Consider the following 55864-nt stretch of genomic DNA (forward strand, 5'->3'; position numbering starts at 1 on the left):
CAGCTTGCCCACCGAGCCAATGCGCCGGTACAGCAGCGCTACCAGCAGCACCACCACCGTGCCGCTCACCAATTTGGGCTGCCACCACGCGGGCAAGGGCACCAAGTAGGCAAAGTACTGCGCAAACCCAATGGCGCCCGAGGCCACCACCAAGGGCGCTTGCACCAAGGTTTGCCACACGTACAAAAACGACATCAAGCGGCCCCAAGTCTGCTCGCCGTAGGCCAGCTTCAGAAAGCGGTATGAGCCTCCCGCCTCGGGGTGCGCCGCGCCCAGTTCCGACCAAATCAGCCCATCAACCACCGAAAGCACCGCCCCCGCCACCCACGCCCACAGAAAGTAAGGCCCCAGCAATTGCATTACCAGCGGCAGCACCACAAACGGCCCAATGCCCACCATGTCGATCATGTTGAGGGCGGTGGCTTGCAGCAGGCCCAGTTCGCGGCGTAGCGTATCGGGCGGGTTGGTATCGGAGGTTGGGGGCATGGCGCAGTTGCTCTGTAAGGTAGCGAGCCTGCAGGCGAAATAACTGCTTTTGCGCACCAAGGGACTCAGCGGCACTCAAACAAACCCGGTATAGGCACGCAACCGCTAGTTTTCGGCTGAATTGGTGCTTGAAAATGTCACCGGGTCAGCCGGCCAAGCCAGGCGGCAGCCCTAGGTCGGGCAGCCCAACGCAACGGCGGCGGCCGCTACCCGGTATTACTGCCGGGTAGCGGCCGCCGCCGTTGCGTTGAGGGTCAGGTGCTGCTGCCGCTAGTTTGTAGCAATAGCGCCCTGCCCACTGGTTCGGATGGCCTGCCCACCCGAAGCCGTGGTGTAGCTAAACCCTGGCTGATTCGGAAATACGTTGCGCAGCTGCTGGCCGCCTACGCCTACCATAAAGCTGCCGTTGCTGGTTGCTGTGCGGTGGTTGCGGCTGCTGGCGCCCAGCGTGCCCAGTCCGCCGGCCGCCACGGCCGACCCTCCCGAGGCCAGCGTGCGTCCTTGTGCATCCACGCGCACAATGCCGAGCGGCGCGTTGTTATAAATGGCCTGCACTACGTACGAGCCGTCTTGCATTTTGGCGTAGTTGAGGCGCACGGCGCTGCTCCGGTACTGGCGTACGTAGCCGAGCAGCTCGGCAAAATTGCTCCAAGAGCCGTTGTTGTAGTTACGCGGGTCGCAGTCGCACACGCCTTGCTCGCCGTTGGGCCGGCTGCTGAGCTGCTGCCAAGCAATGTTGATCCACGGGTCGGTGCAGGGGTTGTTGCGCGCCGCTTCGGCTTGGGCACTTGAGGGGTTGCCCTGGGCCGCAGCATAGCCAATGGTACTTAAGGCCAACAGAGTGAGGAAAAGGTGTTTCATGAAAGCGAAATAGGTGGTGAATTGAGACGGGCGGTGCAGCATCAGCAACGCAGCTTTAATATATATGATTAATTTAATCATCTTGATCATTACCCAGTTCCACTACGCTTCCTTGGCTACAACGCACAGGCGTGTGCCAGCCTAGCTGCGCTTCGGGCCGCGGGCTTGGGGTGCAACCAGCAGTTATATTATGCTGCCGTGCTGCTGCTTGCGCCGCGGCGCGTACTAGCGCCGCCCCTAGGTGCGTTTAGCTGATGGCCTTGGCATGGGTGCCTCTTACCTTTACCCAGCAAGGCGAAAACCGTAGTCCATGAAATACCCTATTCTGATTGGGGCACTGGCAGTCCTGCTGCTGAGCTCAACTGCCCCGGCCGTGGCCCAAAAGGTCAAAACCAAAGTAAAAGGCGCCGCTGCGGCCGAGCTATCGGTGGTGGCGCGGCGGCAGTTGCCGCTGTTTGGCGGCCTCACGCCGCAAGCCGCCCAGCAGCTGGTAGGCGAGCCGTACCTCAAAGGCCTGGAGCAAAGCTTTCAGTCGCGCACCGAGGCCAGCCAGTTTTTTGCCAACAAAGGCTACGAGTACCTCACCGAAGGCAAGGCCGATACGGCCCGGTACCGCTTTAACCTGGCCTGGCTGCTCGATCCACAAAACCCCGACGCTTACCGCGGCCTGGGCTTGCTGGCCGCCAATACCTCGCCCGATCAAGCCATCGGCCTATTCAGCCAAGGCTTAGCGGTGGCGCCCAACAACGCCCAGCTGCTCACCGACCTAGGCAGCGGCTACCTGCTGCGCTACAACCAAACCAAAAAGGCTAAAGACCTGAAAACGGCCGAGGAACAGTTGCGCAAGGCCCTGGCCGCCGATGCCAACAGCGCTTACGCCTGGCAACAGCTGGCGTGGGTGCAATTCTACCAAAACGAGTATGCCCAGGCCTGGGAGTCGTTGCACAAAGCCAGCACGCTCAATTTCAGCGGCGTCGACTTTGAATTGGTAACCAGCCTGAAGGAAAAAATGCCTGACCCGAAGGGCCTGTTTAAGTAGGCCGCAACCCTTGGCTCACAACGCAGCCCGCGCCGCCGGCGTAAGCGGGCTGCTTACCAATCCTCTCCTACGTGCGCATCACCAACTTATTGCTCGGAGCAGCTTTGCTGGCGCCGCTGGCCGCCTCGGCCCAAGCCCCGCGCCGCCACTTCGACGCGCAAGGCCGCGCTTTTTTTCGCGGGCCGCTGCGATTGTCGGCCGGCGGCGGCATTGCCCTGTACAACGGCGACCTGACCGCTAGCCTAGGCGACAACTTTATTGGGCCCGCCGGGCAGCTGGGCCTGGTGTACACCTGGCGCCCGCACTGGAGCGTGGGCGGCGAAGCCACCGCGTTTCAGATTGGCGCCCGCGACCAACTGCCCGAGCGTAACCTCGCGTTCAGGGGGCGCAACCTGGCCGTTACGGCCTTTGTGCGCTACGAGCCCCTGCGCGACCCCTCGTGGTACGCGGGTACGCGCAACCGCTTTGCCCGCGTAAAACCGTTTCTGAAGGCCGGGGTGGGCTACTTGCTCTACAACCCCAAAGCCTACAACGGCACCGAGCGCCCCGCCAACAACACCGAGTTTCTGCCGGCCGAGCGGCCCGATTACACCGCCACGGCCATTACGGTGCCCGTGGGCGGCGGCCTGTCGTTTTTCCTGACGCGGCGGTTCTGGCTCACGGCCGAGGGCGCGTATGGCCTCACCACCACCGACCACCTCGACGACGTAAGCCAGCGCGGCAACCCCGACCGCAACGATGGCTACGGCACCGTTACCTTCAAGCTGGAATACCAATTAGGTGAGTAGGTTTGGTATTGGGTACTGGGTATTGAGACGTGAGTATGAAGTATTGAGTACGTGGTATTCAATACTGAGCAATCAGCATCCAGTGCCATTTCTTAACTGCTTCTTTCGACGCTCAACACGCAGTACTTCAGCTCACTACTCACGTCTCAGTACCAAATACCAAATACTAACTGCTAACTACTAACTACCAAAATGCCTTTTCCTGCTGATGCGGCCACGCGCTGGTCGTTGCAAGGCCGTGTTTTTCTGGTAACGGGTGCTTCGGCCGGCATTGGTGCGGCCGTGGCGGCCGAGCTCCTGGGTTTTGGAGCTACAGTGGTGGCGGCCGCGCGGCGGCCCGAGCCGTTGCAGCAGGCCGTAACCGAGTGGCAGCAGCAAGGCCTCGATGCCCACGCCCTGCCCACCGACGTAAGCACGCCCCTAGGTCGGAAAACCCTGATGGAGCAGGTACAGGCGCAGTTTGACCGGCTCGATGGGCTGGTGAACAACGTGGGCACCAACATCCGCAAGCCCACCACGGCGTACTCCGACGAAGAGTACCGCCACGTGATGCAAACCAACCTCGATTCGGCGTTTCACCTGTGCCAACTGGCTTACCCCTTGCTGAAGGCTAATCGGCAGGGCAGCGTGGTGAACATATCGTCGGTGGCGGGGCTTACCGCCGTGCGCACCGGCGCCGTGTACGCCATGACGAAGGCCGCCATGGTGCAGCTTACCCGCTACCTAGCCGCCGAGTGGGCCCCCGATGGCGTTCGGGTGAATTGTGTGGCGCCGTGGTATATAAGCACGCCCTTGGCCGCCGGGGTGCTCAGCAACGAGAGCTACCTGCAAAACGTGCTCGACCGCACCCCCATGCGCCGCGTGGGCGAGCCGCACGAAGTAGCCGCGGCCGTGGCTTTCCTGAGCTTGCCGGCCGCTAGCTACATCACCGGCCAAACGCTATCTGTAGATGGCGGCTTTGTGGGTTACGGCTTTTAGCCCGACTGCGTGTAGCGCGGCAGTAGCGCGGTGTAGCGCGGACTTTGTAGTCCGCGTCCCCAGATAGTAATTTCTGTTTCTAGACCTAGGAATACGGCGCGGTGTAGCTCGGACTTGGCTACGCCTTCCTGCGGTTCAGTCCGCGCTGGCGCGAACGAGCGGTGTTGCGCGGGTTTGCCCTAACGATTTCGTTCTAGCAAACGCGGGCTTAAGCCCGCGCTACACCGCCGCACGCCCTAGGTCCGGAAACAGAAATTACTATCTGTGGACGCGGACTACAAAGTCCGCGCTACACGCTGCTACAGTTTCACCGCCGTGGGTTGGGTTAGGCGCAGCAAGGCTTCGTAGTAGCGCTGGTAGGCAACCTCGCCGGCCGAATCCATGTACAGGAAGGGTTCTATCATTTCCAGCTCCATCAGCCAGAAGCCACCGGCGGGGGCCTCTACCCCATCCACGCGGGCATAAAGGCAACCCTGCGCAAAGCGACCCACGATATCCTGCGCCACGGCCACCGTAGCGGCAGGCGGCGTTTCGGCATGAATGGCGCCGCCGTGGAAGTGCTGCACCCGGAAGTCGCCCGACTTGGGGGTTTTGCGCACGCAGTGGCTGAGCTGCCCGCCAAAAAACACCAACGACCACTCGCCCGTGGTCTGGATTTGGGGCAGGAAGGGCTGGGCCATAAAGTCGGCTTCGTCAACCAAAGCCTGCAGCTGCTCCAGGGCCGCGTTGGCTTCGTCCAGACCTAGGGCAAAGGTGTCCTTGGCGCCGCCGCTTACGGTGGGCTTCAGCACCAGGCGCTCGGTACCCAGCTCGGCCAGCAGCGCGGCGGGCTCCACGCGGCTGCCGCGGGGCAGCCAGTGCGTGGGCACAATGGGCACGCCGGCCTGCTCCATGTCGCGCAGGTACAGCTTATCGGCGTTGTGGCGCACAATACTGGTGGGATTGAGCAGGCGCACGCCGCGGGCATCGAGCTCGTTGAGCCAGTTGTGGAACTCGGTGGGGCGGTCGAAATAATCCCACGGCGATTTGAGCACGGCCACATCAAAGGCTTCCCAACGCACGCGGGCGTCCGTCCAGGAAACATAGCTGACCTGCAGGCCGCGGGCCCGGAGGTAATCGGCAAGCTGCTGGTCTTCGGCAGCTACGTTGGTAGCGGCGTACTGCGCCAGGGCATCGCAAGAAACTAAGGCAATATGCATAGGTACGAAAGCAAGAAAACCGCCCTAGGTGCAGCGGCTCAAAATGGGCCGCAAAGGTACCACCATCGGGGCCCTGGCTCAAATAAAAAGCCCGCCGTACCTAGGTACGGCGGGCTTGTAACAGGTAAAGCAACGAGGTTTGCGGCAGCTACTTCATCTTGCCGCTGAGGTAATCGACGGCTAGGTTGGCGAGGGTGCGCACACCTAGGCCAAAGCCGCTTTCATCGAGGAAGAAGCCTGGGGTGTGGTGCGGCGCGGTGGTGGCGGGGTCCACGCCCTTGGGCATAGCGCCTAGGTACAGGTACACGCCGGGCACCTTCTCTTGGTAGCAACCAAAGTCTTCGGCGCCGGTTACGGCTTTCATCTCGCTCACGGCGCTGGTGCCCGCTACGTTGCGCAGCGTGGGCAGGGCTTGTTGCAGCAGGCGCGGGTCGTTGTAAGTAAGCGGGGCGGCGGGGCGCACCTCCACCTCGGCGGTGGCGCCGGTGGCCTCGGCAATGTTGGTGGCTACGCGGCGCACGCTTTGGGCCAGCTGCGCGCGGGTTTGGGCATTGAGGGCGCGCAGGGTGCCTTGCAGCTCCACTTGCTCTGGAATGATGTTGTTGCGCACGCCCCCATGAATCATGCCCACGGTAACCACCGCGGCGTCGTCGGTGAGCTGCACCTCGCGGCTCACGATGGTTTGCAGGGCTACCACAATCTGCGAGGCCGTAACCACCGGATCGACGGCCAGCCACGGGTAGGCCCCGTGCGCCGACTTGCCTTTCACCCGAATCTGAAACACGTCGGCGCTGGCCATCATGCCGCCGGCGCGGTACTTAATCTGGCCGGCTTCGGTTTGCGCGTTGACGTGCAAGCCAAACACGGCGTCTACTTTCGGGTTGTCGAGCACGCCTTCTTTCACCATCAGGGCGGCGCCGCCCTCCTCGCCCGCGGGCGGCCCTTCTTCGGCGGGCTGGAAGATGAACTTAACGGTGCCGTGCAGGTCTTTTTTCAGCTGACTGAGCACGTTGGCCGTGCCCAGCAACATGGCCACGTGGCTGTCGTGGCCGCAGGCGTGCATCACGCCTACCTCTTGGCCGTTGTATTGGGTGCGCTCCTTGGAGGCAAACGGCACCTTGCGTTCTTCGGTAACGGGCAGCGCGTCCATGTCGGCGCGCAACGCCACCACGGGGCCGGGCTTGCCGCCGCGCAGCAGGCCGACCACGCCGGTTTTGCCCACGCCGGTTTGCACTTCCATGCCTAGGCGCTTCAGCTCGGCGGCCACAATGCCGGCCGTGCGGGTTTCGCGGTTGCCCAGTTCGGGGTGCTCGTGGATGTCGCGGCGCCAGGCAATTACCTGCGGCTCTACGCGCGCCGCGAGCGCATCGATGCGCCCGGCTAAAGGGTTTTTCTTTTGGGCTGCGGCCGGGGCCGAGCTTAACGCCAGCAGCCCAGCAGCGGCGGCCAGCAAAACAGGAAGGCGGAACATTGGCGCCAGGTATGGTATCAGTATGCCGCCAAGGTACAACACGGCACGCAGCCAATTGCACGCGCCCTAGGTGCCGCTGCCTGTCTCAGCACGCGGCAACTGGCACCTAGGGCCTTACTTTACCAGGTGCAGGAAACGCAGGTACAAGGGCGTAGGTGCTGCGGCGTGCTTTGGCTGGTACTTGCCCGCTACAATGGGCACGTACATAACGCGGCGGCGCGAAGCGGCACCAACCAAAGGCGAGCGGGCTACGCGGTGCCACATGCGGCCGTCGTGCACGGTAAGGTCGCCGGCCTGGGTTGCAATGGCTAGCTCGTTGGGGTCGGCCTCGTGGCTGGCGAAGTACTTTTTGCGAAACAGCAACTCGCGCAAGCGTTGGCGGTGCGTACCCGGCAGCACCCGCAAGCCGCCATTGCTAGCCGGGCAGTCGTCGAGGTGAAGGCCCACGTTGAGCATAGGCCCCACGCGCTGGCCCTCGAACACGTCGCGCAGGGCATCGGTGTGCCAACCCATTTGCGCAAACGTGCTGTTGGGTTCGTTCACGTAGTGATTTACCACGAGGCCGTTCTTCTCGTTTTCGCCGATGCGGGCCCCGGGCGCATCAAGCAGCTCGAACAGGGCCGGCAGGCGTGCATCCTGCAGAAATGCGTGCAGCGCGGGGCTGTGCTGCGAGGCAAAGGCAAACCGCTGCACCATGCGCGTGCCATCCGCATCGCGGCCGTACTTGATGGGCACCCCGTTGATTTTGGTTACGCCGCTGGCCAGCCATTGCTGCTGCAACTGCTCCATGGCCTGTAGCAGCACCTGCACCGTTTCCGGGCTTACAAATTGCCGAAAATGAAGAAAGCCGTATTGCCCAAAAAAGTTTTTTTGCTCGCGGGTGAGCTGCAAATCGGATAAGCAAAAGCGGGGATAATCGGCAGATAGCTGCATAAACCAGTGCCGAATACCGCCTCTACTGCATCAGCAAGCCTCAGCCCTGCCAAATTACGCATCTTTAGCGGGCTGCAACATGGCTTTCCGCTAGCTTAAACATTGGTTTGACTAGCTCGACGCTTGCTTTATCAAAAGTTGTGTATTTTCGGGATGCTGGAACGCTACTTCTCCACCCACCTCCAGCCCTCCACCGCATGAAACGCATCCTTTGGCTGCCGTTGGCCTTTGCGCTCAGCTATGTCGCAGCGGCCCAGCCTGCTCCTGCCCGCCTGGTGCCCTGCCGCAAAGGCAACCAGTGGGGCTACGCCGACCGCCAGGGCCGCATGGTACTGCCCCTGCGTTACGACGAGGCCGGCCCGTTCGTCGACGAGGTGGCTTGGGTGCGCATGGGTGGGCGCTACGGCTACATCGATGGCGGCGGCAATGCCATCACGCCCGTGCATTTCGAGCGGGCCTCCAACTTTCAGCAGGGCCGCGCCACGGTGGTGCTCAAGGGCGACACCTTCGACATCGATATATCGGGCCACCGGCTTACCGAGCCCCGCGAGCAAGCCGAGGAAGATTACCTAGCGCAAGGCGACCCGCTCCGCCGCAACGGCAAAGTGGGCTTCCGCTTTTCGATTGGCGACGCCGTGGTGCCCCCCGTGTACGACGAGGTGCAGGACCTCTACCACGACGGCCTGCTGCTGGTGCGCCAAGGCCCCAAGTGGGGCGTGGTAGACAACCGCGGCCGCCAGCGCCTGCCTCTTAGCTTCGACAACATCCGGGCCAGCGAGCAAAACGGCTATGCCTACCCCATTGTGGAGCAACAAGGCCGCTTCGGTTACCTAGGGCCCAACGGCAAGCTCATCATCAAGCCCAAGTACGCCGCTGCCGAGCCCTTTGTGGCCGGCGTGGCCCGCGTAATCACCCCCGAGGGCAAAGTAGGCTACGTGGACGACGAAGGCCGCGAGTATTTCGATTAAGCTAAATCGGGCACAAGCTGCGCCAACTGGCCCTGGCGGTAACTTGCTGCACCGGCGCCGTATACCACGGCGGCCCCGGCGTTTACCACTCAGCTAAAATCACCTAGGCATGCTTCAGGCCTTGCCCATCACCAACGTTCGGCTGCAGCCCTGCGCCGTGGCGGCCGATAAGCTCACGCCCGTGCCAGGCGGGCATTTCTGCGCCGACTGCCAGCGCGTGGTGCACGATTTCACCAACGCCACGCAACTTGAGCTAGCCGAAGCCCGGGCTGCCTCGCCCGATGGCCGGCTGTGTGGCCGCTTTCGGCAGGCGCAATTGGCTGCGGCACCTAGGCTGCGGCCAAAGCTTCGGTGGTGTTTGGCGGCTTTGGTGCTGGTGGTTGTGGAAAGCTTATCGGCGCAGCAGGCGTGGGCGCAGGTGCGGCAAAAAGCTCGCACCATTACGCAAAAAAGCGCTGCTAAGCATTTGCATCACAAGCATACCAAAGAAGAGGAAACGCTCGGAATTGAGTTGTCCGGATTAGGGGATGAAGCTTCGGAGCTACACGGCAACGCACCGACTGCTGTGAAGGCGCAACAAGAAGAGCATGTTTACGGCGTGATGCTTGAGCAAATGCCCCAATTTAAAGGCGGCCATGAGGCTTTGTTTACTTATCTGCGTAGCAACCTTCGCTATCCTTCTACCACTGCATCGAGTCGAGTTTTTGTGAGCTTCCTTGTTACAAAAACCGGCGCCATTAAAGATGCGCGAGTGGTGAAAGGTACCGATCCGGCGCTTGATGCGGAGGCGCTTAGGGTTGTTGGACAGATGCCAAATTGGGTACCTGCTTACCGCAATGGCCAACCCATCGAAGCAGGCTTCACGATACCTATCACGTTTGATAACAAGAAGTAAACACCGAGGAGGCACGCGGAACATTACCAGGCCGACAACCTAGTGACTCGGCAGTAGTACTGAAGTCATAAAAGCTTATACTTATAGCCAGACCTCACCCTTCCTCCGGCCATGATCTTCACCCCGAGTCCCATGCTGCTGAAGCTGCTGTATACCCGCGGCAGCTTGCACAACTTACCCGATAACGGCGGCGTTGCTTTCTCGCTGAAAAACCGCCTCGATACGGTTCGCCTTACGCGCATCGACCAGGTTCGGGTAAACGGCCATGCCCTAGGTCCGGAGCAGATTACTATTGACCTAGGCAACGGCAACATTCGGCCGGCTACGGAACTTGGCGAAAACGGCGGCTTGGAGTTTCCCGTGGGGCACAGCATTACGCTGCGCCTGCACACCAACCCGCTGCCCGAGGGCATGCACCCCGTGCAATTGCAGTTCCAGACCGACCCTTTCGGCGAGCTGCAAGTGGAGGTGGAAGATGCCATTGTGCAGCAAGACCAGCGCGTGCGCATCCCGCGCTTCGAGCCCGACGATTACGCCGAAGCCGCCATCCAGGCCCGGCAGCGCTTTGCGCAAGACTTCACCGGCCAGGAGTTCGAGCACATCACCAAGTACTCCTTCGATCCGCACGCGCTTAAAGGCAACTGCGAGCATTTCGTGGGCGTGGCGCAGGTGCCCATCGGGCTGGCCGGGCCGTTGCGCGTAAACGGCGAGCACGCGCAGGGCGACTTTCTCATTCCGTTGGCCACCACCGAAGGCACCTTGGTAGCCAGCTACAACCGCGGCATGCAGCTGCTCAACCTGAGCGGCGGCGTAAAGTGCACCGTTATCGGCGACGCCATGCAGCGCGCCCCCGTGTTTGTGTTCGACGACGCCCGCGGCGCCCGCGATTTCAGCCGCTGGGTGGAGGAGTGCATCGACAAAATCCGGCACGAGGCCGAAGCCACTTCGCGCGTGGCCAAGCTGCAGTACATCGACACGTACCTGGCCAACAAATTTGCTTACCTGCGCTTCAACTTCAGCACCGGCGATGCAGCGGGCCAAAACATGGTGGGCCGGGCCACGTTTGCGGCTTGCTCCTGGATACTAGCCAACTACCAGGGCGCGCCCATCCGCAACTTCTACCTCGAGTCGAACTTCGCCACCGATAAAAAAGCCTCGCAGATTAACGTTATGCGCACCCGCGGCAAACGCGTGGTGGCCGAAGCCCTGATTAAGCGCGACGTGCTGCAGCAGCGCATGCGCGTTACGCCCGAGCAACTGGCCTACCACGGGCAGGTGGCCAACGTGGGCGCGTTTATGTCGGGCGCCAACAACAACGGCTTGCACTCGGCCAATGGCATCACGGCCATGTTCATCGCCACGGGCCAGGATGTGGCCAACGTAGCGGAATCGTCGGCGGGCATTATTTACTCGGAGCGCACGCCCGAAGGCGACTTGTACCTGAGCATCACCATTCCGTCGCTGATTGTGGCTACCCACGGCGGCGGCACCGGCCTGGCCACCCAAAACGAGTGCCTGCGCATGCTGGGCTGCACCGGCCGCGGCACCGTTAATAAGTTTGCCGAAATAGTGGCCGGCGTGGTGCTGGCCGGCGAGCTAAGCCTGGCCGCCGCCATCAGCAGCTCCGATTGGGTAAGCTCGCACGAGCAGTATGGCCGCAACCGGTAGCCGGCGCCATTTTGCTTACTCCTTTCGTTACCTCTGCGCCAATGCATTCGCTGAAATATAGCTGTGCCCTGTTGGGCCTAGGTGCTCTGCTGCTGACCAGCTCGGCGGCAGCGGCGCAACACAACGCCAACCCCATGCCCAATGCCATGGCGCCCGACCCAGGGCGCCATTCCGAGCTGGGCGGCCGCAAGCTCTACCGCTACGTCGAGCAAATGCCGGTGTATTTGGATGGCGGCAAAGCCGGGCTGCAGGCGTTTATCGGCAGCCGCGTGCGCGGCGCGGCCAGCGGCAGCGGAGCCTACCTAACCTTTGTGGTCGACCAAACGGGCAAGCCTCGTTTTCCCGCCCTAGGTCCCGCATCGGCCGATTCGGAAGCGGCCACCGACCCGGCGCTGGCCAGGGCTTTTCAGTTGATGGGCAGTTTCAGGCCGGGCTACCAAAACGGCAAACCCGTGGATGTTGAGCTGACCATTCCCCTCGCCAAACCCACCAGCAAGTAGCTACCGGGTGTTCTGGCTCCTCAAAATTTCTCGCGCCCGCACGACCTAGGCAAACTACGGCATGCTTCATCCAACGTCCGCGCAGTCGATGGGCCCTACCGCGTAAGGCCGTCACGTCGACCCCTCAGAAGGGTCATATCGAGCTTGTCGAGACATCTTGCGTGCTTCATTGCCATCAATTCAGGCCGTCATGTCGAGCGTAGCCGAGACATCTCGCCTGCTGATGTCCGATAGAATATTATTATCCGGCGAGATGTCTCGACGGGGCTTGACATGACGGGCTTATTGCAGCCGAAACAGTATTTCAGCTTCAACCCCAGATGAGTCTTTTCAACGCCTATTCGCTCAACGACGTCACGGCGGTTCGTCCCTAGGTGCGCAGATCTGGAATGACAAGGAAGAGCACGACTCTACCTTGTCAGCCGTTGTGCCATAATTTCAATCGGCACAGCCACTACATCGAGCGCGCGGACATCGACCAATTTTTGCGGGCGCTGTGCGCAATTATTCCGGCAGAGGTGAAAAGTTAAGCGACTTGTAGCCTAACTTGCGGCCTTAATGAGTGGCACCACGAGGTTCACGAGCAAAGCTCACCTTTTGATAAGCTGCACGCTGCCGTTTCCTACAACTGCGCAGCCCCTGGCCGGTTCTTTCCCCGAAAGCACGGCCGCCCAATCCCCGTTTCGGCCGTCGTATTCGCCCGGTTTGCCGTTGTTCGACAGCGGCCACCGACCGGGCCCGGGGCCGATGGAATTGCTTTCTTTCGCCTCCGTTCGGTACCAATCCGCATTCGGCTGGAATAGACCCCTGATATCAGGCTCTGTTCCAGCCGAATTTGTTTTCGGCGCGCCCCGAAAGCCCGCTGTAACGCGAAAATCCGTTTGGCTCCGCCGACCTGCGGTTCGCGACGAGCCGCAGGCGAGTTCCGGAGCGTTTGGGCGGTACCCAATTGGCGCCTGCGGCGCCACGCGGAACAGATTTTCCGCGCTACTGATGCGCCCGCCGCGACTACTCAACCAAACAAGCCAATCGACCCAACTTTCCGTCTGGCTTCCCCTCTCTTTTGGAGAGGGGGCCGGGGGGTGAGGTCCTTACCATAAACCCTTTTTTCGCACAACAGAGTGGAAAACGCTAAATCGGTGAAGCTGGTGCTAGAAGACGGCACCGAAATCCAAGGACAATCGTTCGGGGCGTTTACCTCGGCCGCGGGCGAAGTGGTGTTCAGCACGGCCATGACCGGCTACCCCGAAAACCTCACCGATCCGTCCTTTGCCGGGCAGATACTGGTGCTCACCTACCCCATCGTGGGCAACTACGGCGTGCCGGGCGAGGAGCTATACGAGTCGATTTCCCGCATTTTCGAATCGGACAAGATTCACGTGGCGGGCCTGGTGGTGAACTACTACTCCGAGGAGCACAGCCACTGGCACGCCGCCAAGAGCCTGGGCGAGTGGCTGGCCGAATACAACATTCCCGGCATCTGCGGCGTGGACACGCGCATGCTCACCAAAAAGCTGCGCGAGAAGGGCGCCATGCTCGGTAAAATCGTGGCCGCAGAGGACGTGCCCCTGCACGACCCCAACCAGGACAACCTAGTAGCCCAGGTGAGCCCCGAGGGCGTGCAGCACTACGGCACGGGCAGACACAAAATCGTGCTGGTGGACTGCGGCACCAAGACCAACATCATCCGCTGCTTCCTGGAGCGCGACGTGGAGCTGATCCGCGTGCCCTGGGACTACGACTTCACCCAGCTCGACTACGACGGCCTGTTCCTGAGCAACGGCCCCGGCGACCCGAAAATGTGCACCGCCACCATCGAGCACCTGCAAAAGGCGCTGACGCAGGACAAGCCCATCTTCGGCATCTGCCTAGGCTCCCAACTCATGGGCCTGGCGGCCGGCGGCGACACCTTCAAGCTCAAGTACGGCCACCGCAGCCACAACCAGCCCGTCAAGCTCACGGGCACCCAGCGCAGCTACATCACCAGCCAGAACCACGGCTTCGCAGTGGACACGGCCACGCTGCCCGCCGACTGGGACATGCTGTTCGAGAACCTTAACGACGGCACCTGCGAAGGCATTAAGCACAAGACCAAACCCTTCTTCTCCACCCAATTCCACCCCGAAGCCGCCGGCGGCCCCCAGGACACGGAGTTTCTGTTCGACCAGTTCCTGGACGAGGTAGAGAAGTACAAGGCTGGCAAGTAGGCGAACGACCAAGCTCAGCACGACGAAAAAGAACGTCATGCTGAGCTTGTCGAAGCATCTCTACTGATAGCAATTCTTACCGTGAGAACAAAGCAGCAGAGATGCTTAAACAAGCTCAATATGAAATTTTGGATGAAATACCAGTAATCTGCTACCTTATTTTTTGTACATGAAAATCAGACATCAAACTGTGTTAAAAAAGTTGCTTAGACCATTCGATTATGCGTTTTATAGATTAGCAGAATTATTTTTTAAAAAAGATGGAAGTGAGGCAATCAGAGCTATAGGGTTGCTATCATTAATGCAGGGTCTTTATATTGGATTCTTTGTGACTATGCTCAATAGAAAGATTGCTGAATTTGAATTAATAACAAGTTTAAAATGGGGAAAAATTCTACTTGCTGCCTTAACAATCACCCTGTTTGCTGTAAATTACAAAAGATATGCCAACAACTTTTATACAATGGCTGGTATGTGGCGAGGCACGGAAAAAATATATCAAAGAAGAGTAAGAAGTATTTATATAATACTTTCTTTTCTATCATCTTTATTAATATATCTATTCGCCCTACTATAAGATTAATTAACAACATCACGAAGCTTTTAACTACTGTACTCGCATGTACGTCTACATCCTGACCAACCCTACCCAGACCGTGCTCTACATTGGCGTTACGAATGACCTTAAACGTCGCCTGTACGAGCATTGCAGCGGTCGAGGCGACGCCGGGAAGTTTACCGGACGATATCAAGTGGACTTGCTAGTGTATTTCAAAATATGCCCAGATGCGACGCAAGCCATAGCGCGAGAAAAGCTGGACGCGAGCCAAGAAAGACGCGCTGATTGCCGCGTTTAACCCAACTTGGCAGGCCATTGATTTGGAAACGTGGGCAGGGTAAAATTCATCAAGCACAACCATGTCTGAGGTAAGAATCTACAGGTCGCGAAAAGCTTTCGATAGCGAGAAACCTTTTTTGCTGTTTGATACTGAAAAAGTAAGCGCAATAAAAGTAGCGGAGTATATGGACGAAGCAAGCTCAAACAGCTATTGCTTCAAGCTAACGGTCGATGACAAAGAGTTTGCTTTCTGCTATGGCAAATCGGACAATAGAGACGAGTATTTAAGCCGTTTACTTCTGGCAATCGAAATGATTCAGGAACATAATATGCCTTTGGTAGACGTCATTATGTACTAAAAAAAACCGTAACGCAACCGTTGCCAACGAAGCGGCAGAGATGCTTCGACAAGCTCAGCATGACGTTCTGATAACTCCTTCGCCTACGGTCTTTTTGAACACCACACCCCAGAATGAACAAGCCCAACAAAGTCCTCATCCTCGGTTCCGGCGCCCTCAAAATCGGGGAGGCCGGTGAGTTCGATTACTCCGGTTCGCAGGCCCTCAAGGCGCTGAAAGAGGAAGGCATCCGCACCATCCTCATCAACCCCAACATTGCCACCGTGCAAACGTCGGACGACATTGCCGACGACGTGTACTTCCTGCCCGTGACGCCCTACTTCGTGGAGGAAGTCATCAAGAAGGAGCAGCCCGACGGCATTCTGGTGGCCTTCGGCGGCCAGACGGCTCTCAACTGCGCCGTGGCCTTGTACCGCGCCGGCGTGTTCGAGAAGTACAACGTGCGCGTGCTCGGCACGCCCGTGCAGAGCATCATCGACACCGAGGACCGCGACATCTTCAAGGAAAAGCTCGACCAGATCGGCGTGCTCACGGCCCGCAGCGAAGCCGTGACCAGCATCGAGGACGCGCTGGCAGCCGGGGAGCGGATTGGCTTCCCCATCATCGTTCGCGCCGCCTTTGCCCTAGGTGGCCTGGGCAGCGGCTTCGCCAACAACATGGACGAGCTGCGCACCCTGGCCCAAAAGGCCTTCTCCACGTCGGACCAGATTCTGGTGGAAGAGTCCTTGAAAGGCTGGAAAGAGGTGGAGTACGAAGTGGTGCGCGACCAGTTCGACAACTGCATCACCGTCTGCAACATGGAGAACTTCGACCCCATCGGTATCCACACTGGCGAGAGCATCGTGGTGGCCCCGTCGCAGACCTTGAGCAACCGCGAGTACCACAAGCTGCGCAGCATCGGCATCAAGACCATCCGCCACCTGGGCATCGTGGGCGAGTGCAACATTCAATACGCCCTCGACCCGTACTCGGAGGAATACCGCGTGATTGAGGTGAATGCCCGTTTGTCGCGCTCCTCGGCCCTGGCTTCCAAGGCCACCGGCTACCCGCTGGCTTTCGTGGCCGCCAAGCTGAGCCTGGGCTACTCGCTGGCCGAGCTGAAAAACAGCGTCACGCAGACCACCTCGGCCTTCTTCGAACCGTCGTTGGACTACCTGGTGGTGAAGCTGCCGCGCTGGGACCTAGGGAAGTTTTCGGGCGTGCAGCGCCAGATCGGCTCGGCCATGAAGAGCGTGGGCGAGGTCATGGCCATCGGCAAAACCTTCGAGGAAGCCATTCAGAAGGGTTTGCGCATGCTGGATACGGGCCGGCGCGGCTTCGTGGCCAACAAGCCCGAGTCGTTGCTCGACAACGCCAGCCTCGATACGCTGCTGAACGAGCCGAACGAGGAGCGCATCTTCGCCATCAACCAAGCCTTCGAAGCCGGCTACGACGTGGACCGCGTGTACGAGCTGACGCGCATCGACCGGTGGTTTTTGCAGCGCCTCTACGGCATCTACCAGCTGGGCCAGCAACTCAGCGCGAAGCGCAACAACGGCGGCCTCGACGCCCTCGACACCGACCTGCTGCGCCAGGCCAAGAAGTCGGGCTTTTCAGACCAGCAGCTGGCCTTCCAGCTCCTTGGCCCGGCCGAGGTGAAAGCCAACGAAATGCTGGTGCGCGCCCGCCGCAAGGCCCTAGGTGTGCTGCCCGTCATCAAGCAAATCGACACGCTGGCGGCCGAATTCCCGGCCCAGACCAACTACCTCTACCTCACCTACCACGGCACCGAAAACGACCTGGCGCCCGAAGCCGACAAGTCGGTGGTGGTGCTGGGCTCGGGCGTGTACCGCATCGGCTCGTCGGTGGAGTTTGACTGGTGCGGCGTGAATGCGGCCCAAACGGTGAACGAGGAGGGCTACAAGTCCATCATCATCAACTACAACCCCGAAACCGTCTCGACCGACTACGACGTGTCGGACCGCCTGTACTTCGAGGAGCTGTCGTACGAACGGGTGATGGACATCCTGGACTTCGAGCAGCCGCAGGGCGTGATTCTGAGCACCGGCGGGCAGATACCGAACAACATTGCCACTCGCCTGGAGCAGGCCGGCGCGCCCATCCTGGGCACCGCCGCCGCCCGCATCGACGAGGCCGAAAACCGCCACAAGTTCAGCAGCATCCTGGACGAGCTGGGCATTGCCCAACCGCGTTGGAGTGAGCTGACCACCATGGAGGCCATCTACGATTTCGTGAAGCAGGTGGGCTTCCCGGTGCTGATTCGCCCGAGCTACGTGCTGTCGGGCGCGGCCATGAACGTGGTGTCCAACGTGCAAGAGCTGCAGGAATACCTGAAGCTGGCCGTGGACGTCAGCGCCGAGTACCCGGTGGTGGTGTCGGAATTCATCCAGGAAGCCAAGGAAATCGAGCTGGACGCGGTGGCCGACAAGGGCGAAATCGTGTCGTACGCCATATCGGAGCACGTGGAGTTTGCCGGCGTGCACTCCGGCGACGCCACCATGTACTACCCGCCGCAGCGCGTGTACGTAGGCACGGTGCGCAAGCTCAAGGTCATTGCCGAAAAGATTGCCAAGCGCTTCCAGATCAGCGGGCCGTTCAACATCCAGTTCCTGGAGAAAAACCGCGAAATCCGCGTCATCGAGTGCAACCTGCGTGCCTCGCGCAGCTTCCCGTTCGTGAGCAAAGTCTCGGGCCACAACCTGATCAAGAAGGCGACGAAGGTGCTGCTGGGCGTGCCCGTGGAGCGCGACGCGAGCGAGCTGGTGTACGACTTGCCCTTCGTGGGCGTGAAGGCCTCGCAGTTCTCCTTTACCCGCCTGCAAGGCGCCGACCCGGTGCTGCGCGTGGACATGACCTCCACCGGCGAAGTGGGCTGCTTGGGCGACACGGCCGAAGAAGCGCTGCTCAAGTCGCTGCTGTCGGTGGGCTACCGTATTCCGGAGCGCTCGGTGCTGATTTCCAGCGGTCCGCTTACCTCCAAAGTGGCCCTACTGGAATCGGCGCAGGTGCTGGTGCAGAAGGGCTACACCCTCTACGCCACGCACGGCACGCACAGCTTCTTCGCCGAAAACGGCGTGCCCAGTTCCCTGGTCTACTGGCCCGACGAGCTGCAGGAGCCCAACGCCCTGACCTACCTGCGCGAGCGGAAAATTGACTTGGTCATCAACATCCCCCGGAATATGACCAAAGGCGAGCTGGACAACGACTACAAAGTACGCCGCACGGCAGTCGACTTCAACATCCCGCTCATCACCAACGCCCGCCTGGCCAAAGCCTTCATCCACGCCTTCACCACGCTGAAGCTGGAGGATTTGAGCATCAAGAGCTGGAAGGAGTTTAAGGCGGAAGCGGTAAGTGTGGAGGCGTAGTTGGCTACTGACGTTTAGATTCAGAACGTCATGCTGAGCTTGTCGAAGCATCTCTACCGCTTCGCTGGAGTTATCAGTACTGAATGAAAACAGAGCGTCATGCTGAGCGAAGCCGAAGCATCTCTACTAATAGTAACTCCTCTCGCGAGGACGACCCCGGTAGAGATGCTTCGGCAGGCTCAGCATGACGTTCTAATTTTTCTGTTGTTCTGCGTAACGTAGCCGCATGTACGTCTACATCCTGACCAACCCGACCCAAACCGTGCTCTACATCGGCGTCACCAATGATCTGGCCCGCCGCCTCTACGAGCACAGTCAGGGCCGTGGCGACGCGGGCAGGTTCACCGGGCGGTATCAGGCGGATTTACTGGTGTACTTCGAGCAGTGCCCGGATGCTACGCAGGCCATTGCGCGAGAAAAGCAGCTGAAAGGCTGGACGCGGCAGAAGAAGGACGCGCTGATTGCGGCGTTTAATCCGACGTGGCAGGCTATTGATTTGCAGTCGTGGAGTATGTAATTAAATAGAATGTAATGCAGATTTATACTCTCAAAATTTCGAACTTATGAAGTTTGCATTTGGCTTATTTCTGATCTTATTATCGTCCTATGGCGTACAGGCACAACGATTTGACTTTGCTGCTAAGGATGCAGTAAAAGTGCCTATTACCTTCTTGGCGCAGGTTAAGCAGTATATCGAGAAGCATGATGGTGTACCTATAGTGTACCTATAGTGTACCTATAGTGTACCTATAGTGAACGACAAATTCACATATATACCCGTCTTTAACGTCATGAAACGATCTGAAAAACGATTTGTAAATGGGATATACTATTTCACTCATAGTTCACATGATTCAGGTCGCCTCTTTATCCACCATAAAGGACAAATTATATTTCTGAGAAATGATAACACGTCTAACATCTTAACAGACTATAGTAGCTATTTAAAGAAATATGCGCCTTCTGAAAATACCCGAATAGCTTATTTATCAGCTATTGCAGCATTTATGAAGTTCCGCTCAGAAGACCAGCGATTGTTGATCAAAAGTGGCGCATTGGAAACAGTGAATTAAGATTTCAATGAAGCGGTAGAGATACTTCGACAAGCTCAGCATGACGGCCTGACGGTCTTTTCCGTCTGCCCTTCTGAAACACTATAGAACACCACATGAACAAATTCACCTCGTTCGCCGACGTACCGGATTACAAAGCCCTGCTGTAACAGGCGCGGGAGATAAAGCAGAACCCCTTCGGCTACCAGCACCTAGGCCGGAACAAGACCGTTGATCCGGTTTTCTTCAACCCCATTCCACCAAGGCGGATTGCAGACCGTGCGTCCGACTTTACCCCACACAGTTACTTCTCGCACAGAGAAGAAAGCCAAGCATTAGCAAAGAGAATTACGTCTTCGGTTCGGGCCTTGGCCGCCGCGCCCTAGGTGAAATGAATACCCACGCGCGAAAACAAGCGGGGCCACCGAACTCACGTTCGGTGGCCCCGCAATTGTTACTGATGCCCTAGGTCGTCTGGCTTCCTTCTGTGCGCTGCCGCGCACGGAGCGAGGCAGCGCCTAGGTGCAAATGCTCTACAGCGGATCAGCCGTTACCTTGAATTTGGAGTCGGCGCGCATGGTGATGTCTTGGGTTACGGCGGCACGCACGCGGGCTTCGGTAGTGAGAGTATACGAAGCGGCTTTGATGTATTTGTCGAGCTTGGCGCCGCTGGGCTGCAAATCGAGGGTGCGTACGCCGCGCGGAATGGAGCTTAGCGAAGCCAGCGGCACGCGGTCGTTCTGGTCGGTGCTGATGTAAATGGTGATGCTTTCGAGGAAATCGAAGTTAGCCGTGTTGGGGTCGGTGATGGTGAGCGTAAGCTTGGTAAGGCTCACGTCCTTCACGAGGTCGGCGCGGGTGTCTTCGTTGCGAAAACGGTCTTCGGATTTGGTAGTAACCGAAACGGGCGCCACCGGAATAACTGACCCGAAGGGCAGGTTGCTACCCGCTACCCGGATGTTCTGCGAGTCTTCGATGGTGAAGGTGAGAATTTTGTCGAGTTTTTTGCAGGCAACGGCCGTGAGCATGGCCACAGCAGCCAGCAAGAAAAGTACTTTATTCATGTAGTTGGCTTTTGTCGGGTTTACGGAAATCGGCAGCACAAAGATTTGCTACCCGGCCCATTCGTGCGAAAGAAAGCGTTGCAACAGCAGTAACAACAGGGCGCTGTTGCCAGCTACGCTAAGCACCAGGGCCACTTGCCGCACCCGCCGGTGCGGACTAGCCGTGGCCAGCACACCTATTGCCGCGAGGCCCAGCAACAAGTAAGCCAACAGCGTGCGCACGTGGCCGTACGAGCGAAACAAAATCAGCCAGCAAACTTCGGCCGCCAGCCACACCCACAGCAGTTGTTTGTAGCTGAAACGCACCTGACCGAGCACCCAGCTGAGCAGCACCGCAAAAAACGGGGTGGCAAACACATAGCGGCTCAGGCTGGCAACGGTACCGCCTTTGGTAGACACCGTAATGGCAGCTACGCCTGCTAAGTAGGCCAGGCTAAACACCACAGCAAACGGCAACGACACCGCTTTGCCGGGCCGCAACAGCAAATAGCCGAGGTAGCTGGCGCAGGCAATGCCCACCAGCAAAGCCAGCGACTCGTAGCGCGTCATCATGTCGCCGCCCCAGCTGGCCAGGGGCCAGGCCGGCACCTGCAGCCGGATGTTCCAGCCTTGGCGCTGGGCTTGGGCAAACGCCAACCAAATGCCGGTGTCGCGGTAGTGCATCCACAGGCTGATGAGCATGCCTGCGCCCGAGGCCAGCGCGCCACCTAGGGCTTGCCGCCACACCAGCTGGTTTTCTTGCCGGCGCAGCAACCAAGCCGCCAGCAACAGCGCCGGCACAAACAAAAACGCTACCGAGCGCGTGCAGCTGCACAGCAGCAAGCCTGCCCAGGCCAACGGCGCCTGCTGCTGCCGCCAGCCAATGAGCGCAGCCGTACCGGCCACAAAAAACAGCGCCTCGCTGTAGGGCACGGCCATAAAAAACATGGAGGGCGCCGACAGCGCCAGCAACTGCTGCGCTAGCGTAAAGCGCCACGCCCGGGCCAAAGCCGCAAACGCCAGCACAAACAGCCCTAGGTTAAGCACGCCGATGCCCACGGCAGCCAGTCCCGTGGCGCGCCAAAGCAGCGGAAAGGCCGGAAAGAAAGCCGTCCGAATCAGGTCGTAGCCGTGGTTGCGGATGAACACGTAGTGCTCGGCATCCCACTCTTGCAGCCCGCGTTCAGTAATGGGCCTTGCCCCTAGATATGGGAGCACCACCACCGCCAGCAGCACCATGATAGCCGCGTACAAAGCAGGCACCAGCAGGTATTGCCCAAAGCTGTTCGGCTTGCCCCAGCCGGCAGCGGTCTGCACGGGGCTGATAATAGCACCGGACGCTGTGGCAACAGCGTCCGGCACGTGTGATTGCGACATACTATGTACTCCGGGTTAATCCATCATATCGGCCGGCTTGGGGCCGGCGTGCGGGTAATTGGGGTTCCAGCTCATGGGGTAGCCGGTGTCTTCGTACTGCAGGGCCGTTTCGGTGAGGTACAGCGGGCGGAACGTGTCGACCATTACGGCCAGCTCGTGGGTTTCCTTTTTGCCGATGCTGGCCTCCACGGTACCGGGGTGCGGGCCGTGCGGCAAGCCCGAAGGGTGCAAGGTAAACGAAGCCAGATCGACGCCGCGGCGCGACATGAAGTTGCCGGCTACGTAGTACAGCACTTCGTCGGAGTCGACGTTGCTGTGGTTGTAGGGCGCCGGAATGGCCTCGGGGTGGTAGTCGAACAAGCGCGGCACGAACGAGCAGATTACGAAGTTGTGCGCCTCGAAATGCTGGTGCACGGGTGGCGGCTGGTGAATGCGGCCCGTAATCGGCTCGAAATCGTGGATGCTCGTGGCATACGGGAAGAAGTAGCCGTCCCAGCCCACCACGTCGAAGGGCGTGTGGGCGTAAATGAGCTCGTGCAGGGCGCCGTCGCGCTTTACCAGCACGCGGTACTCGCCGCGGTCGTCGTCTTCCGTCACTAGCTCGTGCGGCGGCCGAATGTCCCGCTCGCAATAGGGCGAGTGCTCGAGCAGCTGCCCAAAGTGGTTGCGGTAGCGGCGGCAGGTTTCCACGGGGCTAAACGACTCGATGATGAGCAGGCGAACCGGGCCTTCTTCGAAGTGAAACTGGTGGATGATGGTGCGCGGAATCACCACATAGTCGCCGGGCTCGAACGCCACTTTGCCCAGCTGGCTCCACAGCTCGCCGCGGCCTTCGTGCACGAAGATGACCTCGTCGGCCAGCGCGTTTTTGTAGTAGTAGTCCATACGCGCCTGCGAGGGGTTGCAGATGCTCAGGGCCACATCAGCATTTGCCAGCAGGGTTTGGCGGGCGCCTAGGTAGTCGGTACCGGTGCTGGTTTGAGGCAGCGTGCGCAGGTGCGTAGGCTGCAGCGGCCGGTCTTTCAGCAGCTTGGGGCTGAAGGGCTGCGGCTCGCCCACACGCTTAATCTGGGTAGGCGGGTTTTTGTGGTACAGCAGCGACGACAAGCCCGAGAAGCCCAGCGTGCCCACCAACTGCTCGGAGTAGAGCGAGCCATCGGGCTGGCGAAACTGGGTATGGCGCTTGCGCGGAATCTGACCTAGGCGGGTGTAATACGGCATAAGCAGACAAAGAAACGGGGTGGGAATACGAGCGGAATCGGTAGCCGTGAAGGTACGAAAAAGCCCCGCCGGCCGATGAGCAGCTCCCGGTTTCGGCCCCAGTCCAAGCCTCATTGCCTGGCTTGCCGGCGCAAGCTGCTGCCCCAACCCTAGGTGTCGCTGCCCAACACAGTGCCCCGGGGCCGCCAAATCGATTGGCACTTAGCAGCCCGCAGCTGCTTACTCGGTTGGTTGCTTTAGGGCCAGCCGGGTGTTGCCGTCGTGCAGGGCGCGCAGGGCCTGCTGCAGCTCCAGGTCTTGGTCGCGCATTACGGCGTAGTAGGTGTCCTTGCCGTAGGCGCTGCGCGCTATCAGGGCTTTTAGCTGCGCGCGCAGGGCGGCGCTGCTGCGGCGCAGGCTGGCGGCATCGGCACGTACGCCGTCTTGGGCGCCGCGCGCGGCCAGGGCTTGCAGCTGCACGTCGCTTACTTCAAACGTGCGCGCAAACTGCTGAAACGTCATTTGCTCCAGCTCGGGGCGGTGCTGTTGGTACAGGTTCAGGGCAAACTCGCGCACCACGTTGGCCGCTTGCAGGCGGGCGTAGTAGCGGTTGTTCACCACGGTGTCGCGCGGCACAAATAAATCGGGCATGATGCCGCCGCCGCCGTACACGGTGCGGCCGTGCGAGGTGCGGAAGCGCAGTTCGGGCGCAAAATGCACGCTATCGGCATGAAAGGCCTCGCCGCGAGCGTAACGCTCCTGCAATTCGCGGTCGTAGGCGGCCACGCCGTTGCGGTAGGGCTTTTGGATGGAACGCCCCGAGGGCGTGTAGTAGCGCGCAATGGTGAGGCGCAGCTCGGAGCCGTCGTTGAGGCTAATAGGCTGCTGCACCAGGCCTTTGCCAAAGGTGCGGCGGCCCACCAGCAGGGCGCGGTCGTGGTCTTGCAAGGCGCCGGCCAATACCTCCGAGGCCGAGGCCGAACCTTCGTCAACGAGCACCACCAGCTGGCCCTCTTCAAACTCGCCCAGCACCCGCGAAAACGTTTGGCTGTCGTACTGGTCGCCTTTGCCGTCGGTGTACACGATTTTGCGCGTGCCGGCAATAAACTCGTCGGCTACTTTGGTGGCGCGGTCGAGGTAGCCGCCGGGGTTGCCGCGCAAGTCGAGCACCAGCTTCTCCATGCCCTCGCGCCGCAGCCTACCTAGGGCCGCCTTAAACTCATCGTAGGTGCCGGCGGCAAAGCGGCTGATTTTGATGTAGCCCGTTTGCCCGTCCATCAGGTAAGCCACATCCACCGAGCTGTTGGGGATGCGGTTGCGCGTGAGGGCCATCATCAGGGGGCGCGTTTGGCCGCGGCGCAGCAGCAGCAGGCGCACGGTGCTGCCGCGCGGCCCGCGCAGGCGGGCAAACACTTGGTCGGTGGTGTAATGCTGGCCCGATACGTTTTGGCCGTCTACGGCCAAAATTCGGTCGCCGGGCTGCATGCCCGCTTGCTCGGCCGGGCCGCCGCTCAGCGGGGCCACCACCGTGGCTGTGTCGCGAAACAGATTGAACTCCACCCCAATGCCGTCGTAATCGCTCTGCAAAAACGCGGCGGCTTGCTGCTGCTCCTTGGCCGGCAGGTAAGTAGAGTGCGGGTCGAGGCGCTCGAGCAGGCGCTTGATGGCGTAGTCCGACAGCTCCTCGGCGTTGACGGAATCGACGTACTCGCGGTCGACGTAGCTCAGGATTTCCTTGAACTTGAGGTAACCGCGCGCCGTGGCGTCGGGGTTTTGCTCCGAAGGCCGAAACGGATTGGCGCCCAGCAGCACCCCGCAAGCCAGCGCCGCGGCCAACAGCAGCGGCTGCCGCCAGCGCGCCCACGCGCTCCGCACACGCGCCGCCCCAACGGGCCGCGGTGCTTCAGGCTTCGAAGCAGCTTTCATCTGTCAGAGGGGCGAGTAAATGTGAGCGATAAGCAGCGGGTAAGCGAACGGATACTACTCAAAAATACAACAGATGCGGCAGCTAACTCATCACTATTTGGAGCACATGGTAATTTTCCGTTAAAAACACAGGTTTTTATATTTTTAATTCTAATGGCGGATTTCGCGGCTGTGTGGGCTTAAATACCGCTTATCGGCCACTGAGCCGACCTAGCCGCATTTTCCCGAAACTGTACTTATCGAACGCACTTTGCCCGCTGCGGTATTCGGCCTAGCTTAGTCAGTGATGGTTTCCGGCCCGTTAGCGGCGTTTTTTGGCGCTTGGTGGCTTGTGCGTATCCCTGTTAATTGCAATCCTACGGTGAGGCTGACACCCGTTTCCGTATCCTTGGTGTTTCTGGCCTTGAGCGGCTGCGAAAAGCGCGAAGGCTCCACGCTGGTAGAGGGCTAGGTGGTGGACAAGTACACGGGCCGGGGCGTGCCGCACGCCCTGGTGCAGGTGCTGGCGCAGGGCGGCAGCGGGCTGGCCGGCGGGAGCCGCTTCACTAGAAAACCGTTGCCTACCCGCCCCTTGTTGACACCACCGACGTTGAAATACAGTTTTAACCGCCGCCCGCTTGCTCCTGGCCCCTCTGTTGCGCGTTGGTACTTAGGGCTGGGGCGGGCGCAGCGCCTAGGTGCCCACAGCAACTTAGGCGGGCGGCACCCTATTGCCAGCTAGCTGCCGTATCTTTGCGGGGGCAGCGCCACCTAGGCGCGGCCGGTTTTTCGCTCGTTCCCAAGCACTTTATGGCCCGCCTTCTTGCCATCGATTACGGCCACAAGCGCGTGGGCCTGGCCGTAACCGACCCGCTGCAGCTTATTGCCACGCCGCTCGACACGATTCACAGCCAGGACTTGTTCGCCTTCGTGAAGAAGTACCACCAGCAGGAGCAGCTGGCGGGCATCGTGATTGGCATGCCGCGCACGCTGCTCAACGAAGCCACCGACGCTACCCCGGCCGTGGTGGGCGTGGTGCGCAAGCTGCGCCGCGAGCTGCCCGAGGTGCCCGTACACGAAGTAGACGAGCGGTTTACCTCGCGCATGGCGCACCAGGCCATGCTGGCCGGCGGCCTGGGCCAAAAAGCCCGCCGCGACAAAGCCCTGGTCGACCGCGTCAGCGCCACCATTATTCTGCAATCTTTTCTTGACTCTCGCCCCGTATGATTTACCCCATCGTGGCCTACGGCGACCCGGTGCTGAAAGCCCGCGCCAAGGACATTCCGGCCGATTTTTCGGCGGAGGAGCTGCAAAAGCTCATCGCCGATATGTACGAAACCATGTACTACGCCCACGGCGTGGGCCTGGCGGCGCCGCAAATCGGCAAAAGCGTGCGCCTGTTTGTAATTGACTCGGAACCGATGGTGGACGACGAGGACGACGACGCGCCCGCCGAAACCGGCGTGAAGCGCGTTTTCATCAACCCCGTCATGGTTAAGGAAAGCGGCGAGGAATGGCCTTTCGAAGAAGGCTGCCTGAGCATCCCCGGCGTGCGCGAACGGGTGTTCCGCAAGCCCGACATCATCATTCGTTACGAAGACGAAAACCGCCAGGTGCACGAAGAAGGCTTTTCGGGCATGACGGCGCGCGTCATTCAGCACGAGTACGACCACCTCGAGGGCGTGCTGTTCACCGATAAAATTTCGGCGTTCAAAAAGCAGCTCATCAAAAACAAGCTCACGCGCATTGCCAAAGGCGAGGCCAAAGCCGATTACCGCATGCGCTTTGCCGGCCAGCGCGGCCGCTAGTTTCCTAGGTCCGATTCGGTTTGAAACGCCCGGCCATGCCGGGCGTTTTTGCGTTCTTTGGGGTCGGAATTAGTGCTTTATCTGGCTGCGTATGCTACTTCGGCGCGCTTTGTTATTCTTGCTGATTGTGGTGCTGTGGCTGCTGCCACCGCGGCCCGAAACGCACGCTTGGGGCTTTTTCGCGCACCGCAGCATCAACCGGCTGGCCGTGTTTACGCTGCCGCCCGAAATGATCGGTTTCTACAAAAGCCGCATCGAGTACCTCACGGTGCAGGCCACGCGGCCCGACTCGCGCCGCACCGTGGTAGCCGGCGAAGCCCCCAGGCACTTCATCGACCTGGACGTGTACGGCGACTCGGCCGCCTACAAGCTGCCCCGCTCCTACGCCGATGCCGTAGCCCGCTTCGGCGAAGACTCGCTATTGCGCCACGGCATTGTGCCCTGGCACGTGGTGCGCATGAAGGGCCAACTCACCGAAGCCTTCCGCACTCGCGACGCCGAGCGCATTATCAGCCTCTCGGCCGACCTAGGGCACTACCTCGCCGATGCCTGCGTGCCCCTGCACACCACCCGCAACTACAACGGCCAGCTTACCAACCAGCGCGGTATTCACGGGCTGTGGGAGTCGCGGCTGCCCGAGCTGCTGGCCACCAACTACGACTTTTTCACCGGCCCGGCGCCCTACCTGGAGTACCCCACCGGCACCATTTGGGCCACGGTAGCCCGCTCCCACGCCGCCGTCGACTCGGTGTTGCGGTTTGAAAGCGAGCTGACGCGCCAGCTGCCCGCCGACCGCAAGTACAGCTACGAAGAGCGCAACGGCCGCACCACGCGGGTGTACTCGCAGGAGTTTAGCCGCGCCTACCACCAGCGCCTGAGTGGGCAAGTAGAGCGGCAAATGCGCCTAGCCGTGCGCTTAACGGGTGCGTTTTGGTACACCTGCTGGGTTGATGCCGGCCAGCCCGACCTAAACCACCTGCCGCGCCTCACCGAGGCCCAAATGCGCCAGCTGGCTCTGCAAGCCCAGCAAGAACAAGCCGCGCCCGCCGCCGACACCTACGGCCACACCGATTGAGCCCGGCCCGCGTGCCCTAGGTGCGCCTGCCCCCGGCCACCGGGCAGCTTGGTTCTCACAACGCCTCCGTGACGTGCAGCCGGTCGAGGTCGAGCACCACGTTGCCGTCGGCCTCAATGTCGTAGGCGCGCACGAAGCGGCGGTTCCACTGCACCTCGTCGAACCGGTACGAATTGCGGGCATGCACCTCCTGCGCAAACGTGTCGTCGTAGCCTTTGATGAGGATAAGCACTTCGGTGAAGCGGGCGGCCCAATCGGCGGGGCCCAGGCCGTGCAGCGGGCTCTCGGGCGTGATGTCGTGCACGAGCGTCCAGTTCAGCGGAAAAAACTGTACCTCGTTGCGTTCCAGCTCGAGGGCGCGGTACTGGCGGTTGCCGTCGGGGTCGGTAAACTGCACCATTACACGGGCCCGCAGTTCCACAAGGGTGCTGTGGTAGAGGTTGGCAATCCGAAACTGCAGGCAGGGCGTGCCATCGGGGCGGCGCGAAATAATGGCTGTTTGGCTGAACAGGATGCGGGCCCGCGGGCGCGAAAACCGCCCGTACAGCAAGCCCGTGGCCAAAGCAGCAATCAGCAAGCCCACCAAAGCCTCGAAGCTGGCCAGCAGGTTGGCGCCCACGCCCGTGGGAGCCACGGCGCCGTAGCCTACGGTAGTAAAGGTTTGGGTGCTGAAGAAAAATGCGTGCAGCAGGTCGCCGGCCGCGGTGCCGTCGCGCTCGATACCGCGCAGGTGCTCTACCCCGATAAGCCAATAACCCAAAGCAAACAGCCCGTTTACGAGCAGCAGCGCCAGCAGCAGCCACGCCAGAAATGCCCCCCACGACATGCGCACCAGCGTTTGGTACACCTCGTGGGTGTGCATACGCCCGCGGCGGCGCACGTTAAACGAGCCGTCGTGGTTGATGGCCCGCACCGTGGGGCGGCCAAATTTTACGCCCAGGCCGGGGTCGGGCGATGCCCCTGACCCGAAGCGGCAGCGCGGCGGTTGGTCGACAACATAATGGCCAAAAGGTAATACCAAACCCGCAGCTACCACCTAGGCACACAGCCGTCTTATTGCCGACCTTTGCTCGGCGGCTCCGTCCGTAGGTGCTCGGCGCGGCACTTGTCCCCACTTGCTTCCGGTTGCATGAAAAGCCTGCTCACCATTGCCCTGCTCTGCGTTTCAAACCTGTTCATGACGTTTGCCTGGTACGGGCACTTGTACTTCAAGAAGCTGCCGTGGTTTGCTAAAACCGGCATTGCGGGCGTGGTGCTGATAAGCTGGGGCCTGGCCTTTTTCGAGTACGTGTTTCAGGTGCCGGCCAACCGCATCGGCTTCGAGGCCAACGGCGGCCCCTACAACCTGTTTCAGCTGAAGGTAATTCAGGAAGTGGTGTCGCTTACGGTGTTCACCTTGTGCGCCGTGTACGTGTTCAAATCCGATAAGCTGGCCTGGAACCACCTCGTAGGATTTGCGCTGCTGGTGGCGGCCGTGTATGTTATTTTTAAGAAGTGGTAAGCTAATTTGGCAGCCATTTTAGCCGCTAAGTTGGTTTGCATGCGAAAGTGTTTACTTGTTCTATCCTTGAGTTTGGGCGCCCGGTTGGTTTTGGGCCAAAGCCCGTTGTTTCAGCCCGGCTATATCGTGCGCGCCGACGCACCTGCCGACACGGTGCGCGGCTACGTGGATGTTTACCGCGCTACCACCCGCTTGGGCTACATCCGCTTTCAGGCCACGCCCGAAGCGCCCATTGAGAAGCTGCGCGCCCGGTACCTGCTGGCCGCCGGCACAGCCGATATGCGCCAAGCATTCCGGAGCAAGCAGTTAAGCAACGACAGCGTACGCCTGCTGGAGGTAATTGCCAGCGGGCCGCTCTCGCTATACACGGGTTATGTAGCCAACTCGCCGGCCGATTACCTGCTGGGCGAAGCCAACCAACCTTTGCTGCCGCTCACGCGGCCTCAGTTTCTGCCGGTGCTGCAAGGCGTGGTGGCTAATTGCGCTACCCTAAACCTGCGCGACCGGCGCCGGGCCCGGCTCCAGTACAGTCGCGAGCCACTTGGCAAGGTAGTAGATGAGTACAACCGTTGCGTCGCGCCGAGGACGTCGCGCTATTACCCCGGCTCCGGGCTCCTGCGCCCACGCTTGAGTATCCAGGCAGGTTTGCAACGCAACCTCATGTGGTACGAAGAAAAAGGTCGGCTTTTTGGCAACCAGCGTGCCGAAACCGTTAGTTATATTGTAGGAGCAGGTGCCGTACTGCCTTTGCACAGCAACCTTCACGGCGTAGTAGAGGCTCAGTACATTCGGCCGGCCGCTGTTATTCAAGTGCGCGAGCGGCCTGGCGCCATGGCCAACTACTACCAGCGCACCCTCGATCTGAAAGTTCACGCGCTCCAGCTGCCGCTGCTGCTGCGCTTGCAGCCCGGCCGGCCCGAGCGCCGTTTCCACGGGTATGCCGAAGGCGGTGGCGGAGTATTCTTGGTGCTGAGCCGGCGGGCCCGCATTACAGATACCCCTGAGGTTTCGACTGACCGCCCTTACGCGTACGATTTGCCCATGCGAAATAACGGATTTATGATCCGGGCCGGGGCCGGTGTCAACCACCGCAGTAGCTGGGGCACTCTGGGGTTGGGGGCCCATTGGCAAAATAATTACATCGGCAGCACCCTTATCAGTGGATATGGCTTGAAGCAAACCAGCGTGGTGCTAACGTACAGCCGATAGCTGGCCGACAAGGCTTCCTGGGTGCCGGCAACCCGCAAGCACTCAGGCAGCCGGTGCCGCCCGGCAAGCCCAACTGTTTGGGCCGGGCCGGTCCTCGGCAGCAGCATGATAGTCAGCATCCAAGCTTAGGTTAAACCAGCAGAGGCACAGGCAACAACCCCGACCGCAGGCGTGCGTAGGTAGGCCGTTGCCCTTTGGTTCTTTTGCTGTTTTATATGCCTCGTTTTTTACGCCTCGTTGCAGGCTTTCTTCTTTCTTTATATGTACTGAATGGCACCGCCACAGCCCAGCGCGTGGGCGTGGTGCTATCGGGGGGCGGGGCCAAGGGCCTGGCCCACGTGGGCGTGCTGAAGGTGCTCGAGCAAAACGGCATCCCCATCGACTACATCGTGGGCACCAGCATGGGCTCGGTGGTGGGGGCGCTGTACTCGGCCGGTTACTCGCCGCGCGAAATCGAGCAAATCGTTATCCAGCCCGAATTTCAGTACTGGGTGTCGGGCAAGCAGCCCGCCGACCGCACCTTCAACTACATTACCGCCGACCCCAACCCCTCGGCGCTGCGCGTGGGGCTGGCCGTCGATTCGTCGTTTCGGACGCGGGTTACGCCCAACCTGATCAACGACGTGAACCTGAACTTTGTGCTGGCCAAAATGCTGGCGCCGGCCGGGGCTATTTCGGGCTACAACTTCGATAAGCTGTTTGTGCCGTTCCGCTGCCTGGCCGCCGAGGTGTTCACGCGCAACCAGGTAATTCAGCGCGAAGGCTCCATTTCCGATGCGGTGCGCAACTCCATGGCCGTGCCGCTGGTGTTTCGGCCCATCCGCAACCCCGACGGCCGCTACCTCTTCGACGGCGGCATCTACAACAACTTCCCCACCGACGTGATGCGCTCCGAGTTTAAGCCCGACATCATCATCGGGGTGAACGTGGGCGACGTGGCGTACAAAAAATATCCCTTCGGCAAGGACGACGAGTTGCTGCTCGGTTCCATCGTGTTCCTAGGTGCCGATGTGGCCGATACCCTGGCCGTAGGCAAAAACGGCGTGTTCATTCAGCCCGACCTCGAGGGGTTTGGTGCCACCGACTTTGCCCGCGTGCGCGAGCTGATTGACCTAGGCGAAAAGGCGGCCACGGCCAAACTGCCGCAGGCGCTCCGCCGCGTGCAGCGCCGGCAGGATACCCTGGAGCTGGCGCAGCGCCGGCAGGCGTTTCAGCAACAGGCACCGCAACCGAGCTTTGCCCGCGTGGCGGTGCAGGGCCTCAACGACCAGCAGGCGGGCTTTGTGCGGCGGTTTTTCCGGCGCGACGGCGGCAGCGCCTACACCATCGACGACATCGAGGAGGGCTACTACCGTTTGGCTTCCGACGACTTTTTTCGGAACGTGTACCCGCGCATTCGCTACGACCGCACTTCGGAGGGGTACGTGTTTCAGGTGGATGCGCGCCAAAACAACAACCTCTCGGGCGAGGTGGGCTTTGTGCTCAGCTCGCGCCCCATCGACAACTTTCACCTAGGGCTGGAGTACCGCTACCTGCGCCGCTTTTTGTACCAGGCCTCGGCCAGCGTAAACATCGGGCGCTTTTACAACGCGGCGCGGGGCTCGTTCCGCATCAATGTGCCGGCGCGCTACTCGTATTACCTCGAGCCTACCATTATCTACAACCAGTGGAACTACCAGAAAACCGGTGGCCTGCTGGGGCGCGATGTGGTGAGCACCCAAGTGCGGCAGCAGGATTTAAAAGCGGGCGTGCAGTTGGGCCTGAGCCCCAACTACCGCAGCCGCATTTTGCTGGAAGGCGCATGGTTTACGCGGCAGGACGAATACGCCAACGTAAACGAAATATCGAACACCGACCGCCTCGACGAAACCGACTTTACGGGCTACACGGCCGCCGCGCAGTTTGCGCGCAACTCGCTTAACCGCAAGCAATACGCCACCAGCGGCCGGCGGGCAGTGTTTACGGCGCGCTTGGTGTACGGCCGCGAGCAGCTTACGCCCGGCACCACCTCGCTGATTGAGGAGGAGCGCGAACGGTACCTACGCTGGCTGCAGGTGCGCGCTTTCACGGAGCAGTTTTTTCCGTTGAAAAACGAAAAGCAAAGCTGGGGCTACTTTGGCGAAGTGATGATCAGCGGGCAGCCGCGCTTCTACAACTACCGCTCGTCGGTTACGGCCGCGCCGATTTTTGCGCCCCTGCCCGACTCGCGCACCTTGTTTTTGGAAAACTACCGCTCGGCGCGCTACGTGGCCGCGGGGTTGCGCTTTAACCAGGGCGTGGTGGGCAAGCTGGAGTGGCGAACCGAAGCCTATGTGCACGTGCGGCACCAGCCGCTGCGCCAGGGCGAAACCAGGAGGCCGACCGCGACGGCCGTTTTAGCCTGGAGCGCCCGCGCCTAACGGCCAGCACCGGCTTGGTGTACCAAACGCCTATTGGCCGCTGGCTGTGCACCTCATTCATTACGACGACCCGGCCAAGCGCTGGGGCGTGTTTGGGCACATTGGTTACTTGCTGTTCCAGAGCCGCGCCTTGGAATAAGGCTGCAAACGCAACCCAAAGCACCCTTGTGCACCCGCCCCGCGGCCCTAGGTTCAGCTCCGACCTAGGGCCGCGGGGCCGGTTTTATTGCCGCGCCATAGTTGTTCGAACTTTGAAATACAAATTTAAATCTGGTGAAAATTATGTGATTGCGCGAGGGCATAGCCGCCCGGTACCTTAGCTGGCGAAACCGAACCTCATACCACCTTCGCTATGAAAACTTTCCGCTTTGCCCTCGCCGCCCTCCTGCTTGCCGGCACGCTCAGCACCGCATCCGTGGCCCAGTCGCGCGAGATTTACGAGAACCCCAATTCAAAACCCTGGCGCAAAAGCACAAGCAGCTGGCCATTCTGCCATTTGCCGTGACGATGACGACCAAAAAGCTGCCCAAGGCGTAACGCAGGAGCAAGTGCACCAGCAGGAGCTGCAAGAGGGCAAAAACGTGCAGAGCGCCCTGCACACCTACTTCCTGAAACACCAAAGCTCCGACAACTTCACGGTAACGTTTCAGGACATCAACAAAACCACACGTTGTTGGCCAAGGCCGGCCTCACGCCCGAAAACATGAGCGGCAAACCTCGGAAGAGCTGGCCACGCTGCTCGGGGTTGACGGCGTAGTGTCGGGCACGTTCGTGACGGACAAGCCGCTTTCCGACGGCGCGGCCGTAGCCATGGCCGTGCTGGTGGGCGTATCGGGCCCCACCAACTCGGGCCGCACCAGCATCAGCATCAACGATGGTGCCACGGGCGAGCTGCTCTGGAAGTACGACAAGGCCCTGTCGCGCGGCCTCGGCTCCGATACCAGCACCATCATCAACGCCATTATGCGCAAGTGCTCTAAGATGTTCCCCTACGCCAAATCATAAGGCACAAGCACTTAGGGCCCCGTTGCCCACGCGAGCGAAACGCTCGGGTTGCCAACGCAGCTCGGGCGTTTCGCGTGGGGCGGGCTGCTAAAGCGGGGCACGCCTAGGTGCTTAGCCACCAATTTGCGCAAGGCAAGCAACGCCGCGCCCAATTTTTCATCCGTTAGGTTGCTGCTATTACCTTGCTGCTATGAAAAACACGCTGCGCTACGGCTTGCTGGCCGGGCTGCTCCTGGCCGGGCTCTCGGCCCAGGCTCAAAAGAGCTGACGTACACCGTCGACATCGACCCCAAGGTTTCGACCAACGAGTTTCGGGTGCGGCTGCAACTGCCCAAGCTCAAGAAAGACCAAGCCGTTTACCAGTTTGCCTCCACGGCGCCCGGCACCTACCAGGTAATGGATATGGGCCGCTTCGTGAGCAATTTTCAGGCCTTCGACGGCAAGGGCAAGCCCCTAGGTGCCAAGCAGGTTTCGAAAACCAGTGGCAACTGGAGCGCCCCGACAAAACGCGCGAAATCCGCTACACCATTGCCGAAACCTGGGACACCCCGGTGAAGAGCACCGCATTTACCGCATGTGCGGCTCGTCGCTGGAGGCCGACCACGCCCTGCTTAACGGGCAAACGGTATTCGGCTACCCGCAGGGCATGCAGGGCAACCCGTTGCGCATTAAGCTGAACTACCCCGCCGATTGGAAAGTGGGCACGGCCCTGGTGCCCGATGCGCAGGGCTATTACCGCACCAAGAGCTACGACCACGCCGTGGATTCGCCGATTTTGCTGGGGCCGCCTTACGCAGGCCAGCACCAAGCTCGGCGACGCGGAAGTGGCGTTGTACACGTACTCCAAAACCGACGTGGTGCAGGCCGAGCCGCTGCTGGGCTACATGCAAAAAATGCTGAACGCGGCGCAGGCCTTTTTGGTGGAGCTGCCCGTTAAGCGTTACGCCTTTCTGTACCACTTCGAGGACGTGGACCAGGGCGCTTGGGAGCACTCCTACAGCTCGGAGTACACCCTGAAAGAGCGGCCCTCACGCCCCAATCGGCGCAGCCCATTACCGATATGGCCGCGCACGAGTTCTTCCACATCGTAACGCCGCTCAACATCCACTCCGAAATCATCGAGCGGTTCAACTTTGTGCAGCCCACCGGCTCGCAGCACCTGTGGCTGTACGAGGGCACCACCGAGTGGGCCGCCCACATGATGCAGCTGCGCGGCGGCCTGATTACGCTGGATGAGTACCTGGCCACGCTGCGCAACAAAGTGGGCTACAGCCAGGAGCGCGCCGACACCACGTACTCGCTCAAGCGCCTAGGTCTGAACTCGTTTTCCGACGAAGGGCAGCAGCAGTACGGCAACATTTACCAGCGCGGCGCCCTCACGGCTTCCCTGCTCGATTTGCGCCTGCTGGAGCTTTCGGGCGGCAAGCGCGGGCTGCGCGAGGTGCTGCTGGAGCTGGCAAGCAATACGGCCCGAGCAAGCCCGTGAGCGAGCAAAGCTTCTTCGACGATTTCACGAAGGCGACGCACCCCGAAATCCGCGACTTTTTTGCGCGCTACGTGAGAATGCCCGAGCCGCTGCCCTTGCAGCAGTACTACGCCAAGGTGGGCATCACCTACACGCCGTACTGCGCTCCGGCCGCCGCCGGGCGGCCCTGCCCACGCGGCAGCTGGGTTTCCGGGCTGGTCAGGCTGGCATCGAGTTCAGCCGCGTACCGGCTCCGCTGCAGGCCGCCGGCGTGCAGGTAGGCGACCAGCTGGTGGCCGTGGAGGGCAAGGCCCGTAACCTACGACAACCTCGAACAATGCTCGAGCGGTGGAAGCCCGCCAGCCCGGCGCCGAGTACGAGCTGACGATTCGCCGCAACGGCACCGACAAAGCAAGTGCGCCCGCGCCTGCTCGACGAAGAAGAAGTGAAGCGCTACTCCTTCGCCGTGAACCCGCAAGCCACGCCCCAGCAGCTGGCCCTGCGCGAAGCCTGGCTGAAGAACCTGCCGCGCTAGGCCCTAGGTAGTTTTACCGGCCTGGTGCCAAAGGCCCACTTGCCAGCCGGCGGGTGGGCCTTTGCTTTGCCGGGCGCGGCGGGCACCTAGGGCCGTGGCTCGGGCAGCCGGTAGCGGTTCATCAGCGTCAGGAGCACGCCGTTGGTCCACCCGAAGCCGTCTTGCGTGGGGTACTCGCCGCCGCCGGCCTCGAGGTTGGTGTTCACCACGTTGTACTTCTCGAGCAGTTTGCCAGTTTGCCCGAACACGCGCACGTTCAGGGCAACCCAGCGCGTGGCAATGGTGCGCGCCAACTCGCGCTGCCGGTAGTGATCGAGGCCCTCGATGGCCACGTACTGCAGCGGGGCCCAGCCGTTGGGGGCATCCCACTGCTCGCCGCTGCTGTTGAGCGTGGTGAGCAGGCCGCCGTCTTTCAGAAAGTCGCGCTGCAGGCCGGCGGCTACGGCGCGGGCTTGCCTGGGCGTGGCTATCCGCACGAACAGCGGGAACACGCCCGCCAAGGTGCGAATAGCGGCGGGTTGCTGCGCCGCCAGGTCGTAATCGGTAAACCAGTTGGCTTGCGCGTTCCAGCAGTAGCGGAGCAAGGCTTTTTGGCGCTGGGCAGCCTTGCGGTCGTATGCTTTGGCCTCGCCGCCTGGCCCTGGGCGCGGTAGCTGCGGTCAATGGTTTGCTCGAGCGAGAGCACGCAGTTCAGATCGACAGGCACCAGCTCCGTGGTGCGGATGGAGGCCAAGCCGCCGGCCGGGCCAAACCGCGCGTGCTGAAATCCCAGCCCGAGGCAGCGGCGGCGCGCATGTGCGGTAAAAAACCGGTTTGGGCTGCGCGCTTTTGGCGGCCGTGGCCACGTCCTCGGCGTACGACTCCTCGCGCGGGTAGTCGCCGCTGTCGTAGTAGCGGTTGAGCACCTCGCCGCCGGGCAGGCGCGCCACGCGGCGGGTGGCCTGGCCCGGCAGCAGCGAGTCGGCGCCGGCCATCCAGTAGGCGTACTCCTGCAACAGTTGCGGGTGGTAGCGGCGCAGCACCGTATCACCTTGGGCTTGGGCCAGCAATTGCACCATCAGGGCAAACAACGGCGGCTGCGAGCGGGTGAGGTAGTACGTGCGGTTGCCGTTGGGCACAAAGCCGTAACGGCCAATCAGCGAGGCAAAGTTATCCACCATGCTGCGCATCAGCGGCGTGCGGCCGCTTTCGCGCAGGCCCAGCAGGGTAAAGTACGAATCCCAGTAGTACACCTCGCGGAAGCGTCCGCCCGGCACGATGTACGGCTTGGGCAGCGGCAGCAGCGAGGCGTGGGGCCCTACCGAATCCTGCGGTTGGCGCTGCAGCACCGTCCAGAGCGTATCGAGGTGGCGCCGAATGCCGCCGCTTACGTTGGCGCGGTAGCCTTCGGCGGCTTGCGCGGGCAGCTCGAAGTAGGCCAGCACAAAGGTCAAAGCCGGCTGATTTCTCTGCTCGTAGGCTTGCACAATGGCGGCCGGCGGGGCTTTGGGACGCGCATCCAAAGGTTTTGCTGTCCTCGAACAAGCGGCTGGTTTGCACGGCCTCAAACAAGCCCGGGTACAGCTGCCGCGGCGAGGCTTGCGCCCAGGCACCTAGGCTCAGCAGCCAGCAAGCAACAACAAGCACGTATTTCATAGCGGCAACACAGGCATTGGTGTAGGCAGTACGTAGGGCTTGGCGCCTAGGTGCTGCGGCCGCGGCTACATCATGGGGTGGTTGGGTACCCGCTGGCTTTGCCGCTGCAGCCATACGTAAGCCGTAGCTACGTCGTCGAAGGTGCCAACCACTGGTTTCTTTATTTGAAGCAGCATGCTTTCGGTGAGCCGGCGGGCCTCAAACTCGCGCGGCATTACCCACGCCACGTGCTCCAGCCCGGCGCGCATCATTTCCTCGAGCCACCACGCTCCCCAAAGCGTGGGTTGCACGGTGGTGCGCGTAATGCCGGAGTTGTCGTTTAGGATCTTGGCGCACGGTTGCTGGCGCAGGGCTTGCAGCATGAGCATGCACCCGGCTTGCGAAGTCTCCTGGTTGTGCTCGCCGCGCCAATCGGCGTACAGCCACGCGTTGGCGGCATCGTAGCTGATGCTAATCAGATCGGTGCGGACGATGAGTTGCAGCTCCATGCGGTACGGCAGGGCTTGGAGGTGGTAAGCGGCTATCGGCTTGCAGAAAGATAGCGGTTTCGTGTTACTCTGGAGCCGCAACGGGCTAGCTTGCCGCGGGACAGGTATACCCGCGCGGCTCCCGTGCGTAAGCACTTTCTGTGGCGGCGCCGGCTGGGTTGCGCGGGCCCCATTGCCAGCGTCCGATTCTATTTTCCGATTCTCCTGCATGACGAAGACCATCTTTATTGCCTCGGCCGAACCGTACAGCGGCAAGTCGTTGGTTGCCTTGGGTTTGGTAAATATGCTGCTGAGCAAAGCCCAGAAAGTAGGCTATTTCAAGCCCGTCATCAACACCGGGCCCGACAACCGCCACGATGCGCACATCGACCGGTACTGCGCTACTTTCAGCTGCCCGTAGCCTACGACGACGCCTACGCCTACACCGGCGCCGAGGTGCTGCGCCTGATCGAAACCGAACGGCAGGGCGAGATGATCGACACCATTATTCGCCGCTACAAGCAGCTCGAAGACCAGTACGACTTTACGGTGGTGGAGGGCACCGATTTTGTGGCCAAGGCACCGCCTTCGAGTTCGACTGAACGTAACCATTGCCAAGAACCTGGGCGTGCCGGTGGTGCTGGTAACCTCCGGCGAGGGCAAAACCACCGCCCAAATGGTGAGCGGCACCCTTACGGCGCTGCGCGGCTTTGAGGCCCGCGAGGTGCAGGTGCTGGCCATTGTGGCCAACAAAGTGCGCCCCGAGCAGGCCCTCGATGTGCAGCAACTGCTGCGCGCGCAACTGCCGTCGGAAATCATCCTGTCGGTTATTCCGAAGACAAAGCCCTGCTGAACCCCACCATGCAGGAGATTCACGAGAGCCTAGGGGCCAGCTGCTGTTCGGGCAAGAGCTACTCGGCAACCAGGTCGATAACTTCGTGACCGGGGCCATGCAGGTGCCCAACTTCCTCAACTACCTCAAGGAAAACGTCGTCATCGTAACGCCCGGCGACCGGGGCGACATCGTTATCTGCGCCGTGCAGGCCAACATTTCGGCCAGCTACCCCAAAGTGGCGGGCGTGGTGCTTACGGCCGGCTGGGAGCCCGAAGAGCCCATTTTGCGCTTGTTGCGCGGCTTGCAGGGCGTAATGCCCATTATTGCGGTGCAAACCGGCACCTTCGAAACCAGCGCCCGGCTCGGGGCCATCAAATCGCGCCTCTCGCCCAAACCCGAAGAAGATTCAGCTGGCCATCCGCACCTTCGAGCGGTACGTGGATGTGCGCGCCCTCGACGAGCGCATGGTGGCCTTCAAGCCCGAAGGCATTACGCCGCACATGTTCCAGTACCGGCTGTTGCAGTGGGCCAAGCGCCAGCGCCGCCACATTGTGCTGCCCGAAGGCAACGACGACCGCATTTTGCGCGCCGCCGCTTACCTCTTGCAGCAAGATATTGTGGACCTTACCATCCTGGGCAACCCCGCCGAGGTAGCCGCCTCGGCCAAGCGCTTGGGCCTAAGCATGCCCTAGGTGGCCACCTGCGCGTGATTGACCCGTGCACTCCGAGTACTACGACGACTACGTGCAAACCTTTACGAGCTGCGCCAGAGCAAGGGCGTGAACCTCGACATGGCCCGCGACCTGATACGCGACGTGTCGTACTTCGGCTCGATGATGGTGTTCAAAGGCCACGCCGACGGCATGGTATCGGGGGCGGTGCACACCACGCAGCACACCATTCGGCCGGCTTTGCAGTTCATCAAAACCAAAGCCGGGTATCTCGTTGGTGTCGTCGGTGTTCTTCATGTGCCTGCCGACCGCGTGGTGGTGTTCGGCGACTGCGCCGTGAACCCCAACCCCACCGCCGAGCAGCTGGCCGAAATTGCCATTTCGTCGGCCGAAAGCGGGTTGCGCTTCGGCATCGAGCCGCGCATTGCTATGCTTTCGTACTCCTCGGGCACCTCCGGCGAGGGTGCCGAGGTGGATAAGGTGCGCCGCGCCACCGAGCTGGTGCGCCAGCTGCGGCCCGATTTGAAAGTGGAAGGCCCGATTCAGTACGATGCGGCCGTCGACCCGATTGTGGGCCGCCAAAAAGCTGCCCGGCTCGGAAGTGGCCGGCCAGGCCAGTGTACTCATTTTCCCCGACCTGAACACCGGCAACAACACTTACAAAGCCGTGCAGCGCGAAACCGGCGCGCTGGCCATTGGCCCGGTGCTGCAAGGCCTCAACAAACCCGTAAACGACCTAAGCCGCGGCTGCACCGTCGACGACGTGTGTTTAACACCGTCGTGATTACGGCCATCCAAAGCCAGCACGAGTAACGGGCTGCGCCCCCTTTGGCGCTCCGGCAACCGCTCATTTGCCCGTAACTTGCCGCCCGCCAAAGGCCCAATGCGCGGCGTTTGGCAATCGAAACAGCCACACAAGTACTTATGCCCTCAGGATTTTTTGCTTTGCTGGATGACATTTCGGCTTTGGTAAAAGCAAGTGCCGCCAGTTTAGACGACGTACCCACCCAGGTAGCCAAAACCACCGGCAAAGTGTCGGGCATTGTAATCGACGACACGGCCCGTAACGCCCAAGTACGTGGTGGGCCTCGACCCCTCGCGCGAGCTTTCCATCATTTACCGGATTGCCAAAAAATCGTTAATCAACAAATTGCTGATTCTGAGTCCGGCGGCCTTGGTGCTGGGCTATTTTGCCCCGTGGGCCATTACCCCGATACTCATGCTGGGTGGCGCTTTTTTGTGCTTCGAGGGGTACGAGAAGGTGCATTCCATGTTCAGCAAGCACCACGAGGTGCACCCCGAAAGCGAAGAAGTAAAGGCCATTAGCCCCGAAGAGCTGGAGCAAGAGCGGGTTACCGGCGCGGTGCGCACCGACATTATTCTGTCGGCCGAGATTATGGCCATTGCCTACAGCCAGGTAACCGATCAGCCGATTGTAAACCAAGTGGTGGTGATGCTGGCCGTGGCCGTGTTCATTACGGTGGCCGTGTACGGTTTTGTGGGCCTGATTGTGAAAGCCGACGATTTTGGCGTGCACTTGGCGCAGGACAAGTACCACCCCGCCGCCCAAACATTCGGCCGCGGTATCGTAAAGTTCATGCCGCATTTTCTGAAGATTTTGAGCTACGTGGGCACGGCCGCCATGCTGTGGGTAGGCGCTGAAATCATCGCGCACGGCATTCCTTACACCGCGCATTTGCTGCACGATTTGGAACACGCCCTGGCCGACGTGCCGGCCGTGGCTTGGTTTGCCAAAGCCCTGGCCTGCGGCATCGGCGGACTTATCCTGGGCTTTTTTATCGAAAAAATTGTGGTGCTGGTGAAGAAAGCACTGCCGGCCAAAACCGAAAAATGATTTAACCTAGGCGGCCGGGCTGTGCGCTTTGCTACCAATAGCCAAGTATTGCGTAACTCTTCACCCCAACCAACCACCGGCACCGCCTTGGCCTTCGCGCTCGACGAGGGGCCCAACCCGGCGGCACGGCTTCGCCTATGAACATTTTCGTCATCAACTCCGGCAGCAGCTCGCTTAAGTACCAGCTGTTTCGACTGCCGGCCGAGCAGCCCCTGTGCAGCGGCCTGGTCGAGCGCATTGGCTTGGCCGAGCCGCGCATCACGCACAAAGTGTTTGCCGGCGGCGAGGAGCAGGTTATCCGGCAGAGCCCCACGCAGTTGCCCGACCACCGCGCCGGACTGCAAGCCGTGCTGCAACTGCTCACCGACGCTACCCTAGGTGTAATTGCCAACCCGGCCGACATAGAGGTGGTGGGGCACCGCGTGGTGCACGGCGGCGAAACATTTGCCGCCACCACGGTCATCAACCCGGCAGTAAAAGCCGAAATCAAGCGGCTGTTTTCGTTGGCGCCGCTGCACAATCCGGCCAACTACCTGGGCATTGAGGTGGCCGAGCAAGTCTTTCCGCAAGCCAAGCAAGTGGCCGTTTTCGATACGGCGTTTCACCAAACCTTGCCCGAGCAGGCCTACCGCTACGCCCTGCCCGAGGCGCTGTACCGCCAGCACGGCATTCGGGTGTACGGTTTTCATGGCACCAGCCACAAGTACGTGGCCGCGCAAGCCGCCGCTTACCTGGGCAACCCCGACGCGAGGCTTGTCACCATTCATTTGGGCAACGGCTGCAGCATGGCGGCCGTGCGCGGCGGCCGCTCGCTCGATACCACCATGGGCTTTGGGCCGCTGGCCGGGCTGGTGATGGGCACCCGTTCCGGCGACCTGGACCCCTCCATTCTCTTCCACCTCATCGAGCACCTAGGCTACTCGCCGCCCGAGGCCAGCAACCTGCTCAACAAGCAAAGCGGCATGCTCGGCCTTACCGGCTACAGCGACATGCGCGACATTGGCCGGGCCCTCGACGAAGGCGACGAACGCGCCCGCCTGGCCTACGAGCTGTACGCCTACCGCATCAAGAAATACATTGGCGCCTACGCCGCCGTGCTGGGCGGCCTCGATGCGCTGGTGTTCACGGCTGGCGTGGGCGAAAACGACCCGCTGACGCGCCGCCTCGCCTGCCAGGGCGTGGAGTTCCTAGGTGTCCGCCTCGACGAAGAGCAGAACCAGCTGCGCAACGGGCAGCTGCGCGAAATCAACGCGGCCGATGCGGCGGTGAAAGTGCTGGTAGTGCCCACCAACGAGGAGCTGGAAATTGCCCAACAGTGTTATCAGCTGTTAGCTGACAGCTATTAGCTTCTGGCTGTTAGCTGTCGGTTTTTAGCTATTAGTTTTTAGCTGTTGGCTTCCGGCGGAAGCCCTAGGTCGTAGGCAGCACCAAGCCCAACAGCCGGAGCTGCCAGCCGCGGCCTGCACAAAACCACCCCAATAACTGATAACTGATAACTAACAACTGACCACTGACAGCTAACAACTAATACCCTACCACCTTGATTTGCGAGCCGGCGTTGAGTTGCTCGTTTAGCTCCATGCCGTTGAGGATGGCCATTTCCTCGTGGCGCTTTTCGGGCACTTGCAGCGTGCGCAGGGCTTGTTGCAGGGTGCTGCGCAGTTGCAGGGTTTTCACGCGCACGCGCTCGGGCTGGCGGTTGATTTTGTCGGGGTCGGAGAGCTGGCGGAAGCCTTGCGCGGCGCTGCTGAACAACGGGTAATACGTGTTGAAATCCTGCGGGCTGCTGGCGCCCAGCATCAGGTAGTTTTTATCGGTGTAGCGAATGAGGTAGAGCAGCGTGCGGGCCGAGGGTTGCGCCTGCTGCTGTTGCGGCGCGGCTTGCCCTTGCTGCTGCTGCGGCACTTGGTCGGCTACCACGGCCAAGGCGGGCAGGCCGTTCACGGTGGTGTTTTTCGACTCGGCTACTTGCAGTTGGTACTGCTGCACCAGTTGCTGCGCGGCGGCCTCGAGGGTTTGGCCCGGCACCAACGTAAACAGCAGCAGGGCTTTGCCGCCTTGGGGCGCCATTTGCACTTGCTGCGGGGTGTTTTGCACCTGCCAGCCCTGCGGCACCGGAAACTGAAACCGTAGCTCGGGGTGGTAAAACACGCTGTTCTCCACAAAGCCTTGCTTGGGGTCGTCGCCGTACACAATGCCGTCAATCAGGCGCAGGTACGACTCGCGGTTTACCTTGGGGTTGCTGAGGCCGGCTTTTTGCATCCACTCGGTGGCCAGCTGATTTACCGTCACGAACCGGTCGCCGGGGTTGGGGTGCGTCGAGAGGAAATCGGGCAGGGCCTCGCCGCCGCTTTTGGCTTGCTCGCGCTGCAGCGTCTGGAAGAAACCGGCCATCTGGTGGGCGTCGTAGCCGATCTTGGTGGAGTACTCCACGCCCAGCTGGTCGGCCTCGCGCTCGTCGTCGCGGCCGAATTTCAGAAACAACAAGCCCAAACCCTGCTGCGCCTGCTCGGCATACTGGCCAAAGCGCGGCGAGGCAATCATGGCACCTAGGAGGCCTACTTGCGCCAGGGTAGCCTTGGTTTGCTGCTGCGCCGAGTGCCGCGCCGTTACGTGGCCGATTTCGTGGCCGAGCACGCCGGCAAACTGCGCTTCGTTGTTGAAATGCGCCATGATGCCGCGCGTGAGGTACACGTAGCCGCCCGGTATGGCAAAGGCGTTGAGCACCGGCGAATCAACGACCTTAAACTCGTAGGGCAAATTGGGCCGATGCGATACGGCCGCCATTTGCTTGCCGCGCTCCTGCACAAAGCGTTGCAGCTCGGCGTTTTCGTAAAGGCCATATTGGGCCACAATCTGCGGATCGGCTTCCTTGCCTAAGGCTACCTCCTGCCCCTCCGACACCAAGCTTACCTCGCGCTTGCCGCTGACGGGGTTGGTGGAACAGCCGTTGAGCAGCAGCAACAAACCGGCACCTAGGCCGGTGGCATAACGCGTTTTCATGGGGGCAAGGTAGGAGGCGAAAGGAACAGGAATACCCGCGCTCGGTGCGGCCAGTGGGCACCTAGGGCCCTGCGCTGCCGGCGAGGTTATTGCCCTTGCAACGCGGCATCGGCCGATAGGTTGCGCCTGGCGTCCAAGCCCCGGTAAGTGGCCCGCTGGGCTCCCAAGCTCGACATTAGGCCAAGAAACCGTACTATTGTTTTTTACACCTGGGTTGCTACGGCGTACGTAGTGCCCTTGGTTCGCTGCTCCTTCTTACCCTATGCGGGGTTAGCCCCTGCGCAGGCCACCTACTTGCATCCAGCGCACGTCTGGGCCTTGCTACCGGCGCGGCCCGCCCGTTTATCCTTATCCTCACCCCCCGACGACGACACTGCCATGGATCAACGTGTTACCCTGCTGCTCGGCTTTGGGCTGCTGCTTGCGCCGCTGTTTGGCCAGGCCCAAACCACCGCTAAGCCTGCTAGTACCCAAGCCCTGCTGCCCTGCGACACCCTGCTGGGCCGCGTTACTAACCTCTACGACGCGCCGCTTACCGGCGCCACCGTAATGCTGAAGGGCACCACCAACGCCTTCAGCACCAACTCCGAGGGCCGGTTTATACTTACGTCCAAAACAGCCATTGCGCGTGGGGCGTTGCTGCAAATCAGCGCTGCTGGCTACACCAGCGTGGAGCAGCCCCTCGTTAGCTGCGCCCCCTTGGATGTATCGTTGGAGCTGCTGCCCGGCACGCGGCTGCGCGCGGATGGGCGCATCAAGAAAACCACCAAAACCGGCAAAATCCGGTAAGGGCCGGCGTAGGTAGCAAGCAGCGTTAGTCGCGGGCCAAACCGCATTAAGCCTAAGGCAGGGCCCAACGGGGCAGGGCAAGCTCAACTATTTTCGGAGGGGTACGTAGTAGGCGCATCTGTATGCTTACTAACTCCGCATCACCGATGAGCCGATTGTTACCCCTTGCCTGCTTTGCTGCCCTGCTGACGTTGCCGCTTGCCGCCACCGCCCAACAAACCGCGGCGGGTCCGCAAGCCTCGGCTAAAACCCTTGTTGCCAAAGATGCGCCCACCGCTGACGGTGGAAGCAACACCCTAGAGTGTGGCAAGGTGCAAGGGCAGGTACTCAACACCTACGGTCAGCCGCTGATTGGTGCTACCGTAACGCTGGCCGGCAGCAAACGCCCGTACATTACCGATGGCGAAGGCCGCTACCAAATAGCCGAACCCGTGTACCGCGGCCAACAACTGCGCATTGAGGCGGCCGGTTACATCAGCCGCTACTACGAGCTGCACACCTGCGAAGCCCCCGTGGTGGGCCTGGAGCTAGCCGAAGGCACCAAAGTGAAACGCAGCGGCAAGCGCGCCGGCCAAATTGTTCGCTCGGGCCAAGCTTACCGCCAGTAACTCGTTTTTCCTCTACGCTGCCTATTGCCACTGCGGCGTACTTACCGAACTACCGGTGGGTGCGCCGCGGCTTTTTTTAGGCGCCTGCCTAGGTGCCCGGCCCCAGCAACGTGCTGCCGACCTAGGGTTAGCCTTGCACCAACGCGGCACCGGCCAGTTGCAGCGCCCGGCAGTGGGCCAGCCATTGCATCGCGCCTTGCTCTTCAATAAAGCGCCTAATCTGGTAGGGCCGCCCGTCGAAATAGCTAAGCGAAGGCAAATCGGCGTCGGTTTCCAGGTCTTGCAAATGAGTGGGCGTAAATAAATACCCTAGGTAGGTTTGCCCGCCCAGCCGCGGCTCCAACTGCGGAAAAAACACCTCCATCATCCAACGCGAGTCGTTGCTGTGCGCGTGTGTGCGGCGGCGGCCATCAACCAGCCAAAAGCGACACTGCAGCTCGGCAGCGGCCTCCAGCATGGCTAGGTAGCCCGTTTGCAACTCCTCCGTGGTAAGCGGCTGTAGCCAACGACCCACCAGCACCCCCAACTCGGGCCGGTATACGAGTTGCAGGAAGTGTGGGGAAGGCAGGGTGCGCATAGCGGAGTTTAACAGAAAGGCATCGAAGGTACGCCTTCCGGACCGGCTACGCGGATTGCAGGCTATAGGTTTACCCCTCGCCACAGCAGCCTCCTTTGCGCCACTGCTGATATGCAACCGCCCCGGCCAATACGAATCGGCCGGGGCGGTTTGGCTTACCTAGAGCAGGTACTAGTTGAGGCTACGGTACCGCACGCGCTTCGGCTCTACATCACCTAGGCGCTTCTTCTTGGCTTCCTCGTAGTCGGAGAAGTTGCCCTCGAACCACACCACTTCCGAGTTGCCTTCAAAGGCCAGGATGTGCGTGGCCAAACGGTCGAGGAACCACCGGTCGTGGCTGATGATAACGGCGCAACCGGCGAAGTTCTCCAGCGCGTCTTCCAGGGCGCGAATGGCATTCACGTCGAGGTCGTTGGTCGGTTCGTCGAGCAGGATGAGGTTGGCGCCTTGCTTAAGCGTCGTGGCTAGGTGCACGCGGTTCCGCTCGCCGCCCGATAGGTTGCCTACTTTCTTCTCCTGGTCGCCGCCGCGGAAGTTGAAGTTGCTCACGTAAGCGCGCGAGTTCACCTGGCGGCCGGCCAGCAGCATGGTTTCGGTACCGCCCGAAATCGTCTCGAATACCGATTTGTTTGGTTCGAGGTTTTCGTGCTGCTGATCTACGTAGGCCACTTTCACCGTAGGGCCTACCTCGAAGGTACCCGCGTCGGGCTTCACCTGGTCGGTGATGAGGCGGAACAGCGTGGTTTTGCCGGCGCCGTTCGGGCCGATGATGCCCACAATGCCGCCCTGCGGCAGCGAGAACGACAGGTTCTCGAACAGCAGCTTGTCGCCGAAAGCTTTGCTGATGCCTTGTGCCTCGATAACCTGCGCACCTAGGCGGGGCCCGTCGGGGATAAACAGTTCCAGCTTCTGCTCCTTCTCGCGCGAGTCCTCGGAGGCCATTTTGTCGTAGCTAGCGAGGCGGGCCTTGCTCTTGGCCTGGCGGGCCTTGGGAGCCATGCGTACCCACTCCAGCTCGCGCTGCAGCGTTTTCTGGCGCTTGCTCTCGGTTTTCTCTTCCTGGGCCAGGCGCGAAGCCTTTTGCTCGAGCCACGACGAGTAGTTGCCCTTCCAAGGAATACCTTCGCCGCGGTCCAGCTCCAGGATCCAGCCGGCTACGTTGTCGAGGAAGTACCGGTCGTGGGTTACGGCAATTACGGTACCCTTGTACTGCTGCAGGTGCTGCTCCAGCCACAACACTGATTCGGCATCGAGGTGGTTGGTCGGTTCGTCGAGCAGCAGCACGTCGGGCTCTTGCAGCAGCAGACGGCACAAAGCTACACGGCGTTTCTCACCACCCGAAAGGTTGCCGACAACGGCGTCTTCGGGCGGAGTGCGCAGGGCATCCATGGCGCGCTCCAGCTTGTTGTCGAGGTTCCAGGCGTCGAGCTGGTCGAGGCGCTCCTGCACTTTGCCCTGGCGCTCCAGCAGCTTGTCGAAGTCGGGGTCTTCGCCGCCAAAGGCCTCGTTGATCTCCTCAAATTCCTTGAGCAGGGCCACCGTTTCGGCCACGCCTTCTTCGATTACCTCGCGCACGGTTTTGCTGGCATCGAGCTGGGGCTCCTGCTCGAGGTAGCCCACCGAGTAGCCCGGCGACCACACCACCTCGCCCTGGTATTGCTTGTCAACCCCGGCAATAATTTTCAGCAGCGACGACTTACCCGAGCCGTTGAGGCCGAGCACGCCGATTTTGGCGCCGTAGAAAAACGAGAGGTAGATGTTTTTGAGAACCTGTTTTTGGGGCGGGAACACCTTGTTCACGCCAGCCATCGAGAAAATAATGGTGGGCTGGTCGCTCATGCGGTAGGTTGATGATGAGTACGATGTAAAAGAAAACTTCCGCTTCCAATAAAAGAGGCGATGCCGCAACGTAGCCGCGGCGGCGGTAGAGCCGTTGCCAACCTAAGTCAACCGCATCAGCAGGCCGATGCGTGCCTTCTTTCTAATAAGCAGGGCTGTTTGCAAAGCTAAGCCGCGCTCGGCACAGAAACACACCGCGTAAGGCTTGCATTGTAAGCGTTCTTAGGTGCAACTTCCGGCTGCGTACGCTGGCTTGGCATTAGGCGCCGAGGTTGGCAGCGCTGTCCACTTTACTCTGCCCAACGTACCTCGTCTTTTATCGTACCGCCAAGTAGCTACGAATCCCGTAAACTTGTGCGTTTATCGCTTCCCGCCACCCACCACTCCGCTCCTGTTTAGGACGTTTATCCTTATGGAACAGCAAGAGCAGCTGCTCAATCAGGCTCGCCAGTTTGGCTACATCGAGGGCGACCAGGTATGGCTCCGCCCGTTCATGGACCTGCCCGCCCGGCAGGTTGGCCAGGTAAAAGACACCGAAGACGCAGCCCTGCTGTACTTCGCCCAACGTTTCGAGGGCTTCCGCGGCAAAGTAGACGACCTGCTTGGCCGCATCGAAGAATCCGAGAACAAGGGCTCCTTCCTGATGAAGGCGTTGCACCTCAAAGAGCAAATTGCCTCGTACGACGCCCTAGGTGACTTTACCGAGTTGCACCGCCGCCTCACCGAGGCCGAGGAGCACATCCGGACGCTGGTGGCCCGCAACCGCGAAAAGAACCTGGCCACCAAGGTGAAGCTCATTGAAGAGGCCGAATCGTTGCGCGACACCATCGACTGGCAGGCCGGCGGCGAAAAGCTGAAGGAGCTGCGCCAGGCCTGGATCAAGACGGGCCCGGTAAGCAAGGAGCTAACCGACGAGATGGAAACGCGCTTTCAGGCCGCCATCGAAGACTTCTACGTGCGCAAAAAGGCGTTCCAGGCCGATAAAAAGGCCATGACGAACCGCGCGTTCGAGAAGTACAAGTCGCTCATCCATAAATCGGAAGCGCTGCAGAATTCCGACGACTGGGAAGGCACTACCGCTCAGCTAAAGCAGCTGCAGCAAGAGTGGAAAGAGGTGGGCGGCTCGCTGCCGCGCAAAACTGCCAACGACCTCTGGACGCGCTTCCGCGCTGCGCACAACCGCTTTTTCGACCGCCTGAAGGAGCACATCAGCTCGAAGCGCTCGGAGGCCAAGGACCAGTACATGGACGACAACCTCGGCCGCAAGCGCGCCCTGGTAGCCGAGGCCGAAGCCCTGCTGAACCAGCCTATGCACGAGGCCGTGGCCCGCGCCAAGGAGCTGCAAGCCGCCTGGAAAAAGGTGGGACCCGTGCGCGGCCCCGAGTCGGACCAGGTGTGGGAGCAGTTTTTGGCTGCCTGCGACAAAGTGTTCGAACTCAGCTCGCTCGAGCACTACATCCGGAAGCGCCAACCGCAGGAAGGCCCCAAACCCAGCGGACAGGAACAATATTCGCAGCGCGTTGCAGCGTTGCGCGAGTTCATTAAGTACGACCGCCAAGAGCAGGACGTGCTGCAGGAAAACCTAGGCAAGCTGAACGACTCGCCGGGCAATGACGCATTCCGCACGATGCTACAAAGCAAAATCAGGGCGTTCGAGCGCAAAATCCGCACGAAAAACGAACTGATCGAGCTGCTTCGTCAGCGTTACGCCGAATAACCTAACATTTCCCCACGTTTTACGTTGTCCAATCGCCTGTCGACCTGACGCCTTGGCGTACTATATATCGGCGGCCGGATTTTTGCTAGCGGCGTACCGCTACTTTACCAAACCCATTTTACGCACAGCCTACTATGTACTGGACCCTGGAACTCGCCTCGTATCTGGAAGATGCTCCCTGGCCCGCCACCAAGGACGAGCTCATCGATTACTCGATTCGTTCGGGCGCCCCGATGGAGGTAGTGGAAAACCTGCAGGCCCTCGAAGACGACGGCCAACCTTACGAGAGCATCGAAGAAGTATGGCCGGACTACCCGACCAAGGAAGACTTCATGTTCAACGAGGACGAGTACTAGTTGGTACTGAGTATTGGGTATTGAGTAGTCAGACACTCCAATGGTCAGCGTAATGCGCTGGCAGGTTTCTTACTACTCATGTCTCACTACTCACTACTTACTCAAAATCTGGTTGCGGGGTACGAACGACGCGTTCTGCTCCGCAACCTTTTTTTATCGGTGCCCGAAGGGGCTTTTGTGGCTGTTGTAGGCCACAACGGTGCTGGCAAAACCACGCTGTTTCGGGTGCTTACGGGGCAGATGGCTTACACCGGCCAAGTGCAGCTGCACGGCCGCGACTTGCGGCACATTCGGCGCCCGGCCGCCGAGGGTGCGCTGGCTCATTTGCCACAACGCAACGCCATCAGCTTTCCGATAGAAGTTCGCGAGTTGGTGGTGATGGGCCGATTTCGGCAGCGCCGCGGCATGCTTGCCGGCTACACCACGCAGGACTACGCCCTAGCCGACGAAGCCTTGGAGCAAGTGGGCGCCACGCATTTGGCGCACCAAAATTTTACGCTGCTTTCGGGCGGCGAGCAACAACTCGTGTGGCTGGCGCAGTTGCTGCTGCAAGATGCCCGGCTGTGGCTGCTCGACGAGCCCACGCAGCAGCTCGATGTGTATTACCGCCGGCGCGTGTTCAGCCTGCTGCAGCAATGGGTGCAAGAGCGCCACAAAACCATTCTGTGCATCACTCACGACCTCGACCAATTGCCCAACCTGCCGGGCTACCTGCTCAACCTGTCGGCACCCGAGCCGCAGCTTGAGCCCCTTAACGAGGCCACCGTTGCCGCCGCCCGCGCGTGGCTGGAAAACGAGGCTAGCCTGCCCACGGCGCACAGCCGCACCTAGGCCCGTACCGGCTGCCCAACGGCTTGCTGCTCGCGCACGCCCGGTTTGCCCCGCAGTACGTTGGCAATCGACTGCATAAAGGGCCAGGGCGTTACCGAGTTCATTACCTGAAAATTTTCGATCCAGTTGGTGCGCTCGTCCAGAAAATCGAGGATGCGCTCCACGGGGTTGTGGGCAAACAACTCACTGAAAATTTCGCTGGTTCGCTCGCCTTCGCGCTGCATAATATCGAGCAGCAACGTGTCGAATAAGCGGAATTGCCACGCGTCGCCGGTAAGGTTGGCAGGCAGCGCATCGTGGTTGGCCAGTGCTTCGGTTAGGCGCGCGGCATGCTGCTGCATGCGCAAAAAAGCGTAGCCGGTGCTGGCTTTTACGCGGCCGCCGCGGGTACCTAAGTGCACCACGTGGGCGCCGCTGCGCGGCTCAAAGGGGTGGTCGGTCATCGGAATGGCCCCGGCCTCGGTTTCGGCTACGCGATAGGGCCGGCCGCCTAGGTGGCTGCTGAGGTATTGGCGCAGGGGCTGCTCGTACTCGGCCTGCGGCAACAGCGTGCCCGAAAACAAGGTGTACTCTACCAAGGCCCGCCTAGGTGAAAACGGCAATACGTACACAAAACGGCACTCGTGGTGTTGGGGCACCCGGAAGTCCATGAACACCGGCGTACTGGTGTCGAACGCGTCGTAATCGGTTTCAACTTCCCAGCCTACAAAGTGCTGCCAGAGGTAGCGCTTGTCGGCGCGCAGCTCGGGCTTGGGCGGGCGGCTATCGAAACCCAACCGGGCACTAAAGCTGCCAGCGGAAGTATGAGCCACCACGCCAGTGGGCGTATTCTCGAGCTGCTCTACGCTGGCTTGCACCAGCGTAAACTGCCCGGGGCGGGTACCTAGGGCTTGTTGCACAAAGCGGTAGAAGTCCAGCCCGCGCAAGGTGCAATAGCGGTGCCGCCGCAAGGGCAATACCACATCAATTTGCGGGCTCCGAAACGCGAGTTGCCGCCACTCGGCTGCCAGCACGGCGTCGTAGGGCGTGGGCCGGTCCGTCCAGAACGACCAAGTGCGGTCGTTTTGGTTTTTCGCTTCGGGCTCGAGCAGCAGCACGCGCTTGTGGCGCAAACGGGTCTCCTGGCTGATGTAGTAGGCCAAGCTTAGCCCGGCCGCGCCGCCGCCGGCAAGTAGGTAGTCGAAATCAGCCATAGGGGTTGTCACAGGCACAAAAGAACAGCGCGGGCTAAATTGTTTGGGCAAGCTACGCACAGCGGCCTAGGTGTCCTCGGGCTCATACGCAGCTTGGGCACCTAGGGCAACTGCCTTGGCAAACAAAAGCGGCCCCGGTGAGTACCAGGGCCGCCCAAACAGAGCAGTAGCTGCGCCGAGCCTTAGAAGTTGGGCGAAAGCAGGTACTTGCTGTAGAACTCGTCGATGATGCGCACGGCATCCGAGGGGTCGTCCACGATCTGCACCAGGCTCATGTCTTCGGGCGAGATGTTGTGCTCCTCGTGCAGCATTACTTCCTCAATCCACTTGAACAGGCCGTTCCAGTACGCCGAGCCCACGAGCACGATGGGGAAGCGGCCGATTTTGCGCGTCTGAATCAGGGTAATGGCTTCGAACAGCTCGTCGAGGGTGCCGAAGCCGCCGGGCATGCCAATGAAGCCCTGCGAATACTTCACGAACATCACCTTGCGCACGAAGAAGTAATCGAAGTTGATCACCTTATCGGGGTCGATGTAAATGTTGTGCGTCTGCTCGAAGGGCAATTCGATGTTGAGGCCTACCGACTTACCGCCCTCGGAGCGGGCACCTTTGTTGCCGGCCTCCATGATGCCGGGGCCGCCGCCCGTGATTACGCCGTAACCGTGGCGCACCAACTTGGCCGCAATTTCCTCGGCCATTTGGTAGTAGGGGTTCTCGGGCTTCGTGCGGGCCGAACCGAAGATGGATACGCACGGACCGATTTTGGCCATCTTCTCGAAGCCTTCCACGAACTCGGCCATCACCTTAAAGATCTGCCACGAGTCGGCAATCTTAATCTCGTTCCAGTCCTTGTCGACAAAGGCCTTGCGGATCTTCTGCTCATCGTCGAGCTGCACGGTACGCTCGCCGTGGGTTTGCTCGCGGATGTCGCTGATGGTGGTAACCTTGTTGTCGTTAACGTCGGGCTGCGTAATGATGCGGCCGCTGCCGGCGTTGTGGGCTTCCTCCTGGAGTTTGGTCTTGCTGGTTTTTTTCAGTTTGGTCATAGCCACGCTGATGAAGTAAGGGGCTTGCCGACGGGCTTGCGCAACCGCGCGGTTGCAGGCGCGGCAAACCGGGTAAGTGGAAAGGTGGGAAAAGAAAGGGCAAAAAGAAAGCCGCCCTGCCCCTACGGACACGGCGACCAAAAGTATGAGCGGCCAAGTTAACAATTTGTTAACATTGCGCTAGTCATATAGTTAAATTGTTAAGCGCCTGCCCATCATCCTGGACCTAAGCGAATGACCTTATCACGTTGGGACCTCACTCCCTGTCCCCTCTTCCGAAGATAGGTGGAGTGTGTATTATCCGGCGTCATCACGCAAGATGTCTCGATTGCGCTCGACATGACGGATTAGCCCTAGGTCGTCAGGATTCCTTTCACTTTGGAGGAGGCAGGCAGGCCCTGACGTTTGCAAGCGTGACAAGGTCCTTCGGCTGGCGCCTCAGGATGACAGGTGTAATTGCGTGCAGTGCCAAACGGCTTACCACGCGCGGCGCAACGCCCGTTACTTCGAGCGGATGGCAATTACAGGGTCCATCATGGAGGCGATTACCGCCGGCACGATGCCCGAAATCACCCCAATCAGCACCGACAGGCCCAGGCCCAGGGTAATGCGGTTCAGTGACATCGACACCTTGAGGGCATCTTGCGGCACCAGCGTAACCAGCCACACCAAGAACAAGCCGGCCGCGCCGCCCACCAAGCATAGAAACACTGCTTCGAACAAAAACTGCGACAGGATAAACAAGTTGTTGGCGCCAAGCGACTTCTGAATACCGATGATGTTGGTGCGCTCTTTCACCGACACAAACATGATGTTGGCAATGCCGAATCCGCCCACCAAAATGGCAAACGAGCCAATAACGGCGCCCGCCACCCCAATCACGCTGAAGAGCTTGGTAATGGCGTCGGCCAGCATTTCGGGTCGGTTTAAAGCAAAGTCGTCCTCTTCGCGCGGTTTCAGACCCCGGATGTTGCGCATGGCGCCGCGCACCTCGGCCTCTAGGTTCAGCAGGCCGGGGTCGTCGTCGGTACCCTTAACGCCGATGGTAGCCTGCGCGCCGCCCAGGCTGCCGGTGCTCAGGGCAAACATTTTGGTGAAGGCACCTAGGGGCAGCAGGCAGTTGGTGTCGTTGCTGGGCGTATCGAGCAGCTTTTTGCCCTCTTTCTCCATCACGCCCACAATGGTAAATTTCTGGCCCTGCGTCCGGAATTCGCGCCCTAGGGCCGAGCCGTTGGGGTATAGGTTGTGGGCAATGTCATAACCCACCACGGCCACATTGCGCGAGGCATCCACCTCCTGCGCAGTAAAGTAGCGTCCTTCTTGGATAGGCACGCTCGATACGGAGCGGTAATCGAACGTAATACCTTGCAGGGCAATGCCCTCTACGCTATTGGTACCTGCTTTAAGGGTATTGCCGCCGCGGGCCGCAAACACGGCCACGCCGCGGTGGTTTTCGGGCGTGAGGCGGCGCTGCAGTTCGCGGAACTCGCGAATAGAGGGGTTGGGCCGGTTAAAGTACTTCCACCACGGGTAGTCGCCACCAAAAGCCCAGGGCCACTTCTGCACGTAAATCACCTTGTCGCCCACGAAGTTCATGCTCTGCCGGATATTCGCCTCGAGCGAATCGACCACCGTGAACACCGAAATGATGGCGAAAATACCCACCGTAACGCCCAGCAACGACAGCACCGTGCGCAGCAGGTTGGCGCGCAGGGCCTGCCAGGCAAAGCGTAAACTCTCGAACAACAGGCGCAACGATTTCATATGCGGCACGGCTTGGGGTCAGCAATTACCCGTGAAAGGTACAACACCGAAGCTCAGCCCCGGGATTGAGCGGCCTCATCTTTCGGGCGGATTTTCACGTAGTGAAGGCTTTTCAGATTTCGAAGGGAAAGTAACGATATATCCAAGCCCGTTGCGTACTTTTGCAATCCGAAAATTTTGCGTATTCTCCCCGTTTTCTTGCCTGTTCTAAACGCCGGCCATGAAGCTCTCCGAGTTCAAGTTTGAATTGCCCGATAACCTGGTCGCTCAGCACCCTGCCAAAAACCGCGACGAATCGCGGCTGATGGTGGTGCACCGCGATAGTGGCCGCATCGAGCACCGTACTTTCAAAGACATCATCGAGTACTTCGACGATGGCGACGTGATGGTGGTAAACGACACGAAAGTGTTTCCGGCCCGCCTCTACGGCAACAAAGAAAAAACCGGCGCTAAGATTGAGGTGTTCCTGCTGCGCGAGCTCAACAAAGAGCTGCACCTGTGGGATGTGCTCGTGGACCCGGCCCGCAAAATCCGGGTGGGCAACAA

55 protein-coding genes and 3 pseudogenes (2 of these 58 cut by a window edge) are annotated in these 55864 nt (G+C 60.6%); 39 read left to right on the forward strand and 19 right to left on the reverse strand.

Annotated elements, in window-relative coordinates; translation table 11 throughout:
- Together D3Y59_RS12255 and D3Y59_RS12260 are read right to left on the reverse strand one after the other, a co-directional pair.
- Positions 1 to 486 carry the 5' end (the start) of an APC family permease gene (locus D3Y59_RS12255; RefSeq protein ID WP_119446452.1) on the reverse strand. 918 nt of this gene lie to the left of the window's left edge, so only the first 486 of its 1404 coding nucleotides appear in the window; its start codon is at positions 484 to 486; its stop codon lies off the left edge, out of view.
- A gap of 270 nt (positions 487 to 756) precedes the next feature.
- Positions 757 to 1347, reverse strand: coding sequence for a hypothetical protein (locus tag D3Y59_RS12260; RefSeq protein WP_162910742.1), 591 nt, complete (start codon positions 1345 to 1347; stop codon positions 757 to 759).
- A 310-nt stretch (positions 1348 to 1657) separates the two neighbouring features.
- Here D3Y59_RS12260 and D3Y59_RS12265 point away from each other — a divergent pair, with 310 nt between their 5' ends.
- The 3 genes from D3Y59_RS12265 to D3Y59_RS12275 all read left to right on the forward strand — a co-directional run bounded on the left by D3Y59_RS12265 (position 1658) and on the right by D3Y59_RS12275 (position 4152).
- On the forward strand, positions 1658 to 2386 hold the full coding sequence (locus D3Y59_RS12265; RefSeq protein WP_119445314.1) for a tetratricopeptide repeat protein: 729 nt from the start codon (positions 1658 to 1660) through the stop codon (positions 2384 to 2386).
- A 71-nt stretch (positions 2387 to 2457) separates the two neighbouring features.
- Complete coding sequence (locus D3Y59_RS12270) at positions 2458 to 3174, forward strand: outer membrane beta-barrel protein (RefSeq protein ID WP_162910743.1); 717 nt, start codon at positions 2458 to 2460, stop codon at positions 3172 to 3174.
- 192 nt (positions 3175 to 3366) lie between these two features.
- On the forward strand, positions 3367 to 4152 hold the full coding sequence (locus D3Y59_RS12275; protein WP_119445316.1) for an SDR family oxidoreductase: 786 nt from the start codon (positions 3367 to 3369) through the stop codon (positions 4150 to 4152).
- A 299-nt stretch (positions 4153 to 4451) separates the two neighbouring features.
- On the opposite strand, the gene D3Y59_RS12280 is transcribed toward D3Y59_RS12275, so the two are convergent.
- The 3 genes from D3Y59_RS12280 to D3Y59_RS12290 all read right to left on the reverse strand — a co-directional run bounded on the left by D3Y59_RS12280 (position 4452) and on the right by D3Y59_RS12290 (position 7755).
- Entirely contained in the window at positions 4452 to 5351 is a 900-nt protein-coding gene (locus D3Y59_RS12280) for an ATP-grasp domain-containing protein (RefSeq protein ID WP_119445317.1), read from the reverse strand.
- Between the two features lie 148 nt (positions 5352 to 5499).
- Positions 5500 to 6822: an amidohydrolase gene (locus tag D3Y59_RS12285; protein ID WP_119445318.1), complete on the reverse strand. Its 1323-nt coding sequence runs from the start codon at positions 6820 to 6822 to the stop codon at positions 5500 to 5502.
- A 114-nt stretch (positions 6823 to 6936) separates the two neighbouring features.
- Positions 6937 to 7755 carry a phytanoyl-CoA dioxygenase family protein gene (locus D3Y59_RS12290; RefSeq protein WP_119445319.1) on the reverse strand — a complete coding sequence of 273 codons (819 nt, stop codon included), beginning with the start codon at positions 7753 to 7755 and terminating at the stop codon, positions 6937 to 6939.
- Positions 7756 to 7952: 197 nt separating this feature from the next.
- Here D3Y59_RS12290 and D3Y59_RS12295 point away from each other — a divergent pair, with 197 nt between their 5' ends.
- From D3Y59_RS12295 to D3Y59_RS18355, 12 genes are all read left to right on the forward strand, one after another.
- On the forward strand, positions 7953 to 8723 hold the full coding sequence (locus tag D3Y59_RS12295) for a WG repeat-containing protein (RefSeq protein ID WP_119445320.1): 771 nt from the start codon (positions 7953 to 7955) through the stop codon (positions 8721 to 8723).
- A 109-nt stretch (positions 8724 to 8832) separates the two neighbouring features.
- Positions 8833 to 9618 (forward strand): energy transducer TonB, encoded by a 786-nt coding sequence (locus tag D3Y59_RS12300; protein WP_119445321.1) that lies wholly within the window; start codon positions 8833 to 8835, stop codon positions 9616 to 9618.
- A gap of 111 nt (positions 9619 to 9729) precedes the next feature.
- Positions 9730 to 11286, forward strand: coding sequence for a hydroxymethylglutaryl-CoA reductase (locus D3Y59_RS12305; protein ID WP_205590831.1), 1557 nt, complete (start codon positions 9730 to 9732; stop codon positions 11284 to 11286).
- A gap of 41 nt (positions 11287 to 11327) precedes the next feature.
- A complete protein-coding gene (locus tag D3Y59_RS12310; protein WP_119445322.1) occupies positions 11328 to 11786 on the forward strand; it encodes a hypothetical protein in 459 nt (152 codons plus the stop codon).
- 1121 nt (positions 11787 to 12907) lie between these two features.
- A complete protein-coding gene (gene carA, locus D3Y59_RS12315) occupies positions 12908 to 13993 on the forward strand; it encodes a glutamine-hydrolyzing carbamoyl-phosphate synthase small subunit (protein ID WP_119445323.1) in 1086 nt (361 codons plus the stop codon).
- 169 nt (positions 13994 to 14162) lie between these two features.
- On the forward strand, positions 14163 to 14570 hold the full coding sequence (locus D3Y59_RS18345) for a hypothetical protein (RefSeq protein ID WP_162910744.1): 408 nt from the start codon (positions 14163 to 14165) through the stop codon (positions 14568 to 14570).
- 43 nt (positions 14571 to 14613) lie between these two features.
- Entirely contained in the window at positions 14614 to 14850 is a 237-nt protein-coding gene (locus tag D3Y59_RS12320; protein WP_317127408.1) for a GIY-YIG nuclease family protein, read from the forward strand.
- Between the two features lie 61 nt (positions 14851 to 14911).
- Positions 14912 to 15190: a hypothetical protein gene (locus D3Y59_RS12325; protein ID WP_119445324.1), complete on the forward strand. Its 279-nt coding sequence runs from the start codon at positions 14912 to 14914 to the stop codon at positions 15188 to 15190.
- A 113-nt stretch (positions 15191 to 15303) separates the two neighbouring features.
- Positions 15304 to 18558 (forward strand): carbamoyl-phosphate synthase (glutamine-hydrolyzing) large subunit, encoded by a 3255-nt coding sequence (gene carB, locus D3Y59_RS12330; RefSeq protein WP_119445325.1) that lies wholly within the window; start codon positions 15304 to 15306, stop codon positions 18556 to 18558.
- Between the two features lie 226 nt (positions 18559 to 18784).
- On the forward strand, positions 18785 to 19075 hold the full coding sequence (locus tag D3Y59_RS12335; RefSeq protein ID WP_119445326.1) for a GIY-YIG nuclease family protein: 291 nt from the start codon (positions 18785 to 18787) through the stop codon (positions 19073 to 19075).
- Positions 19076 to 19121: 46 nt separating this feature from the next.
- Positions 19122 to 19289: a hypothetical protein gene (locus D3Y59_RS18350; RefSeq protein ID WP_162910745.1), complete on the forward strand. Its 168-nt coding sequence runs from the start codon at positions 19122 to 19124 to the stop codon at positions 19287 to 19289.
- A gap of 60 nt (positions 19290 to 19349) precedes the next feature.
- Positions 19350 to 19631, forward strand: coding sequence for a hypothetical protein (locus tag D3Y59_RS18355; RefSeq protein ID WP_162910746.1), 282 nt, complete (start codon positions 19350 to 19352; stop codon positions 19629 to 19631).
- A gap of 512 nt (positions 19632 to 20143) precedes the next feature.
- Here D3Y59_RS18355 and D3Y59_RS12340 read toward each other — a convergent pair.
- From D3Y59_RS12340 to D3Y59_RS12355, 4 genes are all read right to left on the reverse strand, one after another.
- A complete protein-coding gene (locus tag D3Y59_RS12340) occupies positions 20144 to 20674 on the reverse strand; it encodes a hypothetical protein (protein WP_162910747.1) in 531 nt (176 codons plus the stop codon).
- Between the two features lie 48 nt (positions 20675 to 20722).
- Complete coding sequence (locus D3Y59_RS12345; protein WP_162910748.1) at positions 20723 to 21970, reverse strand: hypothetical protein; 1248 nt, start codon at positions 21968 to 21970, stop codon at positions 20723 to 20725.
- Between the two features lie 75 nt (positions 21971 to 22045).
- Complete coding sequence (locus D3Y59_RS12350; protein WP_119445329.1) at positions 22046 to 23251, reverse strand: homogentisate 1,2-dioxygenase; 1206 nt, start codon at positions 23249 to 23251, stop codon at positions 22046 to 22048.
- A gap of 219 nt (positions 23252 to 23470) precedes the next feature.
- Positions 23471 to 25156, reverse strand: a complete 1686-nt coding sequence (locus tag D3Y59_RS12355) for a S41 family peptidase (RefSeq protein WP_119445330.1) — start codon at positions 25154 to 25156, stop codon at positions 23471 to 23473.
- 789 nt (positions 25157 to 25945) lie between these two features.
- Between D3Y59_RS12355 and ruvX the strand changes: the two genes are divergently transcribed.
- The 3 genes from ruvX (at position 25946) to D3Y59_RS12370 (ending at position 28018) form a co-directional block, all read left to right on the forward strand.
- Positions 25946 to 26362 carry a Holliday junction resolvase RuvX gene (gene ruvX / locus D3Y59_RS12360; protein WP_119446454.1) on the forward strand — a complete coding sequence of 139 codons (417 nt, stop codon included), beginning with the start codon at positions 25946 to 25948 and terminating at the stop codon, positions 26360 to 26362.
- Positions 26359 to 26943: a peptide deformylase gene (def, locus tag D3Y59_RS12365; RefSeq protein WP_119445331.1), complete on the forward strand. Its 585-nt coding sequence runs from the start codon at positions 26359 to 26361 to the stop codon at positions 26941 to 26943. Before ruvX ends, def begins: the two co-directional genes overlap by 4 nt.
- A gap of 91 nt (positions 26944 to 27034) precedes the next feature.
- Positions 27035 to 28018 carry a zinc dependent phospholipase C family protein gene (locus tag D3Y59_RS12370; RefSeq protein WP_119445332.1) on the forward strand — a complete coding sequence of 328 codons (984 nt, stop codon included), beginning with the start codon at positions 27035 to 27037 and terminating at the stop codon, positions 28016 to 28018.
- 55 nt (positions 28019 to 28073) lie between these two features.
- On the opposite strand, the gene D3Y59_RS12375 is transcribed toward D3Y59_RS12370, so the two are convergent.
- Positions 28074 to 29039, reverse strand: a complete 966-nt coding sequence (locus D3Y59_RS12375; RefSeq protein ID WP_119445333.1) for an ion channel — start codon at positions 29037 to 29039, stop codon at positions 28074 to 28076.
- A 108-nt stretch (positions 29040 to 29147) separates the two neighbouring features.
- Between D3Y59_RS12375 and D3Y59_RS12380 the strand changes: the two genes are divergently transcribed.
- The 9 genes from D3Y59_RS12380 to D3Y59_RS18625 all read left to right on the forward strand — a co-directional run bounded on the left by D3Y59_RS12380 (position 29148) and on the right by D3Y59_RS18625 (position 35878).
- Complete coding sequence (locus D3Y59_RS12380; RefSeq protein ID WP_119445334.1) at positions 29148 to 29519, forward strand: DMT family protein; 372 nt, start codon at positions 29148 to 29150, stop codon at positions 29517 to 29519.
- Between the two features lie 66 nt (positions 29520 to 29585).
- On the forward strand, positions 29586 to 30728 hold the full coding sequence (locus D3Y59_RS12385; RefSeq protein WP_162910749.1) for a hypothetical protein: 1143 nt from the start codon (positions 29586 to 29588) through the stop codon (positions 30726 to 30728).
- A 215-nt stretch (positions 30729 to 30943) separates the two neighbouring features.
- Entirely contained in the window at positions 30944 to 33127 is a 2184-nt protein-coding gene (locus D3Y59_RS12390; RefSeq protein WP_119445336.1) for a patatin-like phospholipase family protein, read from the forward strand.
- A gap of 352 nt (positions 33128 to 33479) precedes the next feature.
- The gene (locus D3Y59_RS18605; protein WP_240410348.1) at positions 33480 to 33632 is read left to right on the forward strand and encodes a hypothetical protein; all 153 of its coding nucleotides are present in this window, start codon (positions 33480 to 33482) and stop codon (positions 33630 to 33632) included.
- A 251-nt stretch (positions 33633 to 33883) separates the two neighbouring features.
- Positions 33884 to 34132, forward strand: a complete 249-nt coding sequence (locus D3Y59_RS18610) for a hypothetical protein (RefSeq protein WP_240410349.1) — start codon at positions 33884 to 33886, stop codon at positions 34130 to 34132.
- Between the two features lie 168 nt (positions 34133 to 34300).
- Positions 34301 to 34687 carry a M61 family metallopeptidase gene (locus tag D3Y59_RS18750; RefSeq protein ID WP_262696948.1) on the forward strand — a complete coding sequence of 129 codons (387 nt, stop codon included), beginning with the start codon at positions 34301 to 34303 and terminating at the stop codon, positions 34685 to 34687.
- A gap of 19 nt (positions 34688 to 34706) precedes the next feature.
- On the forward strand, positions 34707 to 35069 hold the full coding sequence (locus D3Y59_RS18755; RefSeq protein ID WP_262696949.1) for a M61 family metallopeptidase: 363 nt from the start codon (positions 34707 to 34709) through the stop codon (positions 35067 to 35069).
- Between the two features lie 123 nt (positions 35070 to 35192).
- A complete protein-coding gene (locus D3Y59_RS18620; protein ID WP_240410350.1) occupies positions 35193 to 35618 on the forward strand; it encodes a M61 family metallopeptidase in 426 nt (141 codons plus the stop codon).
- Positions 35615 to 35878: a hypothetical protein gene (locus D3Y59_RS18625; protein ID WP_240410351.1), complete on the forward strand. Its 264-nt coding sequence runs from the start codon at positions 35615 to 35617 to the stop codon at positions 35876 to 35878. The genes D3Y59_RS18620 and D3Y59_RS18625 overlap by 4 nt, the downstream gene beginning before the upstream one ends.
- Positions 35879 to 36218: 340 nt before the next feature.
- Here the strand turns inward: D3Y59_RS18625 and D3Y59_RS18630 are convergent, their stop codons facing one another.
- From D3Y59_RS18630 to D3Y59_RS12410, 3 genes are all read right to left on the reverse strand, one after another.
- Positions 36219 to 36716, reverse strand: a complete 498-nt coding sequence (locus tag D3Y59_RS18630; protein WP_240410352.1) for an alpha,alpha-trehalase — start codon at positions 36714 to 36716, stop codon at positions 36219 to 36221.
- A gap of 75 nt (positions 36717 to 36791) precedes the next feature.
- Positions 36792 to 37634 (reverse strand): trehalase family glycosidase, encoded by an 843-nt coding sequence (locus D3Y59_RS18635; RefSeq protein ID WP_240410353.1) that lies wholly within the window; start codon positions 37632 to 37634, stop codon positions 36792 to 36794.
- 198 nt (positions 37635 to 37832) lie between these two features.
- A complete protein-coding gene (locus tag D3Y59_RS12410) occupies positions 37833 to 38255 on the reverse strand; it encodes a hypothetical protein (protein ID WP_119445337.1) in 423 nt (140 codons plus the stop codon).
- Between the two features lie 208 nt (positions 38256 to 38463).
- Here D3Y59_RS12410 and D3Y59_RS18640 point away from each other — a divergent pair, with 208 nt between their 5' ends.
- From D3Y59_RS18640 to D3Y59_RS12425, 6 genes and pseudogenes are all read left to right on the forward strand, one after another.
- On the forward strand, positions 38464 to 38655 hold the full coding sequence (locus D3Y59_RS18640) for an AAA family ATPase (RefSeq protein WP_240410354.1): 192 nt from the start codon (positions 38464 to 38466) through the stop codon (positions 38653 to 38655).
- A gap of 147 nt (positions 38656 to 38802) precedes the next feature.
- Positions 38803 to 39087 carry an AAA family ATPase gene (locus D3Y59_RS18645; protein ID WP_240410355.1) on the forward strand — a complete coding sequence of 95 codons (285 nt, stop codon included), beginning with the start codon at positions 38803 to 38805 and terminating at the stop codon, positions 39085 to 39087.
- Positions 39011 to 39373 (forward strand): annotated as a pseudogene (locus D3Y59_RS18650) (DRTGG domain-containing protein); the annotation flags it as partial. The gene D3Y59_RS18645 and the pseudogene D3Y59_RS18650, both read left to right, overlap by 77 nt.
- Positions 39374 to 39569: 196 nt before the next feature.
- A pseudogene (locus D3Y59_RS18655) lies at positions 39570 to 40553 on the forward strand (phosphate acyltransferase).
- Positions 40554 to 40664: 111 nt separating this feature from the next.
- Positions 40665 to 41595: pseudogene (locus D3Y59_RS12420) on the forward strand (DUF808 domain-containing protein).
- Positions 41596 to 41732: 137 nt separating this feature from the next.
- Positions 41733 to 42941 carry an acetate/propionate family kinase gene (locus D3Y59_RS12425; RefSeq protein ID WP_119445338.1) on the forward strand — a complete coding sequence of 403 codons (1209 nt, stop codon included), beginning with the start codon at positions 41733 to 41735 and terminating at the stop codon, positions 42939 to 42941.
- Between the two features lie 178 nt (positions 42942 to 43119).
- On the opposite strand, the gene D3Y59_RS12430 is transcribed toward D3Y59_RS12425, so the two are convergent.
- Positions 43120 to 44598, reverse strand: a complete 1479-nt coding sequence (locus D3Y59_RS12430; RefSeq protein ID WP_119445339.1) for a M48 family metalloprotease — start codon at positions 44596 to 44598, stop codon at positions 43120 to 43122.
- Positions 44599 to 44976: 378 nt separating this feature from the next.
- On the opposite strand from D3Y59_RS12430, the gene D3Y59_RS12435 reads away from it, so the two are divergent.
- Both D3Y59_RS12435 and D3Y59_RS12440 read left to right on the forward strand, forming a co-directional pair.
- Positions 44977 to 45387 carry a carboxypeptidase regulatory-like domain-containing protein gene (locus D3Y59_RS12435; protein WP_119445340.1) on the forward strand — a complete coding sequence of 137 codons (411 nt, stop codon included), beginning with the start codon at positions 44977 to 44979 and terminating at the stop codon, positions 45385 to 45387.
- A gap of 146 nt (positions 45388 to 45533) precedes the next feature.
- Positions 45534 to 45995 (forward strand): carboxypeptidase regulatory-like domain-containing protein, encoded by a 462-nt coding sequence (locus D3Y59_RS12440; protein WP_162910750.1) that lies wholly within the window; start codon positions 45534 to 45536, stop codon positions 45993 to 45995.
- Between the two features lie 127 nt (positions 45996 to 46122).
- Here the strand turns inward: D3Y59_RS12440 and D3Y59_RS12445 are convergent, their stop codons facing one another.
- Entirely contained in the window at positions 46123 to 46572 is a 450-nt protein-coding gene (locus tag D3Y59_RS12445; RefSeq protein ID WP_119445342.1) for a hypothetical protein, read from the reverse strand.
- 171 nt (positions 46573 to 46743) lie between these two features.
- Positions 46744 to 48411 carry an energy-dependent translational throttle protein EttA gene (gene ettA, locus D3Y59_RS12450; RefSeq protein WP_119445343.1) on the reverse strand — a complete coding sequence of 556 codons (1668 nt, stop codon included), beginning with the start codon at positions 48409 to 48411 and terminating at the stop codon, positions 46744 to 46746.
- 412 nt (positions 48412 to 48823) lie between these two features.
- Between ettA and D3Y59_RS12455 the strand changes: the two genes are divergently transcribed.
- The 3 genes from D3Y59_RS12455 (at position 48824) to D3Y59_RS12465 (ending at position 51315) form a co-directional block, all read left to right on the forward strand.
- Positions 48824 to 50128: a DUF349 domain-containing protein gene (locus D3Y59_RS12455; protein ID WP_119445344.1), complete on the forward strand. Its 1305-nt coding sequence runs from the start codon at positions 48824 to 48826 to the stop codon at positions 50126 to 50128.
- Positions 50129 to 50262: 134 nt separating this feature from the next.
- A complete protein-coding gene (locus D3Y59_RS12460; protein WP_022821757.1) occupies positions 50263 to 50484 on the forward strand; it encodes a DUF2795 domain-containing protein in 222 nt (73 codons plus the stop codon).
- 78 nt (positions 50485 to 50562) lie between these two features.
- Positions 50563 to 51315 carry an ABC transporter ATP-binding protein gene (locus D3Y59_RS12465; protein WP_119445345.1) on the forward strand — a complete coding sequence of 251 codons (753 nt, stop codon included), beginning with the start codon at positions 50563 to 50565 and terminating at the stop codon, positions 51313 to 51315.
- On the opposite strand, the gene D3Y59_RS12470 is transcribed toward D3Y59_RS12465, so the two are convergent.
- The 3 genes from D3Y59_RS12470 to D3Y59_RS12480 form a co-directional block, all read right to left on the reverse strand.
- Positions 51312 to 52508, reverse strand: a complete 1197-nt coding sequence (locus D3Y59_RS12470) for a lycopene cyclase family protein (protein ID WP_119445346.1) — start codon at positions 52506 to 52508, stop codon at positions 51312 to 51314. The genes D3Y59_RS12465 and D3Y59_RS12470 overlap by 4 nt on opposite strands.
- Before the next feature lie 182 nt (positions 52509 to 52690).
- The gene (locus D3Y59_RS12475; protein WP_119445347.1) at positions 52691 to 53554 is read right to left on the reverse strand and encodes an LOG family protein; all 864 of its coding nucleotides are present in this window, start codon (positions 53552 to 53554) and stop codon (positions 52691 to 52693) included.
- Positions 53555 to 54055: 501 nt separating this feature from the next.
- Positions 54056 to 55318, reverse strand: coding sequence for an ABC transporter permease (locus D3Y59_RS12480; protein ID WP_119445348.1), 1263 nt, complete (start codon positions 55316 to 55318; stop codon positions 54056 to 54058).
- A gap of 220 nt (positions 55319 to 55538) precedes the next feature.
- On the opposite strand from D3Y59_RS12480, the gene queA reads away from it, so the two are divergent.
- Positions 55539 to 55864, forward strand: partial view of a tRNA preQ1(34) S-adenosylmethionine ribosyltransferase-isomerase QueA gene (gene queA, locus D3Y59_RS12485; RefSeq protein ID WP_119445349.1) — the beginning only. The gene runs 727 nt beyond the window's last position; the window shows 326 of its 1053 coding nt (coding positions 1-326); the start codon lies at positions 55539 to 55541; its stop codon lies beyond the right edge, outside the window.

The sequence above is a fragment of the Hymenobacter oligotrophus genome, assembly GCF_003574965.1.
Taxonomy (GTDB): domain Bacteria; phylum Bacteroidota; class Bacteroidia; order Cytophagales; family Hymenobacteraceae; genus Solirubrum; species Solirubrum oligotrophum.

What these genes read in the sequence shown, in the direction of transcription:
- D3Y59_RS12320 (WP_317127408.1), top strand. Translation starts at nt 14,614, where the DNA reads ATGTACGTCTACATCCTGACCAACCCTACCCAGACCGTGCTCTACATT.
- D3Y59_RS18345 (WP_162910744.1), top strand. Translation starts at nt 14,163, where the DNA reads ATGAAAATCAGACATCAAACTGTGTTAAAAAAGTTGCTTAGACCATTC.
- D3Y59_RS12275 (WP_119445316.1), top strand. Translation starts at nt 3,367, where the DNA reads ATGCCTTTTCCTGCTGATGCGGCCACGCGCTGGTCGTTGCAAGGCCGT.
- D3Y59_RS18620 (WP_240410350.1), top strand. Translation starts at nt 35,193, where the DNA reads ATGGCCGCGCACGAGTTCTTCCACATCGTAACGCCGCTCAACATCCAC.
- D3Y59_RS12435 (WP_119445340.1), top strand. Translation starts at nt 44,977, where the DNA reads ATGGATCAACGTGTTACCCTGCTGCTCGGCTTTGGGCTGCTGCTTGCG.
- D3Y59_RS18755 (WP_262696949.1), top strand. Translation starts at nt 34,707, where the DNA reads ATGTGCGGCTCGTCGCTGGAGGCCGACCACGCCCTGCTTAACGGGCAA.
- D3Y59_RS18355 (WP_162910746.1), top strand. Translation starts at nt 19,350, where the DNA reads ATGAAACGATCTGAAAAACGATTTGTAAATGGGATATACTATTTCACT.
- D3Y59_RS12325 (WP_119445324.1), top strand. Translation starts at nt 14,912, where the DNA reads ATGTCTGAGGTAAGAATCTACAGGTCGCGAAAAGCTTTCGATAGCGAG.
- ettA (WP_119445343.1), bottom strand. Translation starts at nt 48,411, where the DNA reads ATGAGCGACCAGCCCACCATTATTTTCTCGATGGCTGGCGTGAACAAG.
- D3Y59_RS18605 (WP_240410348.1), top strand. Translation starts at nt 33,480, where the DNA reads ATGAAAACTTTCCGCTTTGCCCTCGCCGCCCTCCTGCTTGCCGGCACG.
- D3Y59_RS12430 (WP_119445339.1), bottom strand. Translation starts at nt 44,598, where the DNA reads ATGAAAACGCGTTATGCCACCGGCCTAGGTGCCGGTTTGTTGCTGCTG.
- D3Y59_RS12390 (WP_119445336.1), top strand. Translation starts at nt 30,944, where the DNA reads ATGCCTCGTTTTTTACGCCTCGTTGCAGGCTTTCTTCTTTCTTTATAT.
- D3Y59_RS12290 (WP_119445319.1), bottom strand. Translation starts at nt 7,755, where the DNA reads ATGCAGCTATCTGCCGATTATCCCCGCTTTTGCTTATCCGATTTGCAG.
- D3Y59_RS12370 (WP_119445332.1), top strand. Translation starts at nt 27,035, where the DNA reads ATGCTACTTCGGCGCGCTTTGTTATTCTTGCTGATTGTGGTGCTGTGG.
- D3Y59_RS12340 (WP_162910747.1), bottom strand. Translation starts at nt 20,674, where the DNA reads ATGAATAAAGTACTTTTCTTGCTGGCTGCTGTGGCCATGCTCACGGCC.
- D3Y59_RS12355 (WP_119445330.1), bottom strand. Translation starts at nt 25,156, where the DNA reads ATGAAAGCTGCTTCGAAGCCTGAAGCACCGCGGCCCGTTGGGGCGGCG.
- def (WP_119445331.1), top strand. Translation starts at nt 26,359, where the DNA reads ATGATTTACCCCATCGTGGCCTACGGCGACCCGGTGCTGAAAGCCCGC.
- D3Y59_RS18640 (WP_240410354.1), top strand. Translation starts at nt 38,464, where the DNA reads ATGACGAAGACCATCTTTATTGCCTCGGCCGAACCGTACAGCGGCAAG.
- D3Y59_RS12475 (WP_119445347.1), bottom strand. Translation starts at nt 53,554, where the DNA reads ATGACCAAACTGAAAAAAACCAGCAAGACCAAACTCCAGGAGGAAGCC.
- ruvX (WP_119446454.1), top strand. Translation starts at nt 25,946, where the DNA reads ATGGCCCGCCTTCTTGCCATCGATTACGGCCACAAGCGCGTGGGCCTG.
- D3Y59_RS12280 (WP_119445317.1), bottom strand. Translation starts at nt 5,351, where the DNA reads ATGCATATTGCCTTAGTTTCTTGCGATGCCCTGGCGCAGTACGCCGCT.
- carB (WP_119445325.1), top strand. Translation starts at nt 15,304, where the DNA reads ATGAACAAGCCCAACAAAGTCCTCATCCTCGGTTCCGGCGCCCTCAAA.
- D3Y59_RS12480 (WP_119445348.1), bottom strand. Translation starts at nt 55,318, where the DNA reads ATGAAATCGTTGCGCCTGTTGTTCGAGAGTTTACGCTTTGCCTGGCAG.
- D3Y59_RS18350 (WP_162910745.1), top strand. Translation starts at nt 19,122, where the DNA reads ATGAAGTTTGCATTTGGCTTATTTCTGATCTTATTATCGTCCTATGGC.
- D3Y59_RS12265 (WP_119445314.1), top strand. Translation starts at nt 1,658, where the DNA reads ATGAAATACCCTATTCTGATTGGGGCACTGGCAGTCCTGCTGCTGAGC.
- D3Y59_RS12300 (WP_119445321.1), top strand. Translation starts at nt 8,833, where the DNA reads ATGCTTCAGGCCTTGCCCATCACCAACGTTCGGCTGCAGCCCTGCGCC.
- D3Y59_RS12455 (WP_119445344.1), top strand. Translation starts at nt 48,824, where the DNA reads ATGGAACAGCAAGAGCAGCTGCTCAATCAGGCTCGCCAGTTTGGCTAC.
- D3Y59_RS12465 (WP_119445345.1), top strand. Translation starts at nt 50,563, where the DNA reads ATGTCTCACTACTCACTACTTACTCAAAATCTGGTTGCGGGGTACGAA.
- D3Y59_RS12350 (WP_119445329.1), bottom strand. Translation starts at nt 23,251, where the DNA reads ATGCCGTATTACACCCGCCTAGGTCAGATTCCGCGCAAGCGCCATACC.
- D3Y59_RS12470 (WP_119445346.1), bottom strand. Translation starts at nt 52,508, where the DNA reads ATGGCTGATTTCGACTACCTACTTGCCGGCGGCGGCGCGGCCGGGCTA.
- D3Y59_RS12335 (WP_119445326.1), top strand. Translation starts at nt 18,785, where the DNA reads ATGTACGTCTACATCCTGACCAACCCGACCCAAACCGTGCTCTACATC.
- D3Y59_RS12295 (WP_119445320.1), top strand. Translation starts at nt 7,953, where the DNA reads ATGAAACGCATCCTTTGGCTGCCGTTGGCCTTTGCGCTCAGCTATGTC.
- D3Y59_RS12445 (WP_119445342.1), bottom strand. Translation starts at nt 46,572, where the DNA reads ATGCGCACCCTGCCTTCCCCACACTTCCTGCAACTCGTATACCGGCCC.
- D3Y59_RS12310 (WP_119445322.1), top strand. Translation starts at nt 11,328, where the DNA reads ATGCATTCGCTGAAATATAGCTGTGCCCTGTTGGGCCTAGGTGCTCTG.
- D3Y59_RS12285 (WP_119445318.1), bottom strand. Translation starts at nt 6,822, where the DNA reads ATGTTCCGCCTTCCTGTTTTGCTGGCCGCCGCTGCTGGGCTGCTGGCG.
- D3Y59_RS12305 (WP_205590831.1), top strand. Translation starts at nt 9,730, where the DNA reads ATGATCTTCACCCCGAGTCCCATGCTGCTGAAGCTGCTGTATACCCGC.
- D3Y59_RS12260 (WP_162910742.1), bottom strand. Translation starts at nt 1,347, where the DNA reads ATGAAACACCTTTTCCTCACTCTGTTGGCCTTAAGTACCATTGGCTAT.
- D3Y59_RS12460 (WP_022821757.1), top strand. Translation starts at nt 50,263, where the DNA reads ATGTACTGGACCCTGGAACTCGCCTCGTATCTGGAAGATGCTCCCTGG.
- D3Y59_RS12410 (WP_119445337.1), bottom strand. Translation starts at nt 38,255, where the DNA reads ATGGAGCTGCAACTCATCGTCCGCACCGATCTGATTAGCATCAGCTAC.
- D3Y59_RS12425 (WP_119445338.1), top strand. Translation starts at nt 41,733, where the DNA reads ATGAACATTTTCGTCATCAACTCCGGCAGCAGCTCGCTTAAGTACCAG.
- D3Y59_RS12380 (WP_119445334.1), top strand. Translation starts at nt 29,148, where the DNA reads ATGAAAAGCCTGCTCACCATTGCCCTGCTCTGCGTTTCAAACCTGTTC.
- D3Y59_RS12440 (WP_162910750.1), top strand. Translation starts at nt 45,534, where the DNA reads ATGAGCCGATTGTTACCCCTTGCCTGCTTTGCTGCCCTGCTGACGTTG.